The 50,844-nt window shown below is 27.4% G+C and carries 38 protein-coding genes, 1 tRNA gene and 1 pseudogene; 17 read left to right on the top strand and 23 right to left on the bottom strand.

What is annotated here, in order from left to right; all coding sequences use genetic code 11:
- From CAMP5063_RS05760 to CAMP5063_RS05740, 5 genes are all read right to left on the bottom strand, one after another.
- On the bottom strand, positions 1-421 hold a 421-nt coding region (locus CAMP5063_RS05760; RefSeq protein WP_337194980.1), incomplete at its 3' end, for a DUF2920 family protein.
- A 59-nt stretch (positions 422-480) separates the two neighbouring features.
- The gene (pstB, locus tag CAMP5063_RS05755; protein ID WP_087700725.1) at positions 481-1,221 is read right to left on the bottom strand and encodes a phosphate ABC transporter ATP-binding protein PstB; all 741 of its coding nucleotides are present in this window, start codon (positions 1,219-1,221) and stop codon (positions 481-483) included.
- Positions 1,218-2,306: a phosphate ABC transporter permease PstA gene (pstA, locus tag CAMP5063_RS05750; protein WP_133318866.1), complete on the bottom strand. Its 1,089-nt coding sequence runs from the start codon at positions 2,304-2,306 to the stop codon at positions 1,218-1,220. The genes pstB and pstA overlap by 4 nt, the downstream gene beginning before the upstream one ends.
- Complete coding sequence (pstC, locus tag CAMP5063_RS05745) at positions 2,303-3,217, bottom strand: phosphate ABC transporter permease subunit PstC (RefSeq protein ID WP_047208303.1); 915 nt, start codon at positions 3,215-3,217, stop codon at positions 2,303-2,305. The genes pstA and pstC overlap by 4 nt, the downstream gene beginning before the upstream one ends.
- 16 nt (positions 3,218-3,233) lie before the next feature.
- Positions 3,234-4,217, bottom strand: a complete 984-nt coding sequence (locus tag CAMP5063_RS05740) for a substrate-binding domain-containing protein (protein ID WP_257928718.1) — start codon at positions 4,215-4,217, stop codon at positions 3,234-3,236.
- Between the two features lie 86 nt (positions 4,218-4,303).
- On the opposite strand from CAMP5063_RS05740, the gene CAMP5063_RS05735 reads away from it, so the two are divergent.
- The 8 genes from CAMP5063_RS05735 (at position 4,304) to ccsA (ending at position 15,163) form a co-directional block, all read left to right on the top strand.
- Positions 4,304-4,963: a response regulator transcription factor gene (locus CAMP5063_RS05735; RefSeq protein ID WP_263664948.1), complete on the top strand. Its 660-nt coding sequence runs from the start codon at positions 4,304-4,306 to the stop codon at positions 4,961-4,963.
- Positions 4,964-5,091: 128 nt separating this feature from the next.
- Entirely contained in the window at positions 5,092-6,255 is a 1,164-nt protein-coding gene (locus CAMP5063_RS05730) for a sensor histidine kinase (protein WP_337194979.1), read from the top strand.
- A 73-nt stretch (positions 6,256-6,328) separates the two neighbouring features.
- Complete coding sequence (ftnA, locus tag CAMP5063_RS05725) at positions 6,329-6,823, top strand: non-heme ferritin (protein ID WP_220566403.1); 495 nt, start codon at positions 6,329-6,331, stop codon at positions 6,821-6,823.
- A gap of 105 nt (positions 6,824-6,928) precedes the next feature.
- On the top strand, positions 6,929-7,564 hold the full coding sequence (locus CAMP5063_RS05720; RefSeq protein ID WP_220566402.1) for a S24 family peptidase: 636 nt from the start codon (positions 6,929-6,931) through the stop codon (positions 7,562-7,564).
- A gap of 182 nt (positions 7,565-7,746) precedes the next feature.
- A complete protein-coding gene (locus CAMP5063_RS05715) occupies positions 7,747-9,684 on the top strand; it encodes a multiheme c-type cytochrome (protein ID WP_133318862.1) in 1,938 nt (645 codons plus the stop codon).
- A gap of 95 nt (positions 9,685-9,779) precedes the next feature.
- Complete coding sequence (locus CAMP5063_RS05710; protein ID WP_442863211.1) at positions 9,780-11,798, top strand: rhodanese-like domain-containing protein; 2,019 nt, start codon at positions 9,780-9,782, stop codon at positions 11,796-11,798.
- A 56-nt stretch (positions 11,799-11,854) separates the two neighbouring features.
- Entirely contained in the window at positions 11,855-12,454 is a 600-nt protein-coding gene (locus tag CAMP5063_RS05705; protein WP_337194977.1) for a SoxW family protein, read from the top strand.
- Between the two features lie 9 nt (positions 12,455-12,463).
- Positions 12,464-15,163: a cytochrome c biogenesis protein gene (gene ccsA, locus CAMP5063_RS05700; RefSeq protein ID WP_337194976.1), complete on the top strand. Its 2,700-nt coding sequence runs from the start codon at positions 12,464-12,466 to the stop codon at positions 15,161-15,163.
- A 1-nt stretch (position 15,164) separates the two neighbouring features.
- Here ccsA and CAMP5063_RS05695 read toward each other — a convergent pair whose 3' ends face one another.
- The 10 genes from CAMP5063_RS05695 to CAMP5063_RS05650 form a co-directional block, all read right to left on the bottom strand.
- Positions 15,165-15,389 (bottom strand): hypothetical protein, encoded by a 225-nt coding sequence (locus CAMP5063_RS05695; protein WP_263659874.1) that lies wholly within the window; start codon positions 15,387-15,389, stop codon positions 15,165-15,167.
- Positions 15,382-16,341, bottom strand: coding sequence for a UDP-3-O-(3-hydroxymyristoyl)glucosamine N-acyltransferase (gene lpxD / locus CAMP5063_RS05690; protein ID WP_263660779.1), 960 nt, complete (start codon positions 16,339-16,341; stop codon positions 15,382-15,384). The genes CAMP5063_RS05695 and lpxD overlap by 8 nt, the downstream gene beginning before the upstream one ends.
- Complete coding sequence (ilvN, locus tag CAMP5063_RS05685; RefSeq protein ID WP_039626144.1) at positions 16,338-16,805, bottom strand: acetolactate synthase small subunit; 468 nt, start codon at positions 16,803-16,805, stop codon at positions 16,338-16,340. The genes lpxD and ilvN overlap by 4 nt, the downstream gene beginning before the upstream one ends.
- The gene (locus tag CAMP5063_RS05680) at positions 16,802-18,511 is read right to left on the bottom strand and encodes an acetolactate synthase large subunit (RefSeq protein ID WP_337194975.1); all 1,710 of its coding nucleotides are present in this window, start codon (positions 18,509-18,511) and stop codon (positions 16,802-16,804) included. Before CAMP5063_RS05680 ends, ilvN begins: the two co-directional genes overlap by 4 nt.
- A gap of 84 nt (positions 18,512-18,595) precedes the next feature.
- Positions 18,596-19,153 carry a 2-oxoacid:acceptor oxidoreductase family protein gene (locus CAMP5063_RS05675; protein WP_337194974.1) on the bottom strand — a complete coding sequence of 186 codons (558 nt, stop codon included), beginning with the start codon at positions 19,151-19,153 and terminating at the stop codon, positions 18,596-18,598.
- Entirely contained in the window at positions 19,150-19,995 is an 846-nt protein-coding gene (locus tag CAMP5063_RS05670; protein ID WP_133318855.1) for a 2-oxoglutarate ferredoxin oxidoreductase subunit beta, read from the bottom strand. The genes CAMP5063_RS05675 and CAMP5063_RS05670 overlap by 4 nt, the downstream gene beginning before the upstream one ends.
- 1 nt (position 19,996) lies before the next feature.
- A complete protein-coding gene (locus CAMP5063_RS05665) occupies positions 19,997-21,121 on the bottom strand; it encodes a 2-oxoglutarate synthase subunit alpha (protein WP_337194973.1) in 1,125 nt (374 codons plus the stop codon).
- A gap of 9 nt (positions 21,122-21,130) precedes the next feature.
- Positions 21,131-21,445, bottom strand: coding sequence for a 4Fe-4S binding protein (locus CAMP5063_RS05660; RefSeq protein ID WP_133318853.1), 315 nt, complete (start codon positions 21,443-21,445; stop codon positions 21,131-21,133).
- 173 nt (positions 21,446-21,618) lie between these two features.
- Positions 21,619-22,515 carry a malate dehydrogenase gene (locus CAMP5063_RS05655; RefSeq protein ID WP_337194972.1) on the bottom strand — a complete coding sequence of 299 codons (897 nt, stop codon included), beginning with the start codon at positions 22,513-22,515 and terminating at the stop codon, positions 21,619-21,621.
- An 18-nt stretch (positions 22,516-22,533) separates the two neighbouring features.
- Positions 22,534-25,035 carry a YhdP family protein gene (locus CAMP5063_RS05650; protein WP_337194971.1) on the bottom strand — a complete coding sequence of 834 codons (2,502 nt, stop codon included), beginning with the start codon at positions 25,033-25,035 and terminating at the stop codon, positions 22,534-22,536.
- Between CAMP5063_RS05650 and mltG the strand changes: the two genes are divergently transcribed.
- Positions 25,022-25,975, top strand: a complete 954-nt coding sequence (gene mltG, locus CAMP5063_RS05645; RefSeq protein ID WP_133318850.1) for an endolytic transglycosylase MltG — start codon at positions 25,022-25,024, stop codon at positions 25,973-25,975. The two genes, CAMP5063_RS05650 and mltG, sit on opposite strands and share 14 nt — an antisense overlap.
- Here mltG and CAMP5063_RS05640 read toward each other — a convergent pair whose 3' ends face one another.
- Positions 25,976-28,504, bottom strand: coding sequence for a DNA translocase FtsK (locus CAMP5063_RS05640; protein WP_442863210.1), 2,529 nt, complete (start codon positions 28,502-28,504; stop codon positions 25,976-25,978).
- 353 nt (positions 28,505-28,857) lie between these two features.
- A complete protein-coding gene (flgL, locus tag CAMP5063_RS05635) occupies positions 28,858-31,077 on the bottom strand; it encodes a flagellar hook-associated protein FlgL (protein ID WP_337194970.1) in 2,220 nt (739 codons plus the stop codon).
- 159 nt (positions 31,078-31,236) lie between these two features.
- Between flgL and CAMP5063_RS05630 the strand changes: the two genes are divergently transcribed.
- The 4 genes from CAMP5063_RS05630 (at position 31,237) to CAMP5063_RS05615 (ending at position 34,156) form a co-directional block, all read left to right on the top strand.
- A tRNA-Leu gene (locus CAMP5063_RS05630) sits at positions 31,237-31,323 on the top strand.
- A gap of 1,116 nt (positions 31,324-32,439) precedes the next feature.
- Positions 32,440-32,970: a hypothetical protein gene (locus CAMP5063_RS05625; RefSeq protein ID WP_337194969.1), complete on the top strand. Its 531-nt coding sequence runs from the start codon at positions 32,440-32,442 to the stop codon at positions 32,968-32,970.
- A gap of 302 nt (positions 32,971-33,272) precedes the next feature.
- Complete coding sequence (locus tag CAMP5063_RS05620) at positions 33,273-33,548, top strand: hypothetical protein (RefSeq protein ID WP_337194968.1); 276 nt, start codon at positions 33,273-33,275, stop codon at positions 33,546-33,548.
- A 218-nt stretch (positions 33,549-33,766) separates the two neighbouring features.
- Positions 33,767-34,156, top strand: a complete 390-nt coding sequence (locus CAMP5063_RS05615) for a protein kinase domain-containing protein (RefSeq protein ID WP_337194967.1) — start codon at positions 33,767-33,769, stop codon at positions 34,154-34,156.
- Between the two features lie 94 nt (positions 34,157-34,250).
- On the opposite strand, the gene CAMP5063_RS05610 is transcribed toward CAMP5063_RS05615, so the two are convergent.
- From CAMP5063_RS05610 to CAMP5063_RS05595, 4 genes are read right to left on the bottom strand one after another with little or no spacing between them, the layout of a single operon-like run.
- A complete protein-coding gene (locus tag CAMP5063_RS05610; protein WP_337194966.1) occupies positions 34,251-36,515 on the bottom strand; it encodes a GmrSD restriction endonuclease domain-containing protein in 2,265 nt (754 codons plus the stop codon).
- Between the two features lie 2 nt (positions 36,516-36,517).
- Entirely contained in the window at positions 36,518-38,257 is a 1,740-nt protein-coding gene (locus CAMP5063_RS05605; RefSeq protein ID WP_337194965.1) for a DUF262 domain-containing protein, read from the bottom strand.
- Positions 38,250-40,964 (bottom strand): SIR2 family protein, encoded by a 2,715-nt coding sequence (locus CAMP5063_RS05600; protein WP_263725420.1) that lies wholly within the window; start codon positions 40,962-40,964, stop codon positions 38,250-38,252. The genes CAMP5063_RS05605 and CAMP5063_RS05600 overlap by 8 nt, the downstream gene beginning before the upstream one ends.
- Complete coding sequence (locus tag CAMP5063_RS05595; protein ID WP_337194964.1) at positions 40,964-45,724, bottom strand: type ISP restriction/modification enzyme; 4,761 nt, start codon at positions 45,722-45,724, stop codon at positions 40,964-40,966. The genes CAMP5063_RS05600 and CAMP5063_RS05595 overlap by 1 nt, the downstream gene beginning before the upstream one ends.
- A gap of 557 nt (positions 45,725-46,281) precedes the next feature.
- Here CAMP5063_RS05595 and CAMP5063_RS05590 point away from each other — a divergent pair.
- Both CAMP5063_RS05590 and CAMP5063_RS05585 read left to right on the top strand, forming a co-directional pair.
- The gene (locus CAMP5063_RS05590) at positions 46,282-47,424 is read left to right on the top strand and encodes an AAA family ATPase (protein ID WP_220523503.1); all 1,143 of its coding nucleotides are present in this window, start codon (positions 46,282-46,284) and stop codon (positions 47,422-47,424) included.
- Entirely contained in the window at positions 47,421-48,017 is a 597-nt protein-coding gene (locus CAMP5063_RS05585; RefSeq protein ID WP_318529736.1) for an RloB domain-containing protein, read from the top strand. The genes CAMP5063_RS05590 and CAMP5063_RS05585 overlap by 4 nt, the downstream gene beginning before the upstream one ends.
- A 104-nt stretch (positions 48,018-48,121) precedes the next feature.
- Here the strand turns inward: CAMP5063_RS05585 and CAMP5063_RS05580 are convergent, their stop codons facing one another.
- Positions 48,122-48,319 (bottom strand): hypothetical protein, encoded by a 198-nt coding sequence (locus tag CAMP5063_RS05580; RefSeq protein ID WP_337194963.1) that lies wholly within the window; start codon positions 48,317-48,319, stop codon positions 48,122-48,124.
- An 880-nt stretch (positions 48,320-49,199) separates the two neighbouring features.
- Here CAMP5063_RS05580 and bet point away from each other — a divergent pair.
- Positions 49,200-49,919, top strand: a pseudogene (bet, locus tag CAMP5063_RS05575) (phage recombination protein Bet).
- A gap of 16 nt (positions 49,920-49,935) precedes the next feature.
- Positions 49,936-50,388, top strand: coding sequence for a hypothetical protein (locus CAMP5063_RS05570; RefSeq protein WP_337194962.1), 453 nt, complete (start codon positions 49,936-49,938; stop codon positions 50,386-50,388).
- A gap of 76 nt (positions 50,389-50,464) precedes the next feature.
- On the opposite strand, the gene CAMP5063_RS05565 is transcribed toward CAMP5063_RS05570, so the two are convergent.
- Positions 50,465-50,632 carry a hypothetical protein gene (locus tag CAMP5063_RS05565; RefSeq protein WP_158512111.1) on the bottom strand — a complete coding sequence of 56 codons (168 nt, stop codon included), beginning with the start codon at positions 50,630-50,632 and terminating at the stop codon, positions 50,465-50,467.
- Positions 50,633-50,844: the final 212 nt, after the last annotated feature.

The following is a 50,844-nucleotide window of genomic DNA, read 5'->3' as shown; positions in this document are numbered from 1 at the left end:
TTTTATTATTTTTTAAATTAGTAATGGTATGATACAAATAATCATAATGTATATGAGCATTATTGGTATCTAATTTACTTGATTGAATTTTGAAATTTTCTAAAACTTCTTTCAAAAAAGGTAAATCATCTTCCATAAAAGTAGTAGTTGCACTATATTTGTCCACATCAGAAACTCTTTGGCAAAAACAATGATAAAATACATTTACAGCTACTACATCAAATTTTTTAGCTATAAAATTTCTATAACTTTCTAGAAAATGTATATTTGCATTAGCTCCATACCCACCTATGATAAAAACAATAGCTTTCATTTGCTTACTATCATCATAAGTGATTCTATATTCTAATTTACTTTCTCTTTTTATATTTAATTCTACATCATCACAAGAGTCTATAAAATAAGTTTCATTTTTAAGCATGTTAAGCCTTTTAGAAATTTTGATTAATTATATCATCAAAATTTCTAAATAAATAAAAATTATCCAAAAGCTCCATTTAAATAAGCTTTTGTTTTTTCTTCTTTAGGATTTTCAAAAAATTCCTTGCTCTCTCCAAATTCTACAAGTTCGCCTAGATGAAAAAATGCAGTATAATCAGCCACGCGCTTACCTTGTTGCATGTTATGCGTTACCATGATCATAGAAAGATTATGACTTAATTCTTTAATAAGCTCTTCTATAACGCTTGAAGATATGGGATCAAGCGCTGAAGTTGGTTCATCTAAAAGTAATAATTTTGGCTTTATGGCCAAAGCTCTTGCAATACAAAGGCGTTGTTGCTGACCACCTGAAAGTGCTAGAGCATTTTGTTTTAGTTTATCTTTAACCTCCTCAAAAAGCCCTACTTTTTTAAGACAATCTTCCACTAAAGCATCTTCTTCATCTTTGTTTTTGATCATCCCATGGAGTTTTGGAGCATAAGAAATATTATCATAAATGCTTTTTACAAAAACATTAGGTTGTTGAAATACCATTCCAACTTTTTTTCTAAGCACGACTAAATCTTGATTTTTAACATCTTTTCCATCAATCTCAACAAGACCATCGATTTTTGCTATTTTGTCATTCATCCTATTAAAACAACGCAAAAATGTGGATTTTCCACATCCTGAAGCACCTATTAAAGCTGTGATTTTATTTTTTTGAATTTCCATATTAATATCAAATAAAGCTTGTTTTTTACCATAAAATAAATTTAGATTTGTTGTTTTTGCTATCATTTTAATTTTCCTTGAAAATATCTTCTTAAAAGTATTGCTGCTAAATTTAAAATCACCAAAAGAGATAAAAGCACTATAATCCCTGCTGCTGTTCTTTCTAAAAATGCACGCTCTGGCATAGCTGACCATGAAAAAATTTGAGCAGGTAAAACACTTGTTGGCGCAAAAACACTATTTGCCACATCAGGTATAAAAGCTATCATACCTATAATCATCAAAGGCGCGGTTTCACCAATAGCTTGAGCTAAAGTTAAAATAGAACCTGTTAAAATCATAGGCATTGCCAAAGGTAGCATAATGCCTTTTATCATTTGAATTTTAGTCATGCCTAAAGCATATGCTGCATTTTTCATATTAATATCCACACTTTTTAAGGCAGCTTTAGTTGAAACAATAATAATAGGTAAGCTCATAATAGCCAAAGTTAATCCTCCAACTAAAGCACTAGAACGAGGCATCCCAAAAAGATTAATAAACACCCCAAGTCCTAAAAGTCCAAATAAAATACTAGGAATACTTGCAAGGTTATTAATACACACTTCTATAAAATGCGTAAATACATTTTGCGGAGCAAATTCTTCTAAATAAATAGCTGCTCCAACTCCTATTGGGATACTTACAACCATACATACTATCATCACAAGTAAAGTTCCAACCACAGAAGCAAAGATTCCTGAATTTTCAGGTGATTTAGAATCTCCATTAAGAAAAAAATTTGTGTTAAAACTTAGTTTTATTTCTTGCTTTTGAACTAATTCATCAACTAAAGTTTTTTGTTCATCGCTTAGTTTATTGTAGTTTTTTTTCATATATTGATCAACTTCAGAATTTGCTAAAAGCCAAGATTTTTCTTTGATTTGACCTGTTCTTATTTTCCTTTGTTCAGCACGCGATAAAAGCTCATATGAAGGGCTATTTCTATCAGCCTGGGCATAAATGTAAGTTTGCTTAAAAGCTCCTATCCCAAGATACCCTACGCTTGATAAAAAAATACAAAGAAAAATAAGGTTTATATAAAGCCCCATTTTACAGAATCTTTTGAAATTTTTTGAAGCTTTTTTTCTTTGTTTAAAAAGTTTTTTCATAAATTTTTCCTTTTATGGAAGCGATTTATCAAATAAACGCTAAAAATATTAATGATTAATGTAATAATAAAAAGCACAAGCCCTAAAGAAAATGCACTTAAAGCTAAAGAACTATCAAAAGCTTGATCGCCACTTAATGCTTCTACTATTTTTACAGTCACTGTTGTCATATCTTCTAAAAAATTCATTGTTAAATTTGGACGCAATGAAGCAGCCATAACAACAATCATTGTTTCACCTAAAGCTCTTGAAAGTCCTAAAAGACAAGCTGCAACTATACCTGGCATTGCTTCTGGTAAAATTACTGCAAAAACGACTTCTTTTTTAGTCATACCTAAAGCATAAGCTCCGTTTATCCTTTTTAAACTTACAGCTTCAATACAATCTTGTGAGAGTGAAGCCACTATAGGAACTATCATAATACCCATGATAAAACCTGCACCTAGGGCACTTTGAAAACTAGCTTCTATACCAAAAAGAGAAAAAAACCACACTATAAAAGGAGCTACAACTATGGCTGCGAAAAATCCAAAAACTACAGTAGGAATTCCTGCTATGATTTCTAAAATAGGTTTTAAATAGTTTTTAGATTTTTTACCTGCAAATACTCCAAGATAAATAGCACACATTACACCTAAAGGTAAGGCTGTTAGCATTGCTATTAATGAAATATAAAAAGTTCCCCAAAATAAACTCAAGGCACCAAAAACCCCATGCTTGCTACTTCCATCAGCACCTACAAATGCAGCATCTGCTGCCCACTGACTTGAGAATAAAAAAGTAAATACGCTTTCTTTTTGAAAAAATTTTAATGCCTCTATTAAAATAGTTAGCATAATAGCAAAGCTTACTACTACGCTAACAAAAGCACAAAGAAAAAGCGTTAATTTTATTATTTTTTCTTTTATCAATTTTTCATCCTAAAAATTAAAAAACTTTCCCTGCTTTAACAAGCTCATCAGTTAATAAACCTTTTTCTTCTATATGTTTTTGGGTTTGTTTTAATGTTTTTTCATCCAAAGGAACCAATCCTATTTTTTCTAATTCTGCTCCGCTTTTAGCTAAATCATCACTCATATAAATTTTTGCAAATTCAAATACTTCTGGATTTTTCTTAGCATTCATATATATAAACAAAGAACGAGCTAGTTTATATTTTCCTTCAGATATATTTTTCTCATCAGCTTTTACACCATCAATATCAACTGCATTAATCTTATCATCATTGCTAGCTAAAAATCCGTATCCAAAAAGCCCAAAAGCTTCTTTATCAACAGAAAGTTTTGAAACAATTAAATTATCGTTTTCTCCGCTTGGTATAAATGCTCCATCTTGGCGTATAGTTTTATATGCACCTTTATATTCAGGAATTTTTTTAGAAATATCTACCATTACAAGCTCTTCTATACTATCTCTTGTTCCTGAACTTGATGGAGGACCATAGATTGTAATTTTTCTATTTGGTAGATTTTTATTGATTTGTTGCCAATTTGTATAAGGATTTGGGACTAATTTTCCATCTTGTGGAATTTCTTTGGCCAAAGCTAAAAATAACTCATGTAAGCTTATATTTAATGGAGCATTGATTTTATTTTGAGCTAAAACTATGCCATCATAGCCTATCATAATCCCGACTATATCACTCACACCTGATTTTTTACAAGTTTCAAATTCACTTGGCTTGATTGCTCTTGAAGCATTAGAAATATCAGTAATTCCCTCGCAAAACACTTTAAAACCACCGCCTGTGCCAAGACTTTCAACTATAGGTGTTTTTGTATTTTTTATAGAAGCATACTCTTCAGCAACAAAAGAAGTAAAAGGATAGACAGTAGATGAACCTGCTATTTTTAATTCTGCTGCGTTTAAACTAACAAAGGTAGCCACACTTAAAGCCAAAAGTTTTTTCATTTTTTCTCCTTGTTTTAAAAAAGTAATGAAAATTTAAAAAAACTTGGAAACATTTTGGATACATGTATTTTTTGATATAATTTTATATGCTAAATGTTATTTTGATAGAAGATGATAAAGATTTAAATGAGTTAATTAGTTTAAGACTTGGTCAAGAAAATATAAAAATTTATAATTATTTTGATTTTTTTGACTTAGAAACCTTTCTAGATACAAATGAAATAGACTTAATCATCATGGATAGAAATTTACCAAGTGGCGATAGTGTAGAGATGATAAAACAATTAAGAAAAAAAGGTTATATGGAGCCTGTGATTTTTCTTAGTGCAAAGACTTTACAAAAAGATATTTTAGAAGGTTTTGAGCAAGGCTGTGATGATTATATATGCAAACCTTTTGATTTTAATGAACTTTTATTTAGAATCAAAGCCGTAACTAAAAGAAATAAAACTCCAAAAGAACAAATTTCTTATCAAGATTTTACTTTATATATAGAAGAGAGAAAATTAATTCATCAAACAAATACATTTGACAATTTATCAACCCTAGATGTAGAATTACTCAAGTGTTTTTTTAATCACAAAAATCAACTTCTAAGCCGTCAATTTTTAAGTGAGCAGGTATGGAAAAATGACACAACAAGCGATAAGACAATCAATACGGCTATTTTAAGATTAAAACAAAAAATTCCACAAATTAAAGAAAATATCATTTCAGTGCGCTCGGTGGGTTATAAATTGTGTTAAAAATCAGAAATTTTTTTGCTTTATTTTTTATATGTTTTTGTATATTTTTTATAGGATTGTTTTATTTTGTTAATGAGCAATATATAAATAACACTATAAAAAGCACTTATGAGCAAAAATTAAAAACCTTGAATGATACATTAAAATTTAGCATTATAAAAACACTCAATACAAACAACATTCAAGAATTTTCTCAACAAACAAGAGCAGATTTTATCATCAAAAAAGATGGAAAAATCATCTCATCTTTAGATGATTTTGATTTCTTTAAAAATCAATTTAACGCAGATTTTACACATGAATTTTTTAATAATAAAGAAATTTATTATAAAGCTTATCAATATGAAGGATATAAATACATCATCATTGTTTATCCAAAAATAAATGCAAAAATACAAGATTTTTGGATAAAAAATATTTTGATTTTTTTACTTTTTTTAGCAGTATTAACTGCAATATATATTTTTATATTTAACTTTTTTAAAAAATACTTTCAAGAATTACTTTTGTTTATTAAAAATATAAAGAGTCAATCAGAATTTCATTTTACAAAGAACTTTTTTTATGATTTAAATTCTTTAAATTTAAGATTATTAAAAATAAAAAAATTATTTTATGAGAAAGAATTACAAAATAAAAAACAAGCCAAAAAAATTAAAATGAAAAACACTCAACTTTCAAATTTAATCAGTGCTATTTCACATGAGTTAAAAAATCCTTTAAGTGTTATAAATTTAAGTTTGCAATCTTTAGAAAAAGAACATAATGATGAAACTATGAGAAAATTTATGCTTGAAAAAATTCACAAGCAAAGCGTAAAAATCAACCAACTAACACACAAACTAAATTTTGTTTTTAATTTAAATATCACATCTTTAAATGAAGAAAATTTTGATTTATATGCTTTAAGTAAAAATATTGTTGAAAATTTTAATGAAAGCAGGATTAAAATTCAAGGAGAGCAGACTTTCATAAAAGCAGATTCTTTTCTCATTGAGCAAGTTATTATTAATCTCATTAGCAATGCACTAAAATATAGTCAAAAAGATATTTTTATTGAAGTTAAAAACCAAGAATTTACTATACAAGATCAAGGCATAGGCATAGAGGAAAAATATTTAAAACTAATCACAAAAAAATTTTATAAAATCAATACTAGCCAAAACAATTCTTTTGGACTAGGATTGTTTTTAGTTAAAAAAATACTCACTTTACACAAAAGTTCTTTAAAAATTCAATCTAACCCACAAAAAGGTAGTGTTTTTTCTTTTAGTATAAAAAATACAAAATAATTTTTTTATTATTAATATCTTTTTAATAAAACTATATTAATATAATAAAGCAATAACACTTAAAGGAGAGAAAATGCTTTCAAAAGAAGTAGTAGCTTTATTAAATGAGCAAATTAATAAAGAAATGTATGCAGCAAATTTGTATTTGAGTATGAGTTCATGGTGCTATGAGCATAGTTTTGATGGTGCAGGGGCGTTTTTGTTCGAGCATGCAAGAGAAGAAAGCGATCATGCTAGAAAACTCATCACTTATTTGAATGAAACTGATTCTAAAGTAGAATTAAAAGAAGTTAAAAAACCTGATAGTGATTTTAAATCATTGCTTGATGTATTTGAAAAAACTTTTGAGCATGAGCAAAGTATCACTGCTTCTATTAATAATCTTGTAGATTTTATGCTTTCAAGTAAAGATTATTCTACTTTTAATTTTCTACAATGGTATGTAAGCGAACAACACGAAGAGGAAGCGCTTTTTAGAGGTATAGTAGATAAAATCAAACTCATAAGCGATAATGGCAATGGCTTATACATGGTAGATCAATACATCAAAAGTCTGACTAATAAATAATTTTTAGCTTCCATAAATTTGGAAGCTAAATATCTTTTAATTTAAAAGAATTCTTGCAAAATAAAAGTAAATTTGCTAAAATACTTTTTATTTAAAAGGATTTTTATGCAAATGAATGAAATTACTGATAAATTAAAATTTATACTCCAAAAAGAAGGAATAAAAAACGCCAAAGATTCTGATGTAGCTAAGATGCTAAATATCAATCCTGATACCTTTTATAGTATGAAATTTAGAAATTCCATACCTTATAAACAAATACTTCATTTTTTAAATGAGAGAAATATTAATATCAATGCGTTTTTTTATGAAGATTCCCTTGAGAGTAATACTCTAACGCATGATCTAAACTATAATGTTTTAAAATATTATGATGTTAATGCTTCTATGGGAGGTGGAGCTTTAAATGATAATGTAAGTTTTTCAGAAGTGATTATAGATGAAAAGCTAAGTGATTTTTTTGGCTCTAAAGATTGCGATATCATCCCATGTATAGGCGATAGCATGGAGCCTGAAATCAAAGATGATTCTTTGTGTTTAGTAGATAAAAGCAAAAGCTTTAAAGAAGGTGGAGTTTTTGCAGTAAATACCAGAGATGGTTTATTTATCAAACAAATTTTTAAAAGCAATAAAGGCGGAGTTTATTTACACTCTTTTAACCTAAGTTATGCGGATGTTCATTATCAAAATGGAGACTTTTTAATTGTAGGTAAGGTAGTAGGGACTATTAGTAGAATTTAATATTTAGCAAATAACTTCTTTTTCTATATGATAATTTTTATTATTTAAATTAATAAAAAGTTAATAAATTATATTTTTAAGTTAATTTTTATTAAAAAATAGTCAAAATTATGTTTTAAAAGTTAATAGATAATAAATAAGAGTGTTTTTATCTTTTAACAAAACTACATGAAAGGGAAGTTATGAAACATAAACTAGCTAAAGTCGCCACTTATGCTTGTTTAGCATTGGGCATTAGTTTGACTACACAAGCTTTTGCTTCTTCAGAGCCTAGAACCCTTGATGGTTATGTGGCTCAAGAAGATGCATTTTTTGATTATCTTTATAAAAATCACCCTATTTTTAAATATGAAAAAGAAGGGCGTTTGGTGGGTAAATTTACCCATAGTGATAGAACTGAAAATTGGGTTGTAAATCAAAATGGAGCTAAATTTGCTGCCGAGCATGATTTAAAGCAAGCCTCTATTACCTATCGTTTGCCTTATGAATCTTTTTTGGATTTTCCAAACAAATTTGTGGGTCCAAAAAAATGTGGCGAATGTCATCCTGCTCAATATGCTTCTTGGGAGCGCTCTCGTCATGCAAAAACCGTGCGTTTTCCACATGAAATGGAAGAAGTTGGTGGAGCTGAAGGTTTGAAAAAACCTATGTATAATTCTCAAGCTACTATTTTACCCGATGGAATTTATCCAAATGATGTTTATGCTCTCATTGGAACACCAAGAACAAAATATGGTTTTATAGATAGATGGCTTGTGCGTGGAACTTACCATGTTGAAGATGGAAATTTGAGTGATTTAAGTGGTAAATTAACCGCTGGAGGTAATCAATTTTCAAGACTTTGGAGTGAGTTTTTAACCCCTGAAATGGCACAAAAAATAGCTGCATTTGCACCTGGTTTTCCTACTAAAATGGAAGATTTTGGAGGAAATGGCTCTCAAGTATGGGGAACAAACTCTTATGCTGCAACTTATAAAGAAAAAGCGGTTTTCCAACCTGCTACTGCGTATTGTGAAACCTGTCATACTTTTAAATTTGACTTTAAAAGCAAGGAAGAATTTTACAAAGCACTGGGTAATCCAAAAGAACTTCAAAAACATACCATCTCAAAAGGTATTACTTGCGAGGAATGCCATGGGGCTGGAGCACATCTTTATGGAGCAAGAGGTGCAGGCATGCCATCAAATTGTGAAAGATGTCATCAAAGATTTTCATATAATGAAACCGATGCTAAAATCAATCCTAGAAAACCTTTCAACGCATATTTTAAATCAAGTTGCCCTGCGTGTGGAACAGAAGGTGCTCAAATGTATTCTTCAGCACACTACGATAAGGGTATGAGATGTAATACTTGTCATGATCCGCATGAAGTAACTTTTAATGATTGGAAAAGCGGTTATACTAAAACAAAACTTAAAAAAACTTGCAAAGATTGTCATGAAACTCAAGCAAGCTTTTTCAAAAAAGGTGGAATTCACGCAAAAGATAACTGTACAGCTTGTCACATGCCAAACATGATGAGTTGTGAAAACTTTGGAGCAGTTCAAAACCCTGATAAAGGTGGATTTGATAATGTTAGAGCTTCACATATTTGGAATATCAAAGTAGATAAAACCGCAAAAACACTTAATCCACCAGAAGGCAAAGAAAGATCGCCTAAAGTTGGTGGCTGGACCATAGCTAGAGATGATGAAGGTAGATTTTTCCTTGATTTAATGTGGAGTTGTGGTAGAACTAGTTTTAGTGATATTAACCTAATGGGTCCTGGTGCAAGTGGTTGTCATAGTCCTGTGCAATCAACCTTACCTGAAAAACTTCACTTTAGCAATCAAGAAATGATTTATGATAAAGTAATGCAGTGGCAAAACCCTGTTAAAGAAGGCTATGAGAAAATTAGAAAAGGCATAGCAAATATTGATAAAACTTTTGCTGAAAAAAATAAACTTTCAATAGAGCAAAAATCAAAAGTATTAAGCCTAACTAATCAAGCTCAAGCCATAGCTGATAGACTAGAAAAAGATGGTTCTTGGGGTGTTCATGGACCTGCTTATTCTAAGAAAATCATAGAAGAAGCTTTAATTTATATCCAAGAAGCACAAAATATCCTAAATGGTAAATAAAAACAAAGGAAGAATGAAAAATTCTTCCTTAAAATAAGGAGCTAGTCTTGAAAAATTTAATTACTCGACTTTTTATTGTGCTTTTTACTCTTTTTATGCCATCAGGATTTATTTTTGCTGAGGCTAATGGAGAAATAGGCTCAATAGAAGGTGTAAAAAGCATTAGCTTAGCACAAGCTCAAGAAATGCTAGATCAAAACAATACTTATTTTTTTGATGTCAATTCAGAGCAAGATAGACAAGCTAATGGTTATATACCTAATTCCATATCAACCTATGTGGAAAATTGGCAAAATTTATTACCTAATGATAAAAATGCAAATTTAGTATTTTATGGTTTAAATCGTTTTAGATTTGAAGCTTCTCAAGCAGCTGCAGTTGCTATAGAACTTGGCTATAAAAACTCTGTTGTAATGCTTGATGGTATAGAATCATGGGTAACTTCAGGTAGAAAAGTTGAAAAAATAGACACAGTTAAATGGGAAAAAGCTAAAGAAATTATCGAATTTAAAGACACTATCCACTCAAGATTTAAATTTAGCAATACCCCATCTTGTCGTGATTGTCATGCTCAAAAAGGTAAAGGCATTAGAGCTGATATTGCAGCAAATAAAAACTTAATCAATCAAAAATGTGCAACTTGTCATGAAAAAGCAAGCAATGCTTTAGCAAAAAGCGCTCATGGAGTAGAAAAGTTCTTACCCGCTCAAGATATGCAAAAGAAAAAAGAAAAACCATCTTGTGCGACTTGTCACTCTATTCATATTACCCCAAAACATTCAGGAATTTATTCACAAAAACAATTAGTCGATCAAAAATGCGCACAATGTCATAAACAAAAAAGTGCAACTTTTCATATGACTTTTCATGGTAAAGGTATGTTTTTAAGCACTCCAGGTGAAACTCCAAGTGTTGCTACTTGTTCTGATTGTCATGGAAAACATAATATTTTAAAATCAAGCGAAAGAAGCTCAACTCTCTCGCCAATTAACCGTGTTCAAACTTGCAAATCATGCCACCCAAATGCAAATGAAAATTTCGCAAATTGGATGGCACATGCTGATCATAGTGATGGCGAAAAATATCCTGGATTACATGGTGCTTATATATTCATGACTATTTTGGTCATTTCTGTATTTGTTTTCTTTGGAGCCCATACTATACTTTGGTGCTTGCGTTTAATTGCTATGCGTATAAAATATCCTAAAGAATGGAAAGAAGCAAGAAAAGCAGCACATGAAGATAAAGTAAGAGTAAGAAGATTTAGCACTTTTCATAGAATTCAGCATTTTTTTATGGCAGTTAGCTTTTTGGGTCTTGCATTCTCAGGCTTACCGCAAAAATTCTATGATTCAGCATGGGCTAAACTTATGATTGATTTAATGGGTGGAGATATCATTAACGCTGCAACTATACATCATATTTCAGCCATAGTAATGTTTGCAGTATTTTTCTCTCACATTGGAGAAATCATCATCGTAAATTGGAAACGCCGTGATGTAGCAAGGGATCCAATAACTGGCAAAATAAGCTTTATGAAAGTTTTAAAAGCTACTTTTGGACCTGATTCTTTAATGCCAAATTGGCAAGATTTTAAAGATATGAAAGATCATTTTAAATGGTTCTTTGGTTTTGGACCAAGACCGCAATTTGACCGCTGGACTTATTGGGAAAAATTTGACTATCTAGCAGTATTTTGGGGTATGTTTATCATTGGTATTTCAGGGCTTATTTTATGGTTTCCTGCTTTCTTTGGTAAATTTTTACCAGGTGAAGCAATCAACTTAGCAACCCTACTTCACTCTGATGAAGCTTTACTTGCTACAGGATTTATTTTTGCAATTCACTTCTTTAATACGCATTTTAGAGCAGATCGCTTCCCTATGGATATGGTGATTTTTTCAGGAAGTATTAGTGAAGAAGAGATTAAACAAGAAAGAAGCGTATGGTATAAACGCTTAAAAGAAAGTGGAAAATTAAGCACTTTATATGAAAATAAAAGTAACTTCAAAGCATATCAATGGCTAGCTAAACTTGCAGGATTTGCAATGCTAATCACTGGCTTAGTATTTTTATTTTTAATGCTTTATACTTTCTTTAACACTATCTTATAACCTTATTCGCTATAATAGCGAATAAGGACTTTTTCTAATTTTTTCAAGGATTTTAAATGTTTAAAACAATACTCTCACTTAGTTTTTTAAGTATTTTTTTTATAGCTTGTTCTAATGAAGAAAAATTTGATTCTAATTTAATCTCAAGCGGTACACAATTTTCTAAAGAAAATTTACAAAAAGCAAATGATTTAGATAAAAAATCTTATGAAGAAATAGCCTATTTATTTAAAGATAATACAAATATAAAAAGTGATGATAAAAACATTTTAATCATTTTCAGCGCAAATCACTGCTTATATTGTGATAAATTAAAAGAAGAAATTAAAAATGATAAAAAAATACAAGAACTTATAAAAGACAAATACAGCTCATATTATATAAATATAAGCTATAAAAAAATTCATACATTTTATAAAAACCATAAAAGTGACTTAAGTACAGCTGAACTTTCTAGTATTTATGATATAGTAGCCACCCCTACTATTGTAATTTTAAACAAAAACAGCCAAACTTTGCTAAATTATCCTGGTTTTATTAGCGCAAAAAGACTAAGCGCTACAATGGAGTTTTTAAATCAAAAAGAAAATCAAAATTTAGACGAAGCAGCCATAGCACAAAAACTCATACATTTTTATAAAGAAAATAATATTTAAAGGTTAAAAATGCAGTATTTTTTTTCTTTTGCAATGAGTTTTTTACTAATGAGTATATATGCCATAGCTTGTGCTGTGGCAACCTTTATAGAAAATGATTTTGGTATTAGTGCAGCTAAAGCTTTAATTTATAATAATGCTTGGTTTGATATGTTGCATTTATTGCTAGGTTTAAATTTAATCGGAGTGATATTTTACAACAAGCTTTTTCAAAAGAAAAAATACTCTATCTTGCTTTTGCATTTATCTTTTATAGTGATTTTAATCGGTGCTGGACTTACTAGATATTTTGGCTTAGAAGGTGGAATGCATATAAGAGAAAATCAAAGCTCTAACACCATAGTTACTAGGGAAGAATTTATAAAAATTACTGATTTTGATGCTAATGCTAGTTTTGAATTTCCTATTAGCTTTACCACGCTAACTCAAAAGCATTTTGAAAAAACTATTGACTTAAATGGTGAAAAATTAATCATAAGCTCTATCAAATACACTCCACAAAAAGACTCTATCACACCTGCTAGCTTAAAATTAAATATTAATTATCAAAAAGCAAATACGCAAATAATTTTAAATCCAAATTTTACAAACAAACAAGCAGTGCATTTTAACTTACAGGGAAAAAATTTTACTATCAATTGGGGACCAAGAGAAATTAAGCTTCCTTTTGCATTACACTTAAAAGATTTTATACTAGAGCGTTATTTAGGTTCTATGAGTCCATCTTCTTACACTTCCAAAATTCAAATCATGGATGAGCAAAATAATATTAACTTAGATTATGATATTTTTATGAATAATGTTCTTGATTATGGTGGATATAGATTTTTTCAAAGCTCTTATGATCAAGATGAGCAAGGCACTATACTTTCAGTTAATAAAGATCCTGGTAAAATCCCTACTTATATAGGTTATACTTTATTGATTCTAGGATTTTTATGGGTTTTATTTGACAAAAACTCAAGATTTCATCGTTTAAGCATTTATTTAAAAAAAGGTCAAAGCTTTGTATTGTTTATTTTGCTTTTTGCAAATTTACAAACTCCACTTTTTGCACAAGAAAATAAAAGTGAAATTTTAAATTTAATCTCAAATTTACAAAAAAATTCCTATGAGCATTCTTTAAATTTTGCAAAATTACTTGTACAAGATCATAATGGTAGAATCAAACCTTTAGATACTTTGGCAATGGAATTTATTTATAAAATCACTCAAAAAGAAAAATTTTTAAATCTTCACTATGATCAAATTTTTCTAGCAATGATGATTTATCCTAAAGAATTTAGAAAAATCAAAATGATAGCTACAAAAACAAGCAAGCTAAGAGAATTAATAGGTGTAGATATAAATGAAAAATACATAGCATTTGATGATGTGTTTGATAATGGGGTATATAAACTTAGTAATTATGTTGAGGAAGCTAACCGCAAAAAGCCCTCACTAAGAACTAACTTCGATAAAGATTTGCTAGCCTTAGATGAAAAAATAAATCATGCATATTATATTTATAGCGGTCAAGCTTTAACTATTTTTCCTGATATTAATGAGCAAAGTTTAAAGTGGTATTCTCCGGTGCAAATTTTACCTTTTGCAAAAGAAGATGTAGAGCGTTTACAAATGCTTTTAGTTAGCTATTTTTTACAAGTTCGCAATGGTGTTGAAAATAATCAATGGCAAGATGCAAATGAATTTTTGCAATCTTTAAAAGATTTTCAAAATCACTATGGAAGTAGTGTTTTACCGCCAAAAGAAAGATTAGATCTTGAAATACTGCTTAATCATTATAATATCTTTGATAATCTAACTTTTGTTTATATTAGCTTTGCATTAGTGTTTTTCTTTTTAAGTTTTTATACTATATTAAAAAATATTTCTTTATCTGCCTTTGTATATAGATTTTTTTACATCATTTTAAGCATGTGTGTAATCATACATGCACTAGCTTTAAGCATTCGTTGGTATGTAGGTGGGCATGCTCCTTGGAGTAATGCTTATGAAAGCATGATTTATATAGCTTTTGCTTGTGCGATAAGTGCTGTGATATTTTTTAGAAAATCACTCTTGGCTTTATGTGGTGCGAGTTTTTTAGCAGGCATTTCGCTTTTTGTGGCTCATCTTGGCTTTATGGATCCTCAAATTGGGAATTTAGTACCTGTTTTAAAATCATATTGGCTTAATATTCATGTTTCTATTATAACAGCAAGTTATGGATTTTTAGCACTTTGTTTTATTATAGGGATTTTGAGTTTAATTCTTTTTGCTTTAAGGGGTAAAAATAAAAATATAGATTTAAACATCATTAAATTACACTGTGTTAATGAAATGTCTATGATAATAGGGCTTGCAATGCTTACAATAGGAAATTTTTTAGGCGGAGTTTGGGCTAATGAAAGCTGGGGAAGATATTGGGGTTGGGATCCAAAAGAAACTTGGGCTTTGATTTCTATTGTAGTTTATACCATGGTATTACACTTAAGATTTATTTTTAAAGCTTATTTTATTTTTGTTTTTGCAAGTGCTAGTGTTTTAGCCTTTTATAGTATATTAATGACTTATTTTGGAGTGAATTTTTATCTTTCTGGGCTTCATTCTTATGCAAATGGTGACGCTTTTCCTATACCAACTTTTGTGTATGTTTTGATTGTGCTTAATTTTGTTTTAATTATTAACGCAGGAAGGAAACGAGATTTAAATACGCCTAGTTTTTAAACTAGGCTTTGCTTTTTTCTATTTCTTGAAGTGCATGGATAAGATCTTTTAAATTTTCATAAGGAATATGAATTTTCCAATCTATTCCATTTTCTTTTTTTAAAGCCACACCTATACTTAAGACATCATTGCTTCCTATACCATAAGGATTAGAAAGATTACAAAGGCTTATTTCTCCACTTTTACTACCATGTAATTCTATAGTTTTAAATATTTTTTTACTCATGTTTATCCCTAAAAGCTGTGATAATTTTTGCTTGAAATTTTAACCAATCTTTTTGAAGCATGATAGGAAAACCACCATAAACCCTAGCACCTTCTAAATTTTTAGTGACCCCGCCCCTTGCGGCTATGGTAGCAAAATCCCCTATTTCTAAATGCCCACTTGTAGCACTTTGCCCACCCATGGTAACATTTTTACCTAAAATACTTGAGCCTGAAATTCCACTTTGAGCTACTATAAGACAATTCTCCCCTACTTCACAATTATGCCCTACTTGAACAAGATTATCAATCTTTGTGCCTTGCTTTATGATAGTACTTTCAAAAACTGCTCTATCAATAGTCGTGCAAGCTCCAACTTCCACAAAATCTTCTAAAATAACATTTCCATTGTGATAAATCTTATAATGCTCGCCATTTTTTGTATGCGCATAGCCAAAACCATCACTACCTATAACACAATTTGCTAGCAAATGGCATTTTTTACCTATTTTAGTGTCATTATAAATCACAACATTTGGATGGATTGTAGTATATTCACCTATACTTACATTATCGCCTATATAAGCTCCTGCCATTATTACTACATGATCAGCTATTTGGACATTTTCGCCTATATAAACATTTGGCATAATCTTGGCACTTTTAGCGATTTTAGAATTTTTCTTTTCACTAGAAATTAAAGGTTTAGCAAAAAGCTTACTTAAAAGCGCAAAAGATAAATGTGGATTATCAACAACTAATTTAACACAATCTTTTGAAACTAAATTTTCAAATTCTTTTGAGACTAATATAGCCCCAGCTCCACTGCTTGCAATTTTTTTAGAGTTTTTTTCTCCATCGCAATAACTAAGTTCAGTAAAACTTGCATTATTTAATGAATTTAAAGCTGTAATTTCTATATCATCTCCGTAATATTCTATGCCTAAAAATTTAGCAATTTCACTAATTTTCATTTTACCTCCATTAAAATAGAACCACTTCTAACTACACTAATAGGATTATACTTTTTCATAGTTTTTAAAAAGTTATCAATATTTTTTGCATCATCACTTGCCATTACTATAATAAACTCATCATCACTATAAGTTACACTGCCATTATAAGCTTTTAATATAGCATCTAAGCCTGCAAAATTTTCATTTAAAGCAATCTTTACCAAAGCTGTTTCTTTTTCTATAAAATCACTAGAATCAATTACCTTATAAGTAGGTATGAGTTTATGAAGTTGCTTTATGATTTGCTCAAAAACTTTTTCATCGCCTAAAGTAACGATATTTATCCTTGAGAATTCTTTATCATCAAGTGGAGCAACCGTAAGAGATTCTATATTATAACCGCGTCCTGAAAAAAGCCCGACAACGCGTGATAATACCCCATGCTCATTTAATACAATGACAGAAATTACTCTTCTTTTCATTTTTTATCCTTGTTTTTATAGCTAGGTAAAATCATATTATAAATAGCTCCACCCGCAGGTACCATAGGTAATACATCTTCATAACGATCTATAGCTACATTTAAAACACAAGTTTTTTTAGATTCTAAGGCTGCTTTAAAAGCTTTTTGAAATTCTTCTTTATTAAAAACATTATAACCCTCACAATGAAAACCTTTAGCAATAGTAACAAAATCAGGTTGACTTGTTAGATCTGTATTAGAAAATCTTTCTTTATAAAACATACTTTGCCATTGTCTTACCATACCTAAAAAAGAATTATTTAAAATGATATTAATCACTTTAATTCCATAAGCACTTGCTGTCATTAGCTCTTGTATATTCATTAAAAAAGAACCATCGCCTACAAAATTTATTACAACTTCTTCATCTACAGCTAATTTAGCCCCAAGTGCAGCCGGTAAAGAATACCCCATAGTTCCTTGCCCACCGCTTGTTGCAAGTTGTCTTGCATAATTAAAAGGATAAAATTGCGCTACCCACATTTGATGCTGTCCCACATCAGTAATTATCCTTGCATCAGGAGCTAATCTAGCGCATTCTTCTATAACCCATTGAGGTTTTAAAACTTCATCACTATCTTCATAGATTAAAGGATATAATTGTTGATAGTTTTGTAAAGTTTTAAACCATTCTTGGTATTTTGTGTTGTCAAAACTTTCTTTTTTTAATTCTTCTAAGGTATCTAAAATAACACTTTTAATATCCCCAACTATAGGAAAATGCGCTTCGATAATTTTAGAAATAGAGCTTGGATCTATATCAATATGAACGATTTTTGCACCCTTGGCAAACTCACTTGTTTTACCAGTAATCCTATCATCAAATCTAGCACCCACAGCAATGAGTAAATCACACTCACTTAAAGCGATATTTGCACAATAACTTCCGTGCATACCTGCCATTTTTAAATTAAGCTCATCATCACTTCTTAAAGCCCCTAGAGCCATTAAAGTTTCAACTGCAGGAATTTGACAAAAATGAATCAAGTCTCTTAATTCGTCACTAGCATTAGAAGCTATACAACCTCCACCTAGGTAAAATAAAGGTTTTTGAGCATTTTTAATCAAACTTACTAATTTTTTAATTTGCTTGATATTTCCTTTATAGGTTGGCTTGTAAGTTTTCATAGAAATTTCTTTAGGATAATGCCATACACCCATAGCAGCAGTAACATCTTTAGGTATATCAATATGCACAGGCCCTTTTCTACCTGTTGTAGCAATATAAAAAGCTTCTTTTAAAATTTTAGGTAATTCTTCGATATTTTTTACTAAATAATTATGCTTTACACAAGGTCTTGAAATACCTATAGCATCGATTTCTTGAAAAGCATCTGTTCCTATTAAAGAATTTGCAACTTGAGCTGAAATTAAAACCAAAGGTATAGAATCACTATAAGCGGTAGCTAAACCTGTAACTGTATTAGTAAAACCAGGTCCACTTGTAACTACTGCCACACCAACTTTACCACTCATTCTAGCATAAGCATCAGCGCTATGTAAGGCCGCTTGCTCGTGTCTGACTAAAATGTGTTTAAAATGAGTTTGTTTGTAAATTTCATCATAAATATTTAAAGCCGCACCACCAGGATAACCAAAAACTACTTTAACATTTTCTTCTTTTAATGCTTCACAAATCATTTGCGAGCCATTTAGCTCTTTCATTATTTTACCTTTTTGCTTAAACATGGAAAATATTATAACGATAATTTAATAAATATTATTTTACAAGAAAGAGTTTCTTGAAAATCAAGAAACCGCTTGTGCTTTTTTAGCGTATTCTATACCTAAATCAAAAGCTTTTGCATTTGCCTCTTTAGTTTTTGCAGGTACCACATCAAGCATAGTTTGTTTTAATGCATCAATATCAATACATTTACTCATATAAGCAGCTATAGCTAAAGCAACGACTGATTGAGTAGCTACATTCCCTACTTCTTCTTTAGCTATAGTAATAATAGGAATTTCAAAAATTTTCCATCTTGCATAATCTTCTTTACTTGGATGAACTAAATTTGGCTCTATAACTATAACACCACCATCACAAACACCATCTTTGAAACTATGATAACCTTTATCAGCAGTTGAAAGCATAAAACTAACTTCACCTTCCACTGCATAAGGAAAAAAGATTTCATTTTCATCAACGATAATATCAACCTTAGTTGGCCCACCTCTAACTTGAGAAGTATAAGTAGAAGCTTTAAAAGCATTACGCCCTTCTTTAATGGCGGCTTTAGCTAGAATTTCACCTGCAGTGATAACCCCTTGTCCACCTTCACCACAAAATCTTAATTGATATTTCATTTTAATACTCCCAAATCAACCATTCTTTTTTCTTTCAAGGCTCTTCTAACTTCCTCATAAGCTTCACAATATTCTGCTTTGCTTTCATCTTGGTGTAAAATTCCTGTAGGAAATTTATCCGCTCTTTGTTCATAGTCTAATTGTTCAAATTTAGACTTTTCAACACAACGATTTTTAATCCAATCAAGCATGCTTACAGCTTCGCCCATTTTGTTTTTTCTACCTAGGTTAATATGGCAGTTTGAAAATACATCTACAAAACTATAACCTTTGTGAGATAAAGCTTTAAAAATGATATTTTCAAGCTTATTTGCCTCTATAACATTTGTTCTTGCTACAAAAGAAGCCCCAGCGGCTTTAGTAAGCTCACAAGCATCAAAATTTGGGTCTATATTACCTGCTTGAGCTGTAACAGTGTAAAAGCCTTGTGGGGTAGTTGGTGAAGTTTGTGAATTTGTAAGACCATAAATAAAATTATTGATTAAAATATGAGTTAAATCTATATTTCTTCTACATCCATGGATGGTATGATTTCCACCAATTGCTAAAGTATCGCCATCTCCACTTACCACAATTACATGTTTTTTAGGGTTTGCTAGTTTAATCCCTGTTGCATAAGCAATAGCTCGACCATGAGTAGTATGGACTGTATTGCAATTTACATAAGAACTCATTCTACCACTACAACCTATACCAGAAACTAAACAAACATCATCCATATTCCAGCCAAGTTTTTGAATAGCTCTAATAATAGCTTTTAAAACAACACCATCCCCACAACCCCAGCACCATTGTGTTGGAAGTTTATCTACTCTTAAATATTCATCATAATTAAAAGCCATTTTACATATTCTCCTTTACTTTAGCAATAATTTCACTTGGGGTTATAGGGCGACCATTTGCACGGTGCAAGCTAATAAAATCATCTCTTTTGCTTACTCTTTGAATTTCTTCTAAATATTGCCCCATATTAAGCTCACTTACCATAACTTTTTCAAATTTAGATACTACTTGAGCTATTTTTTTCTCAGCTACTGGATAAAGGGTAATAGGTCTAAAAAGCCCTACTTTTAAACCCTCTTCTCTAAGTCTTAAAATAGCTTCTTTAGCAGATCTTGCAACGCTACCATAGGCGATGATTAAAAACTGCGCATCATCACACATAAACTCTTCATAAGTACAAATTTTATTAGTATTATTTTTGATTTTACCAAATAATCTTTTGATATTTTTATCTACTATTGCTCCATCTTCTGTTGGAAAGCCTATGTCTCCATGATGAAGTCCTGTGATATGATAACGATAACCTTCAAAGAAAGGATTTAATGTGGCAGCTTCATTTTCACCTGCTGCATAAGGTTTGTAATCTTTTTTATCGCCCATAAATTTTTTGCGGTTGATAATTTCTAATTCTTCTAAATCAGGTAATTTTGCCTTACCATTCATGTGTCCTATGGTTTCATCTAAAAGCAAAAATACTGGAGTCATGTATTTTTCAGCTAAATTAAAAGCTCTAATAGTTTCAGTGTAAGCTTCCTCTAATGAAGCAGGAGCTAAAGCTATACTTGCATAATCTCCATGTGTTGGAGCTTTTGCTTGAAATAAATCACCTTGCGCAACCCTTGTTGGAAGACCGGTTGAAGGACCACCTCTCATAACATTTACAATTACTAGTGGAATTTCAGCTATAAAACCCAAACCAATTTGTTCAGCTTTTAAAGAAATTCCCGGTCCGCTGCTTGCTGTCATGGATTTTACTCCACTCATAGAAGCACCTAAGGCCACGCTAATACCCGAAATTTCATCTTCCATCTGTATAAAAGTACCATCATTTTTTGGTAACATATGGCTTAGTTCATGTGCTATTTCAGAACTTGGGGTAATTGGATAACCACCAAAAAATTTACAGCCACAATCAATCGCAGCTTTGGCTACTAAAACATTACCTGTTGATATAACTTCTCTCATTTTGTTTTCCTATGCATTTAGTTTTTTGTATTTATTTTCTTTAACAGCTTGTGCTCTTTCTTTAGCTTCTGGTGTAAGCTTTGCAAATTTAAATTCATCTCTTTTGGCAACAAAAATCGCAAAATCAGGACAGTGACTTTCACATTCACTACAGCCTATACAAGAATCAGGATGAACCACTTCTATCATCTGTCCTAAAACTGCACTGATTTCATCTCTCATTGCTAAAACTCCGGCTGGACAATAGCTAACACAGATATTACAAGCCTTACATCTTGCTTCATCAACCCAAACTGGTGTATTCTCTGGAGCAATCATTAATATTCCTTTCTAGTTTTTTGTAATTTTCTAATGATTTTTTATTAAAAATTATTTTTAAAACAAACTTTTTATTATAGCGAATTTATAGCATGATTAAATATTATTTAAAAGATAAAATAAAACTAATAAGATTTTATAACACAAAGTAACATTAGGAGTAAAAAACTCCTAAAAAATTATTTATAATTATACTGAACAAAAGAATTTTCCAATGCAATTTGTTCTTGATTGTCTAATTTTAATTCTAAAGTTTCAAGCACCCCATCAAGACTAATCCTTGCCATAACTCCAAAAGCTTTTTCTCTTATGCCATATTCTCCATCTAAAATCACACATACTGGTAAAAATTCTCCACTTTTTAAAGCCTCTATCATTCTCACGCAAGCACTAGCAGGAGCTAAATAGGCTGAAGTTTTTAAATATTTTATAATTTTAGCACCACCGGTTTTAACCTCTTGTTCAATTTGAACAATATTTTGCTTATTTAAGACTTCACTTAAAGCTTTATTTTGCACTTTACTTTGAGATTTTACCAAAACCATACTATCATTGTGAAAACCTATAAGCTTAGTATCTATATAAGAAGTTTTTATATCTAATTTTTTGCTCACTTCGTATTTAAATCTAGCATTATCTAAAACACCTGCCATAGCAATGATTTTTTTTAATGAAAATAATTTACTTTCATAAAGAGCATTGAGTAAAAAATCTACAGGATTGCTTACTATGATAAACAAAGGATCGTTGTTAAATTTTTTAATATTTTTTGCACACTCAAGCATAATTTTAGAATTAATAGCAAAAAGCTCATCTCTACTTTGACCTTCTTTTCTAGCTACACCTGCACTAAAAATAACCACTTGAGAATCTTTTGAGTATGTATAATCATCCGTACAAGTTATTTTAATATCAAAATTAAAAGCAGCTATGCTTTGACTTAGTTCTAATTCTCTAGCAAAAAGCAAGTCTTTATTAATATCAATCAATATAATCTCATCTATTAATTCTCTTAAAATTAAAGCATAAGCAATGCTTGCACCAACATTTCCTGCTCCTATGATGGTAATTTTCATCTTAGCTCCTTTGTGGTATTATTTAACTAAATTTGTCGGTAATTCAAAAATATTTTTTATCAAATGATAAGGAAGTTGCAAACTTTGTGCGATAAGTTGAGTTTTAAACTCGGGATTATCAATTGTTCCACCTAGTTTAATTTGTGTGCTAATTTGCCTGTCTTTGCCTAATATAATTTGATTGATAATTGGAACTTTAGAAATAACCGAACTAGCTGATTTTAGCGTTCTAAGCTCTAATAAACCATCCACTTGACTACTTCTTAAATTGATTTTAGCTTGACCTAAAATATCTGCACTATCACCATTAAAATTTAGCGCATCTATTTCAAAAAGATCTTTTTTGCGATTAAAACTTATACCAGCATTTTCTACACTAAAACCTTTTTCATTAAAAGTTGGGGCTTTAAATAAAATCAAACTAGGTATTGTATCAATAAAACTTAAGAGTTGCTGATGAAATTTTAAATCTTTTAAATAAGTATCTTTAAATAAAAATTTGCCTTTAAAAAAATCAGTACTATTACCATCTACATAAAGATTAAACTCGCCTTTTTCAAAAACATTTTGACGCATAAAAGTATTCAGAAAATCATCATCCATTTTTAAAGCTCTAATTTGCATTTGATTTTCTTTAAGCAAAAGCTCAAATTTAGACTCATTTCTATTAGCCCAAGCTTTTATATAGTCTTTTTTGATTTTAGCATTAAATTGATCAAAATCTAAAGTTTTGTTAAAATCTTTTAAGATCAAATCTATATTTTTAGCACTGATATTGTAATTTGAATTTTCAAGATTATCTAGTGTATTTTCTGTATCTTGTTCTGAAAATAATAAATTAACATTATTTAAAGTAATGTTAATATCATCATTGTCTTTTTGTGCAAAAACACTACCACTTGCGCTAGTTAAATTAAAATCTTCTCCCTTTATTTTTATACTAAAACTATCATACTCATAAGGATTATTATCCTTATAGAGTAAAAATGATTCAAAAGTGGTATTATTTATATCTACATCAAAATCTTTAAAATTTAAAGTGTCTAATGACAACTCTCCATCATGCACATTATTTTTTTGCATTAATTTAGAATAAGTCTTATACTTTGCAAGCTTAGCAACATAAACAGACATACCTTGATCAAAATTTAGAGTCGTAGTAAGCTCTTTATTATATAAACTGATATTTTTATCATAGTTAAGATCTAAATCAAGAAATTTATTTTCCATTTTTAAGCTATCTTGTGGTAATTTTAAATTTGTTATAAAGGTCTTAAAATCACCTTTTTTTTGCTTTAAATCAATACTTGCATTAAAATCACCGCTGATTAATTCACTTTGTACGCTTGCATTTTTAATCTCTAATTTATCTTTTTGTAAATCAATATTTGCTTGTATGATTTTAAAGTCACTTATATTTATATTAGAATTTACAATATCAAAATTTCCTTTATATGAAATTCTTTCAGGATGTTCAAAAGGAATTTTCAAAACTAAATCAGTCTTTGTAATACCATTGTTTTGTAAAAATGGTAATTTTATACCATATAAACGCAAAATTTTATTCACTCTATAATCAGCTCTAGCATTGTCACTTTTTATGCGTATATAAATTCCTGCTTTTTCATTTAGCATATTGTCTATATAAATTTGACTTTGATTGAGATTGTAATTGTTAAAATATAATTTATCATAGATAAATTCTAGTTTTTGTTTATTAAATTCAAGCCTTACAAAAGGACTAATGATAGGATCTATACCTTTATCTAAAACCACCTTCAAATTATTTACATAACCTTTAGCACTAATATCATTCAAGTAATATCTATGTTTTCCAAAATCTGCAAAGCCATTTAATTTCTCTATAAAATAAAAATCAGCCTTTACCTTACCGCCCACCCAAAGAGCAAGATTAGAAGGCAAATGCACTCCATTTTCCACTAAAATATCAAAAATTTTTGAAATATTATTTGAGCTTATATTTTCTAATTCATAAGCAATTTCTTCTCTTTTAAGTGAGAATTTGACATCACTTTTTAAAAAATCACTATCAATTTCTCCTTTAAAAGTATAAAATTTTGTCTTAGGATTGATAAGTAAAGAGCCAACTACACTAAGGTTATGATCTTTTAAAAGAAAATTATCAATATTAGCTTGTATATTTTTATCACTAATTTTCAAATTGACTTTTACTAAAAGATTTTTACTGTTTACAAAAAATAGATTATTTTTATAAATTAATTCTACGGGATAGTTATTAACAAAAATTTCATCTATATTGATTTCTTGAAAAAACCAATAAATATATTTTACATCTTTGATAAGCTGTACAGCTTTACTCGCACTAGTTTCATTTTGAGTGTTTTGATTTTGAGAATTTACTATAACTTTTTTTGCATTTAAAATGAGTTTTTTATCTAATTTAATATATAATTTCTCCAAATTAATAGAAGAAATTTCTAATTTTTCTATGTAAATTCCATTTTTGAGGTAAATAAACAAAACAATGAAAAGTATCATAGGTAATGCTAAAAATTTAAGAATTTTTTTAATATGTTGTGATTTGATTTTAATTTTTCTTTTATCCATTTTTTATTATCTACTTTTACCTATAAAAACAAACTCTGTAGTTTTTATACCACAAGGTTCTGTTAGTAAGATTATAACGCAATTAGATAAAAATAACTATAAAATGAGCAATATTGATAAATATACTTTATATTTTTTAGGCCATCCACAATCTGGCTGGATAAATATAGGCACAAAAGAACTAAATAGAGCTGAATTTTTACATAAGCTTACCGTCGCTAAGGCAGCACTTGAAACTATTACTTTAATTCCTGGGGAAACGACTGAAATTTTCTTTGAAGAATTAGCACCAAAGTTGAATTTAAATGCCAAAACCTTAATGCAAGAATTTTACAAACAAAGCCCTTTTAAAGAAGGTATGCTTTTTCCCGAAACTTATAAAATTCCAAAAGGCATTACAGAAGAGCTTTTAGTAAAATATCTTTTGGCTTACTCTGCAAGTGAATTTAAAAAACTTTCTTATAAAATTTTTAGAGAATACAATGAAAAAAAATGGCATGAATATATCATCATTGCTTCCATTATACAAAAAGAAGCAGCGAGTAATGAAGAAATGCCTATAGTTTCATCTGTGATTAGAAATCGCTTAAGAAAAGGCATGAAGCTTCAAATGGATGGGACATTAAATTATGGAAAATACTCTCATGAAAAAATCACTCCACAAAGAATAAGATCAGATAATAGTTCTTACAATACTTATAAATTTAATGGCATACCAAAAGAAGCTGTGTGTAATGTTTCATTTGAAGCTATTAAGGCGGCTATTTTTCCTGCTAAAACAGAATATTTATACTTTGTAAGAGATAAAAAAACCAATAAGCATATTTTTACCTCTACTTTAAAAGATCATAACAAGGCAATAAGAAATTGATTATAAAATTTCTCTTTGGCCTTTTGCATCAGGTTCACTTAAAACACCTGTTTGTGAAAGTTGTTCTATAATATTTGCTGCGCGGTTGTAGCCTATTTTTAAGCGTCTTTGCAAATAAGAAATACTAGTTTTTCTATCTTCTAAGATTACAGCCTTTGCTTCTTCATAAAGTTCATCTAAATCTCTATCATCAAATTCACTTCTTTTATAAGCTCCATCTTGACTATCATCTTTTAAAAAGCTCTCATCATATTCTACTACTTGTTGAGCTTTTAAAAACTCTACAATATTTTCGATTTCATTTTCACTTGCAAAAGGTGCGTGCAAACGCACTAAACCACTCATACCAGGAGGAGTAAATAAACAATCTCCACGCCCTAATAAACTTTCAGCCCCCATAGAATCTAAAATAACCTTAGAATCTATCTTTTGCCCTACTTTATAAGAAATTCTACTTGGTAAATTTGCTTTTACAACACCAGTAACAACATCTACTGAAGGGCGTTGTGTGGCTACGATTAAGTGAATTCCACTTGCTCTTGCCATTTGTGCTAAACGACCTATATAAAACTCTACATCCTTACCTGCTGTCATCATTAAATCAGCCAACTCATCGATAATCACTACAATAAATGGTAAAATTTCTCCACCTTGTTCTTTGATTTTTTCATTGTAATTTTCTATATTTTTAGTTTTTGCTTCAGCCATCAAACGATACCTGCGTTCCATTTCAGCCACCATATTTGATAAAGCATTTACTGCCTTTTTAGGATCAGTAATTACCGGTGTAAGTAAATGTGGAATATCATTATAAATACTAAATTCAAGCATTTTTGGATCTATCATCATTAATCTTAGTGTTTTTGGCGAATTTCTATAAAGCAAAGATAAAAGCATAGAATTTATACCCACACTTTTACCACTTCCTGTAGTTCCTGCTATTAAAAGATGAGGAAGCTTTTTAAGATCTGTGATGAAAGGATCGCCTACTATATCTTTACCTAAAGCTATAGTTAAAGGTGAGCTAGAATTTTTAAATACCTCACTTTCTAAAATTTCTCTTAAGTAAATCGTATCGATTTTTTCATTTGGAACTTCAATTCCCACTACATCTTTACCTGGGATTGGAGCTTGAATTCTTATAGTTTGAGCTTTTAAAGCCATAGCTAAATCATCTTGTAATGATAAAATTTTACTTACTTTAACATCTGCTGCTGGGCGAAATTCAAAAGTAGTTACAACAGGACCTGTGTAAGTTCTAACTACATCGCCACCTATTTTAAAGCGTCTTAATTTTTCCAATAAATCATAAATTTTTCTATCTATTTCTTCTTCATTTATCTCGCTTTTACCTTCTTTTGGCATAGTTAAAAAATCTAAAGGTGGTAAAGAAAAATCCTTTGGTTTTTCAAAATTTCCAAAATCAAGATCTTTCAACAAGGCTTTGTTTTCACTCACTTCATTAGTGATAGAATGGTGTGTTTTATTTTCTATTACTTCTATTATAGGCTCTTGGGTGATCTCAAATGGAATTTTTTCTTCCTTAACTTCATTTTGTGCTTCTTCTACTACAAAAGGACTTTCATAGTTTCTTTTACTTCTTAGCTCTTCTATACTAACAGGCTTAGCAAAATCATCCTCACTAAAATCTAATTCTTTAACTTCATTTTGCGGGATAAAATCCTCATCTTTAAAATCTTTTACCCCTAAAAAGCTGGTTTTGTTTTGAATTTTTTTAAACTCAGCTTCTTTTTGTGCTTCTATAGCATTTAATTCTTCAATTTTTTTAAAATCCTCATTAAGCTCTTCTAAGATTTTTTCTTTTTGCAAGGCTTTATATTCTTCTAGCAATTTAGCTTTTTGTAGCATTTGCTCACGCTCTTTAAGCTCTTTGGCAAACAAAGAATTTTCTTCTATCACCTCTTCTTTGTTTTCGTTTAAATCCATATTGCGTCTTTTATAGCTTGGTTCATCTAAATTTTTACTTTTTAAAGTTTGAGTATAAATATCTTCACTTTTATTTTTGTATTTTAATAAATACTCTTCAGGGGTCATTTCATCTTCCTTTATATTTATTTGACTAGCTTTTTGAGCAAAACTTGCAATAGGTTCTGAAAGCTCATGAATATAACTTGAACCTAGCTTTTTATCCTCTTCACTAATCACAACCTCTTCTAATTCTTGATTTTTTAAATCTTCAAGATTAAATTTTTTATTCTCTTGGATTTCTTTTTTTGGTAGCTCTTTTTCCTTGATAAGTTCTTCTGTTTTATCTTTAATTAAAAGCTCTTGTTTGAGCTTTTCTTGTTCTTCTTTGGTTTCATTTTCATATTTATCGCCACCAAAAAAGCCAAAAATTTTATTTTTAATTAAAGTTTCAAGTTTTAAATAAAAATCAAAATCAAGCTCTATTTTAAATACCTCTTTGATAATTTGCGGAAAAGAAATACTAAAAGCAAAAGCTAAAAGCAAAATCACCAAGATCAAACTTCCTATTTTTCCAAAAAGTCCATCTAAGATTACAAACATGGCAGAGGCTATATAGCCTTTATCTTGCAAGAACGCTGAAGCAAAAATAAGTGAAGCAAAAATACAAGCAAAAACAGCCACACTAAATCTACGCTCTATAAGTTCAAAATTATAGTTATTTTTATACAAAAGATAATTAAACCAAAAAAAGACAAAAGGGTAAAATTTAGTCAATGATCCAAATAAAAAATAACTAAGTTTTGCCAAGGAATACCCTATAATACTTACTAAAGCTTGATCGGGTATCAAAGCACTTAAGCAAAAATAAAAAATAAAAATATTAGAAATAACAAAAATAGCTTCTTTTTTTATAATATATCCTTTATAAAGAAAAAAGCTATTATATCAAAAAATTATAAGTAGTTTAATAAACTAATTTGAGAAATTTTAGAAGTAGCCGAAAGCATAGCTTGATAAGATACCATAGTTTGCATAAACTGCATATAAGTTTGCCCATAATCAGCATCAGTTACACCGCTTTTAATAGAAGCTACATTGATATTTAAAAAAGTCATTCTTTTATTTGTCTCTTCTATATTATTAGTGTAAGCTCCTATGGTTGTTTGCATTTTTCTAACATGATCTTGCAAATGATCTATTCTTTCTAAAGCCCCTTGTAAACCTGTATTTCTGGGATCACTTCCTTCTGAATCAGCCCTCATACTGCCATTTAAAACAGCATCTATCATTTCATCTAAGTCTTTAATCAAATCAACATTTGGATCATCAATAGTTAAAGAATTATTTGCACTAAATACAAAACCTGATCCATCGCGTATTTCTCCTGCTGGAGGAAAACCGCTATTTGAATTTGAATCTTTAATAGTAAGACCTATATTAGTGTTACTTGAAAATTTATCAGTAATACTTATACGACCTTTATAGTCCATACTAACTTCAACAAAACCTTTAGAATCATTTATATTTTGTTGAATGGTTTGAAAATCTCCATTGTTGATAGTACCATTTTGATTTACAGTAATATTTTGCGTAGGAACATTATCACTTGCAAACATACCGATAATATCATTTAACTGGCCATAAGTAATATCTTCAGGTCTTGTTTGCATACCCACTGCATTACCTGTATTTTCATTATATTGAGAGTGAGTAATAGGAAAACTTATAGTTTGGCCATTTTGATCAACATAACTTACTGTTGAATCTCCTAAATTTATAGTTACATTATAAGTTCGTCCGCTTTTAGAAACAATTTCCATTTGGAGTTGTTGACCTTGCATGCTTCCATTGGCATTTGCTACAACTTCACTTAATTTTGTACTATCAGTAGCATATTCACTTGTACCTTTAATCACTTGAGAAACATTACCAAAAACAGTATTTCCATCTTTTTCAAAAGGCACATCATAACTAGCCCCATTAGTTTTATCACCATTGATGTTACTTTTAATAAAATCTGTTTTGTGTAAGTCTATGTTAAACTGCTTACCACCTACTGTTACTTGTATTGGACTTTGAGCATTGTTTAAATTACCATCTTTAATTGCTGCATTCATAATACGCTCTGTAACTTGAGCCATTGTAATACCTTCATCTTTAGCAGCATCACTCAATTCTTTAATTTGCTCTGGATCTAAAAGTTGTGGAGTCATAGCAACAGCATGAAAATCTAAAGAACTACTTCCTTCTTTTAAACTCTTTATTTCTATCTGCCCGCTATCATTTAATGCTACTTTAACAACCTCATTTCCCTCTGTATTTCCATATAATCTTCCAATATTTTTTAATACATCTTCAATTTTTGCATCAGGATCTATATCTAAAGTAGCTTTAAAACTTGTTCCATCAGGTCTAACACCTTGAATATACATAGTCGAATGTGGGAAAGAGAGTTTTTCATCATAGCTATCACCAAAATGCTCATCGGGCTTAAGTTCTCCATTTTGAACATAGTTTTGGCCTATTAAATGTGAAAATTTAGATTCTCCGGTTAAAAATTCTTTTTTGTCCGGATAACGAGCATCAGTAAAAGAAACATTTGTTGAAATAATTTTATTGATATTTGAATCAGGCTTAAAAAATAAATCCCATCCAGGTATATTATAAGGAATTTGGGTGCCAGCACCACTTACTACAAAAATATTATCTTTATTCCCAGTATAATTTCCATAATTATCAAAAGGTTTATTTGCACTATTTGATCCTGCAAAGAGATATTGCCCATTGATACTAGTATTAGCAATATTTACAATAGAATCTCTTACAAGTTTGAGTTCTTTTGCTATAGCCTCTCTTGATTCTTGAGAATTACCATCACTTGCAGCTTTTGTGAGTAATGTTTTAAATTTTTCTAAAAGTTCTGTGATATTTTTCAAGGCAGTATCTGTGTTTTTTGCTAGCTCCATAGCAGATTGAGTTCCTTGAACTATTTGACCTATGTTTGCCATCTCATATTCTAATCTTGAGCCATTAATATAAACATTTGCATTTTCCCAAGAATGCTGAATAAGCTGACCTGTTTGTAGCTGCAAATTATATTTATTAAGCAAAGACTGACCATCTGTGTAGTTTTGTATAGAAGTGTAGTAATTATACTGATTGCTAATTCTCATTATTTTGCTCCGCAAATAAATTTTTTTAATTATTTACAAGCAAAAAAAGTTCCAAATTTTAATGATATTTAAATTTTTTATATAAAATATTTTATATTGTTTTAATTTTTTTTTAGTATAATCCCATATTCTATTTAATTATTTTAAAACTTTCAAAAAGCCCGAGTGGTGAAACTGGTAGACGCGCCAGACTCAAAATCTGGTAAGGGCAACCTTGTGTCGGTTCGAGTCCGACCTCGGGCACCATTACTTTTCAAAGTGTTTTCTAAAATTTTTAAAAAACTCAGGGAGCGGTTTTGGTAGCGGTTTTTTTCTCAAAAATTAATTCTTAACACTCCATATTAAAATAATATAATTTATCATTATAATCTAAAAAAGAAATTCATTTTTATAAAAATATTTAAAAAAAGAATAAAATAAAAAATACATTTTACTTTTTTTATATTCAATTGCTAATTCATTCTCTATTTCTTTTTTTATTAAAAGAAGACAGTATAAAACTAAATACATTAATTTATTTATTTTATTCATAATGCTTTAAAATTAGTTAAACCATTAAAACATATGAAATTTTATAATTATTAGTATTGGTAAAATAATGGTTTCTCGGCTTTTTCGGTTTTTTGCTTTTAGGATTAAGCAAATATTATTTTACATACATCTTAATCTTTTTATCAAAAATATAAAAAAATTATTTTAATTTAAAATTATTATAAAATTATATCACTTAGTATTTTTAAGCTAGCGATTAGCTGGAGCTGCGATCCTCCTTATAATTTATTAAATTATAAGGAGGTGATCATAATTGATATTAAAATAAAAATTAATCTGATTTTATCTTTTTTATTTTTTATAAAAATGAAATTTATTTTAGTTGGATCGCTAGCTTAAAAATACTCTCATTTTTTCTTAAAATATATCTTCATTTTATTAAAGTTATAAAAAAAATATCCAAAAAAATACAAGTTAATTTTTTCAAAAAATCTTACCTTTTTTTGTTTTGATAAAAAGTCTAGTAAAATGGAAATTTTAAGCTGTATTTTAAAGCTTTATTTTTGGAGTTTTATAGATAAAATTTATAAAAAATAGCCCATTTTAAAACAATCACTACTCCATGCTAAGCAGATATGCCGTTTTCGTTACCTTTAGCCTAAAAAGTATATATTTCGTATATTTTGATAAATTTTTGGTGTATTTTTTATAGATTTTTATAAAATTTGTCATTTTTGTTAAAAATAATCGTTTTTGCAATACATTACTTCGTAATTATTAGATTATATGTTTTCGTTACCTTTAGTATTTTTTTGAGATTTGCTGTGTTTTTTTAAAAAACGCAAGGGGCTTTGATTTTGTAATTTTTGTATGATAAAATATTATAAATTTTTGTTAAAAAAGGCAAGTTATTCTGTGTTTAAAAATATATTTTTCAAAAAAACTGTATCTGCTGATAATTCTAAAGATGAGATAAAACTAGATGAAACTCCTACCCAAAACAAAAGTGATAGATTAGAAAAAATAATTCACACTTGGGTAGTAAATTGCACTAAATATTCTTTAAAAAATCCTTATGATACAAGACGCATTAACAGAATCAAATTTGTCTTAAAAGTATTTAACAAAACCAAAAATAAAGGTGCTTTAATTGGCATTAGCTCTTCGCTTTATGATAAATATAAAAATCTCTATAAATCAAAACTCGCTAGAGTAAAGCAATCAAGCAAAATAAAAAGCTTACAAGAAAAATATCCTGATTTAGATATTATCAATGCTTATAAATATGCCATATTAAGCAATAAATGTGCTTTATTAAATGAAGATGTTAAAGACTTTGAAAATATCATAAAGATTTTATTGCAATTAAATACCACTAAAAACAAACAAAAACAAGCCTAAAATCAAAAATCTACTATAAAGCAATATCAACCTAGCATTAAATAATTAAAATCTATTTATGAGCTTGTTTTGTGTTATAATTTATTTTGCATAGATTTTATTAATCAATAGTTTTATTTTTTATAGGTAAAAGAGTTTTAAATATAGATAGAATATTAGAAAATAATTTAACTAATGCACTTAACGAACTTCAACAAACATTATCTAATTCTTATTTAGAATTGTATTCTTGCACTACAAACAAACACCTTCAATTAGTTTTTTCATCTTTACATAATAACATCATAGAGTGTTTTAAAAAAATGAACGAACGTCTTCCATCTACCGAAAAAAGCAATAAACATTATTTGGCCGACTATAGTAGAAAGTTAAAAACCAATATAGAGTTAGCTTTGCACTTACAGAAAGAATTTAAAAAAAGTGAGTTATCTTTTGAGATAGATAAATATTATTACAATATTTTTAAACAGTGCTTAGATTTTTTAGAAAATAGTAGAGGTAGTGAGATTCCTTTAGGAATGAAAAAAATAACTACTTATGAAAAAATATATCTATTTTTATTTTGTCAAACAAAATAAATATTCCAAACATACTCAGAAAGTGCACTTTAACTTCTATTGGTAGTGGATCTTATGCTAATTTTTATCAATGTCATTTTGCATTAAAGAGACTAAATAAGGCTGCCAACGATAAAGAATTTAATTAGATTTGTTAAAGAGTATGAAATAATGAGAAGTGTTAACAATCCTTATATTCTAAAAGTATATTCTATGAGTGAAAAAAGAAGGAATATATTATGGAGTATACTGATTTCATTTTAGAAAAATATATAAAAAATTATAACCAAAAGCTTTCAAACGGTGAAAGAATTTCCTTAGATTGTCAAGTGCTCAAAGGGATTGAAATTCTATGGAACAATAATATATTACATAGAGACATTAGTTTTAATAATATCTTGCTGAAGTTATATGATAATATTTATCCTGTGATAAAAATTTCTGATTTTAGATTAGCAAAAGAAATTAATAGCGATTTAACAAGTATTGATACAGAAATAAAAGGAAGTTTAAATGATTTTTCTACCTTGAAAATTAAAGGTTTTAATGAGTATAACATTAAAGATGAGCTTTATGCGTTAACTCAAGTCTTGTATTTTATAGCTACAGGCAAAAAGAATGTATTGTGATTTTTTAAAAAAAGGAATTGGTGAAGACAAGGAAAACAGATATAAATAAAAGTGGATTTTATTTCTTTTTTAAAAGCAAAATAACTAGGTTAAACTAGTTATTTTGGATAGTATTAATTAATTCTTGTGCCATTTCAATAACATCTTGTGATTTATTGTGTTTTAAAATATAAACCCCATTTTTATCTTTTTTTTCTAAAACAAAATCACTATTTATATTTTCCATACTAAAATCATCATTCAATTTTATAAGCCATCCATTTTTATTACATGATATTATTTCTATTTTATCAGCAATTTTAATATATTCAGATCTTTGTTCATCTTCTATCAAACTAACTTCATTTTTATCATCAAAATTTATATTAGATATTTCTTTGTATATTTCTTTGTATAATATTTTTACATAAGTATTTACATATTTGCTACCCATTGTTTCGCCATACATTTTATTTATGTTAAAATTATCTTCATCATCATACCAAACAAAATAATTTTTTTCTATATTATTAAATATTTTATCTCCATATTTAATGAAATAATAAATCCAACTAGTATAGTCTATATTACTTTCGTTATTGAGATAATCTGAAATCAAATGCTCTAATATTTTATTTGAATCATAATCTGAAAAATTATCCTTAATAAATTTATATTTTTTAAAAAAATTATAAAATAAATTTATGTAATTTTCTATATCATCTTGATTATTCTTGGTTAATAAGATTTCCCATTTATTATTAACACCAAAGTAATATTTTGAACCAGAGCCAGCAAAACCAATATATTTTACATAGTCATCTATGGTTAGCAAAGACCTAATAATTAAATGAGTTTCACTATTAAAAATTTTATCAATATTATAACTTGCAAATTCTAACAATTCTTTATCTTCGAACAAAAAGAAAGATAAATCTCCACAAATATATTTATAATCTTCTAATTTTTGAATAACGCATTTTAAATTATTGTCATTTTGTGTATATTTTGCTTTATACACTTCTTGATCCAATGAATCTTTGCTTATATCCGTATTTGTTAATTTTACTTCATTATTGATTAGGTGGGTATATATATTTTCTTTTGCATTAACTAAAGACATATTTAATATATAATGTAATTTTTCATAAGATAAAGTAGCAGTATAATCTATTTTACCTTGCTTTAAAGCTCTAATTCTCTGAATTAAATTTCTTACAATTCTAAGTTTATCTAATAAATTTACAACATTAATATTACTTTCATTTTCTACAAAATTACTAATAATGATGAATAATAATATTTTTTGCTGTAAATTAATCAGATTACCCTTATCATTATTAATTACTTTTATTAATAAATCTGGATATTTATCAAATAAAGCTAATTTATTTTTTTCAAAATTAACCGAAAGGTTTTCCTTGTTAAAATTAGCTATATTTTCTAAGTATTTAATAGCTTTAAAGAAGAAATCAATATTTTCATCATCAAAATACACATTTTCAATCAACTTACTAATGTTTTTTTTCATATTTTCAAAATCAATAACTGTTGTTTTTTCTTTATTTTTTACATGAAGCATTTCACTGATAAAATAAAAAAAATTCATAAAAGCGTCATCTATCAAATGGTGCTTATTTTTAAAGCCTAATCTCCAAAACAAATCTGTCCACTCGCCATCAATATTTTTTATAAAATATTCTTTGAAGAGATTTTTCTTATTGCTAATTAGAAATTTTTCAAATTCTGCTTTAAAAATTTCAAAATCTGTTAATTTTTTACCTCTAGCATTCATTTTTATATACAAATCATCATCTAAATTAAAATTCTCTAGTTTAATAAAATGAAATTTAAGTAATTCTAATTTATCAAAGAATTCTTCGTTGTTAAATTTTTTATGTATATCATCTATCATTGCTAGCATAGATTTAATAGTAGGATCATTATCCCAAAAATATAAAAACCAACTGCTGTTTTTAATTTTTTCAGATAATTTATCACCATCTTCAAAAGTATTAAATTCTTCTTGTATTAATTTTTGACAAAACTCTCTTGAACTAGCTCTAGTTTCATAAGTAAATTTTTTTAAAAAATCTATTTCTTTATCTTCCTTTTTTCCGAAGTACCAATAAAGTAAAAAAATAGTAGTCAGTCTTTGTTGCCCATCAAGCGGCAAAAAAACATCATTTTTAACACTTCCATAAATAAAATCTAAACGCATTTCTTTATTGTTGTTCAAGTGTGCAAGAATATTGTCTAAAAATTTATCCCTGATAACACTAGCCTCAATTCTTCCTTGCGCATAATCTCTCTGTATAATAGGAATTTTAATTTGACATTCTTCAATTAATTTTTTAAAATTGGTAATATTTTTAAGCATTGTTATTCTCCATTTTTTATAAAAACATTGATTTTTTCTTCAATAGCTTTTAAATACGAATCTTGATCACTACTAGTCCAAAAATAAATATTTTTTATATCATCAAATTTTTCACTATAATACTTCATAAACACATTTTTAGTGCATAAAGGGATGAATTTTCCATTTTTTTCATCTTCTTTTAATTTATTTCTTTTAATAGCAAATATATGATTGCTAAGCTTACTATTTGTATCAAGCGAAAGCAAAGTCAAATTAGCTATACTATGTTTATCTTCAGGACTAAAATATTCAAAAACATCATTAGTTATATCAGCAAATTTTTTATCATCAATGTTTTCATTTATATTATCAATAAGTTTTTTTAATAATGAAGTTGTTTGCTCATTCGAATTATCATCTTGAAGTAATTTTAAAATATCAATAATTTCTTTTATCCATCGTTTTCTATCATCTTTGTTTTTTATAGTAAACCCACTTTGAGGATTTATGTGTTCTAAGCTCCATTTTTCTGATATAAATTTATCAAATGAAAATCTTATATCACTCTCTAAATATGTAGCTATGTTAAATAGCAATAATATCTTCTTTATCTCATTTTTATTATCTTCATAGCTCATTTCCTTTATTTCACTTATATTTTTTACATTTACACGCTTACTAATTTGCTCCTCTATAAATAGCACAAAATCCTCTTTGCTCTTTTTTGAAGATTCTTTATAAAGACTAACTAGTGATTTTTCGCTTTCTTTGTTTTCTAAAACATTTAAATAGCCTATTAAATGATATAACTTATGATTTTCATACCAATATTTAAATGTTAAAAATATTTTTTTAACTTCTAACCAAATTTCATCTAAAACTTTAAGCTTATTATCGCCTTTAAGTTTATCAGCAAAAAATCTATAAATCACATAAGAGTCTTCATATTTTTCATCTTTTTTTATTTTGTAGTAAGTTTTAAACAAAAGCTCTATTCTTGCTGGATAATCTTCATCGCTAGTTAAAAATCTCCAAAATTCATTGTTTTGTAAGGCATATTCCATTTCATCCCATTCTTTAGAAATTTCAATTTGTCTTAAATCAACTTCTTCTTTTTTAAAGTTATTACTATTTAAAAATAAGGCTTTGATTAATTCGGCATTAGTTAATGGAATTTTTCCACTATTTATTCTTGAGAATACCTCCCTTTCATCTTCATTATCTTCTATTTCATGCCATATAATTCTCACATTTTTTGCTATATTATTTTGTGATGTTAAAATTCTAAAAAATTCTTGCCTTCTGTTGTTATTTTCGCTAAACCATTTTTCAATATATTCATAAGCCTTGCTCATATAATAAAAATCAATATTTGATTCTTTTTCATTTGTTTTGTATTTTTCTTGTATATTTTTTAAAAAATCTTTACTATCTTTTCTAGTTTCATATTCTATTTCAAATGATTCATATCTACTATCATCCATATATAATTTAAAATGAGAAAGAATCATATATATAGTAGTAAGTCTTTGTTGTCCATCAACTAATTTATATTTTTTCTCATCTTGTTCGTATTTTTTTACAATAATCGGCTGTAAGCAATAAAAACTATCTTTCTTATCATCCTCTTTTTCACAAAAATTCCATATATCTTCTAATAAATCTCTAACTTGTGTTTTATCCCATCTATAACCCCTTTGATAAGATGGAATTACAAAATTCAACCCAAATAAATCATTTATTGATTTAATATCACTCATTATCTTCTCCAAATATCTTTTTTTCATTTTGTTCTATAAAATCTAAAATGTGCATAATTTCACCTAAATTATTAAGTTCCATTTTAGATATTTTTTTATCATATTCTTCTTTTACTCTTTTTTTGATCTCAAAGAACACTTTTTCATATTCTTCTTTAGGTATTTTTTTATCACTATATAAACAAAATCCTAATTCTAGTGTATATAAATCTTTATTTTCATTTCTGACCTGATTATAACATTCTAGATTAAAATTATCTATTTCTTTTCGTATAGTTTTAGAAACAATATGACCTAATAATCCCAAAAAATACCTTGTACAATAATACTTATCATTTATGTTTTTATTTTTTAAATTAGCTATAAATTCTGATATTTTCGGATTAAAATCATCTTCTAATTTTATTTTTTTATTAATCAGTATTTTAAAAACATCATAAAACATATTTGAATACCGCAAAACTAATGTATCGTTATTACCTAATTTGCCACTTAAAAACGCATTTATATATTTTTTAATAATATTAGCTATATTAGAAAAATCTAAATTTTTATTTTTTTGGTATTGATTAGATAAAAAATAGTTCATGCTATCATATTGGTTAATTCCTAATAAATTGTTTTCCAATTTTTCATTAAAACTATCTATGATTAATTCAAAATTTTCTTGAGCTAAATCTACCCAAGAACTAATTACTAAAAAACTATCGAATAATTGACTATACTTAGTTGCAATAAATCCTGAAGTAGTAAAATTTTTACAAATATTTTTATTAATTTTATCTATATCTTTATTGTTATTTAATTTCAATATGTAATTTTGCTTAAAATATTTATCAAAGATCTTTTTTAATTCCTGGCTTTTAAAATATTTTATAGCAAAACTAAATACATTCAATTCAACTTCAATAGAAATATTTTCTTTGGTGTATTTATAAGAATTTTCTGTTTTTAGTCCATTGATAGAATAGTAAATCAACAATCCTTCTATAATGTTACTATATATAGATTTCAACTCATATATAATCTTCAGTCTTACTTCTAGATTGACAATCCTGGAAAAAATATTACAAAGTAAATAAAATTTATTATCAAAAGTTAGCCCTCCTTTGATATGTCTATTATATTCTTCTATAATTTCTTCCTTAAGAACATAAGTCTTAATTATATTTTCTCCTATAAAAAAATCAAAATCTTTTATATGGGCTATCTCGTTCCTATTTTTTTCTGGAAGTTTTAAATACATTTCACTTATGTTGATTTTATCCATTTCTTTTAAATAAGTTTTTATTTCTTCAATTTCGTTTTCTTCAATTATACTTCTAAATACAAAGTTTTTTCTATTGGTTTCACTTATAAACCAAGTAGTGTAATTTTTATTTTTAAAAGCATTTTTAGATACTCTTTTTAAAGCATTATAAGATTGTATATAATGTTCATTTTGATAAAGCCAAAAAGCTAAACTTAGTTCTTCTTCATCACTCAAGTTTTTTAGTGTAAGTTTTTTTATTTTATCTTCTATATAATCATAATTAAAATATAATAAATCCTTATCTAATATAAATTTATTTTTCAATTTCCCATATTCTTTATTACAAGTATACACCATGGTATTTGTTAAATTTGCAATTTTATTAAAAGTTTCTTCTTTTATATTTTCAGCTAATTTATTATTATTTATTCTAATTGCTAGCGAATCTAAGTTAATTTCTTGATAGCTTATTTGAAAATAATTCTTTAAATCCTGTACTAGTAGCTTTGGTATTATAAATTTGCAATTTTTGTATCTTTGCAAAAAATCCTCCACTTTATCATTTATCTCTTGATTGCTTAACATATCTAAATCAAAATATTTTTTATCTAAATCACCTAAAAACAAATCTAATACATTGTCAATAGAATTATTAATTTCATTTTTAAAAAAGAAATCATATAAAAATTGTTCATAATCATTTTTTTTATATATTTCATCTAAATATAAAATATAAATATTTTTATTTTTATAAAAATCAAACTCTAATTTATCAAATTTTTTATTTATTTTGACAAGATATACAGGTTTTATGTTGCTAGCTTTAGAATTTACCCATGAAATGATTTGTTTTACATTGCTATCACTAAGCGAATATCCCATTAAAACTACCAAATCAGTAGAAAAAATACCTTTGATATAATTTTCTATTAAGGGGAAATTATCAGAATATTTTAGATAATCATCTTCTTTAAAAACTATATTTTGATCTTCTAAACTCCCATGCATTTTAATAAGCTTTGAAAATCCAGTTGCAAATCCTATATCTTCATCTTTTTTTATAATATTATAAAAACAACCTTCCTCATCTATTCCTTTTTCAAATAGATTATCCCAATTAGTAGTGATAAGATTTTTTAGATTTAATTTTACTATTTTTTTATGCAAGTCGTTTGGTTGTTTATTATCTGGAATAAATTCGCTTAGCTTTTGATAATAATAATTTTCTCCAAACTGATTATAAAATTTTTCTGCTAAAACTAAATTATCTTCAGAATATTTTTCGTTACCATAAAGTTCTTTTGAAATATTATTTATAAGTTCGCTCCAAGTAGGTAAGCCGGAATTAACACTGATTCCAGCTCCTGCAAATATGCTTAAATAATTTTCATCAAGTGCTTTTTTAATATTTTCAATACTAGTATTTAAAAATGCTTTATATTGTTCTTTCTTCATCACTCACACTCCATTTTACTAATCTCATTTATCAAATCAACACTTTTTATAGATAAATTAATGATTTTTAAAAGAAGTTCATAGATATATTTACCACCTTGATAATCATTTGGATTATTTTCTATCAAACTTTTTTTATCAACACTTATTTGATAGCGATCGATAATCCAATCAATCGCACTTTTGCCATTGATTTTATATTCATAAGCAATATTTGGTATATTTTTTATAGTGATATTTTGATTATAAAAAATGTCATTTCCTAGTTTTTTCATCTTAGTTACTTTATAAAATTCATCATTGTTTATATCAGCTAAGATACCATCTTTAAATTCTACTTCTTTAAAAATTTCATTATTTTCATAGTTTAAATGTAAAGTGGCTAGCTTTTTACCTAAGATGCTTAAGCTTTTAAAATCTTTACTTATAGAAATTCTTGGGGCTTCTTTTGAAAGTTCGAATTTGTATTTTTCCAAATAACTTTTATGATGAAATATCGCATAAATATAATAAAATATATCTTCTTTGTTTATAGTTTCATCTTTTAATTGTTTTTTAAATTCATCTAAAGCAAAATCACTTATAGCGTATTCTTTGCTTCCATCTTCTTGATAAAAATAAAGTGGAAAAGCTTGAGTATCGCCTATAAAGTGGTAATCAGGTATATTCTCAGATATTAAAGCTGAAAAATTTCCTTTAGTAGTATTTATTAGCAAATTTTCATCTGTATTTTTAGGGAATAACTTTGGCAATTGATATTGTCTTTCGTTCCAAGTTTTATCCCAGTAAAGATATTTTTTAGTAAAGGGACTATAAAAATTAATTCTTATATTTTCTTCGTTAAATTTTTTTATTGTTTTATTGCTGATGATTTTATTCTTAAGCGAGCCAGTCCAAGAAATTTTAGTTTTATCCCCAGTTAAATCTTTATCACTTAGCTCATTATAAAGTTCTGATTTTTTAATATTTTTATTTTTTTCTAAAAATGCTTGATGATCAAATTTAGCTAAGTCTTCATTATAAGTAGCTATGCATTTTTGCATAGAATTTTCAAGCTTTTCTTTGGAAAAATTATAAGCCCAGCTATCACGCCCAGTTAATACACCACAAGAATTTATAATAAAAATTCCATATTCATTTTTATTACTTTTTAAAGGCATTAAATTATCAAAGTCTTTTCCTCTTTGATTGATCCAATCGCCTTTTTCATTTGGGATTATATTTATAAAAGGCACATTTATTATGCTTTTAAAATTTTCTAATTTATCAAGTTTGCTTTGTCTATCTAGATAATCTCCTATATCATAATAATGAATTTTATTTGTTTTAGCATTTGTGTCTTTTATAAAAAATACTATGGCAACTCCTATTTTAGCATTGAATATGTTATTACCCTCTCCTTTAGATAATTTCTTCATTTGAGAGTTTAAATTACCCCTTAAATTTAAAATATAAATATCACTAAATTCTTTAGCTACACATTTTCTAAAGCCATCCGCACTTGTTGCATCTATAAAGCTTCCATTTACCACAAAGCCTATGATGCCATTATCTTTTATTTTATCACTTGCCATACGCAAAGCTTGGATTAGTGTATCTCTAGTATTTTTAGCTAAATTTGCATTTGATTCTTTGCCATAAGTGTCTTTGACGCGTTTTTCTAAATTTGGATGAGAAATATTTGCATTATTATCATTTTCGCTATTTGCTCCAGCTGAATAAGGAGGATTACCTATGATAACTTTTATTTTTTCATTGGCTATTAAATCTTTGATCTTTTTATTTTCTTCTAAATCTTTAAATTCTAAAGCAAATAAGCCATTATCTTGTGTTTTTTTATCTAGATAATCAAGACTATCAGCTAAGGCTATATTTTTAAATTTATCTAAAGTATTTATCCTTTCATTACCCGTTTGAGTGATATTAATAAGCGCTATATAATAAGCAAGTAAAATAATATCTTGAGCAAAAATTGCTTTTTCGTATTTGTTTTTGAAATTTTCATCGCTAATTAAATCGTTTTCTTTGCTTAATAATCTTGTGATAAAACTTCCAGTTCCAGTGAATGGATCAAAGATTTTTACATTTTCATCGTTAAAATCTGTATTAAAATGTCTTTTTAAAAGCTCATTAACAGAATGAAGTATAAAATCAACCACTTGTATAGGAGTATAAACTATGCCTAATTTTTCAGCTTGTTTTTTAAAAGCTGATCTAAAGAAAGTATCGTATAAATTTTTAATAAGTTCTTGTTTGCTTTTTTGACTTTTTGCTAATTTTACATTTTCTTCTACGTTTTTATAAAAGGCTTTTAAAGATCTTGTTTCTTCCGTCTCTAAACCAAAGGTATTTAACTTTTTATTTACTTCATCAAGAGCTTTTCCTATAGGATTATCATCCATATTCTTATCAAATAAAACATCAAATATAGGTTTAGTTATAATGTGAGAGCATATCATATCTATGGCTTCATCTTCTTTGATATTTGGATGAATATTTTCTTTTAAGGAAGTTAAAAATTCTTCTAAAATTTCAGGATGATCTTTAAAAATAGCATTTAATCTAATGTTTAATTTTTCTACTATTTTAGCTGTTTTTGCACTAAAGCTTTGCCAATAACCTTTATCACCAAGTTTAGTTGGTATGGCATTATACATCGTGTTTGCAAGCTCACTTAAGGTAAAACTATCAAACAAGCTTGGCTCATAGTTTTTATCTGTATTATTTGAGCTTTCATCTGCCACATAATCAGCCACAGCTATTTTGATCTTTTCTTTAAATACAGCCTCATCTACTAAGGTATCATCGTGACTTCTTAGGGCTTTTAAGATACTCCATATATTCAAAAAATTGGTATTTTTTATAGCCTCATCTAAATTTGAAAGCTCATTCTCGCTTAATGCTAAAGGCAGTATGATATAACCTGTTTTTTTATTTGGAGCTTTTCTCATTACTCTACCTACTGATTGGATTATATCTACCATAGAATTTCTTCCATCAAAAAATACTACACTATCTAAAGCAGGTACATCCACACCTTCACTTAAACATCTTGCATTGCTTAGTATATTACAAGTATTTTCTTTTGGGGAGTTGAGATTATTTAGTTTGTTTAATCTTATATTGGAGTTCATAGTTCCATCAACATGATCTATGTTTATATCAAGATTTTTAAAAGAATCTTTTTTTAAAGCTTCATCATAACATTGCATAATAATTTTAAAAGAATTGGTTATATTTTTAGAATCTCTTATGCTTTTGCAAAAATTTATAACTCTTCTTGAAATATTACTATCCATTTCTTCTAAAAAGTCATTATCTATTTGGTTATTTTCATCAAGAGCAACTAAATCATTTCTTGCTAAACCTTTATGCGTACCTATGATTTTAGATACAAAGTCTATATCTACATATTTTTCATCTACATTTTTCTCATCTTTTAATTTTGCTATGGCTGTATTTGCTATATTTGCAATACCTTCTTGTTTGATAGCTAAAATGATAACTTTATAATCAGTGAGTAAGCCTTTTTCAACTGCTTCTCTAAAATTAATACTATAAATTTCATCTCCAAAAATTTCTTCATCATCCATAGAAAATACTTCATTATCACTTTCCAAAGCTTTGCTTTTTTGAGAACTAGAATAAATCTTTGGAGTAGCGCTCATGTAAATTCTTTTTTTGGCTTTGATGTTTTCATCACTATGGCATAGAGTAAAAGTATTTAGTTTATCTTTTTCCTTACCTGAATATAAATTTCCTACACTTCTGTGAGCTTCATCGCAAATGATTAGATCAATCTCATCTAGATCGTTTTGTTTTTGAGCTTGCATGATTTTTTCAACACTTTGATAAGTAGAAAAGATGATAAATCTTTTGTTGTCTTTTTTAGCTATATCGTAAGCTTTTTTAATGCTTTGTGTATCAGTAGAAGCAGGAATGGGCAATTCTAAAATATCTATATCATCTTCAATGCTTTTACCTGATTTACTATCTGAGCATACAATAGAAGCAACAAAATCATCAGTTTTCTCTTTGCAATATTCTCTAAATGTTTGCCCTACTAAAGCTATACTAGGAGCTAAAAATAAAACAATGGAATTTTTAGGAGTAATTTCTTCTATAATTTTTAAAGAAGTAAAAGTTTTCCCAGTACCACAAGCCATGATAAGCTTGCCTCTTGTATTATTTTTGTTTGCAAAATATTCTTTTGTGTTATTTATGGCTTGTATTTGATGTTCTCTTGGTTTTTTCTTTGCAGTAATTGGCAGCTCTAAAGAATTATTTGGATCAAATTTATCCCAACTTATGTTTGAATTTAAAAAATCTTCTAAAGTGATCAATTCTATAGGTGTGTTTTTTAAAATTTGCTCCATCTCTTTTTTAGCGTTTTGAGTAAGATCGCTAGTACTTATAATAATGCCTTTACTAAATTTAATCTCCCCTATTCCACTTTGCAACTTGCTAAAATAAGTACTTAAATCTTTAAAATCTACTTTTGAATTTTCATAAAATTTACATTGAACTGCAATATAATCATCATCTTTTGTTTGAATGATTAGATCAATACCACAATCTTGCCCATCTTTTTTATCCCATTCATCCCAAAGATAAATATTTTTATAAATATTTGCTGTATCTTTTTCTTTTAAAAGATGTTTTGAAAGTTTTTCAAACATAGATCCCTTCGATCTAGTGTTTAAATTTGCTTTTTTTAATTTTTCTAAGATGATTTCAAAAGTAGTTTCGTTTGCACTCATTAAAACTCCTAAGCTAATAATATAAAGAATATATCAAAAATTAACTTTGTAACTTATAAATATAAAAGTTTTGTATTTTTATTTTGTGTAATTATAAATGGATATTATACCCACTAGAAAGCTTATTAGATCAGTAGTGTTTTCTTTATAGAGATATCTTCTTATACAGTTTTATGCTTTAGTTTTCCTTGAAGCCATAATTATTATATTAATTTCAAAGGGCTTCATAATAACTTATTTTATTCTTAACAATATTTCAAAATATATTTATTGAATGTTTCATTTAAATCATTAAGAGTAAATATATTTTTGTGGATTTAGTTTTATACGAATATTTTATATGCCTATGAAGTGCAATATTGAAATTTGCTAAGTTGTTTATTTTTTACCTTGATTAAGAATGTATTTTTATTAATTCATTTTTATAGCTTTAATTCTTTAGTGAATATTATAAAAAATATCAAAACAGACTTTAAAACTATATATTTTTAAATATAAACATATTTTATGTTTATATTAACTATCAATGCTTTATAATAATACAAAAGGAAAACATTATGTTAAGAAAAATAGAAATATCTGGTCTATATTCTTTTGGAATAGAAACACAAATTGTTGATTTTACAGCAAAGCCAAAAAGTAAGTTAAAAAATACAAAATATGAGTATAATTTTAATTTATCACAAGCTGGGAAACCTATGAAATCAGCAGTTTTTTTTGGAAAGAATACTAGCGGAAAAACTAACTTTTTTATAGGCGTAAAAATTTTACTAAATATAATTAAATATGGCTTTTCTCATACCCTAAGAGAGCATTTAACAGACAATGCCTTTAATGAAAATTCAAATTCTATAAAATTAAGTATTGAGTTATCTAATAACAATAAAGATATTTTTACATATTCGATAGAGTTTGATAAAAAATATATCCTAAAAGAATCTTTTTTGAAAAATAATAAAATTATATATGAATTTGAGAATGATAAGGCTATTTTTAATATTTACAGTAAAGAAGATAATAAGCTATTAGAGTCATTTTTTTCAAGAAATCTTAGTGAAAATATATTTTACTTATTAAAAGATTTTGAAATAGAGCAAAAAGAAATATTTGTAAATCTTATAAACAATATTGAAGTTTATATGAATAGTAATTATTCAAAAAAATATAATTTTGAATTTGAAGAAAATAAAAAGAAATATTTTTTAGAACACAAAGAAAGTATTTTGGAAATTTTTCAATTGCTAGATAAAACTATAAAAGATTTTGAGTTTAAAAAGTATGAAAAAGATGGAAAGAATATATACGAAATCTTTTTTGTTCGCAATGGAAAGAAATTTAATTATCAAATAGAATCAGAAGGTATTAAAAAAATAGTATATTTTGCAGATAAAATAACCCAAATTATCAAGGAAGGAAAAATTGTTTTTATTGATGAATTAGATTCTTCAATAAGCACTTTGGCGCTAATACTTATATTTAACAATCTTATTAATACAGAGGAAAACCATAATGGACAATTAATTGTTTCATCTCATAATGTTTTATTATTTGATGTTAGTTTTTTAAATTCACAACAAATATTTTTAATTCAAAAAGATCAATACCTAGAGAGTAAGATAAGAACTTACTACGATTATGATATTAGAAGCGAAAAGAAAAAAGCATATATTGATTATTTAAAAGGGCTTTATGATGAATAAAAAAACAAAACCCAGTATTACAGATTTGGTGTGAAGGTAAAACAGAAGAAGATTATTTTAATTCCCTTTTTAAATATCTAAATTATGATAATATTAAAATAGATGTAAAAAATTTAAAAAATAATAATTCATATAAAAACATTCTTTATAAAATAGAAAAAGCACCTTATATTGATAAGCTTATTATTGTAATGGATCTAGATAGAGCAAAAAGTGATACTAATGAGTTAAAAATTTTAGAAAAACTTATAAAACATATAAAAAAGTCAAAAGATATACATTTATTTCTTACTCTTGATGATTTTGAAGATTGGCTTAGATTTCATTTTGTAGATAATAGTAAAAATAACAAAACAAATTTTTATAAAAAATTAGGATATAGCGATAGTAAGAATTTTAAATCATCTACTAACGATTTATATTCTCAAATATTAAATAAAGGTGGATGTATAGAAAATGCTGAAAAGTATTTTTGCAATATCGCTGTTTTTTGCAATGATCAGCGTGAGATTGATAAAAATTCACTAAATAATCTAACTCAAAGTAATCTATATTATTTTAGAAAATTATTAGAACAATATAATGGTATTTAAAATAATATTATAAAAAGCCCTACTTCTTTTTTTATATTGTGATTATATATAGATTAATCAATAATATCTAAAATTGGTTTTTTTAGCTAAAACAATTTAAATATTTATGAGTAAGTTTGTTTTGTCTTATTTTTGCAATTTTGGTTTAATTCATATAATTGATCTTCCTCAAATCCATCATTTATTCCTGCTTTGGCAAGTTCTAACTGTTCTTTGTGAAATTCTTCATCATCTTTAAAAGCTTCAAAACTTTTTATCCATAATACTTTTCTCTGTTTTATATATTCTTCGTTTTTAAACATGCCTATCCTTTTGTTTTATTATTTAATTTTGCCTATTTTAATTTTTCCAAGATAATTTCAAAAATAGTTTCGCTTGCACCTACTAAAAATCCTAAGCTAATAATATAAAGAATATATCAAAAATAGACTTTATAACTTATAAATAATTTTTTTCTGTAAATATATTATTTAAACTATTCTTAGTAGAAATTTGTAGATTTCATAAATATCAAAAATATCAACAAAGCAATTATGGATATAATACAAAGTTGATAAAAGCTAGATCTTTGAAATATTATAATTAAAAAATAATATTGTATTTTTAAAGTTGATTAGATAATATATTAATTTAATAATTTTTATAACAAAAAAAGGAAACAAAATGGGACAATATATTGTATTAGCCTTTGCAATAGTAGTTGCCATATTTGTGACATTTTATGACTTTGATAAAGATAAAAAAACCGATAATAATAAAAAATAATTGATTTTGATATTTTATTATTAGAAGCATGTTTATATCTTTTAGCTTTTATTTTTTATTGCAAAATAACAATATAAATAAAAATTTAAAAAGCATTATTTATAAAAATACCTGCAAAAGTAATCTTAAGATTCATAGAATCTATTGGCGTAGGATTATTTATAAATAGTCTTTATGGTTTGCAAATGGGCGATAGTTGCACTATCATCGATCTTTCTTAAAGATTGATCTTTTTTTGAAAGAAAATAAGAGAGAATGGATGGTTATAATATAGCTATTTTAATTTGGTGCTATCACTCTTATTTTTGGCACATTGGTTTTAACAGCTCATTATTTTAACAATAAATATACTAATGAAAGAAAAAGTTAGTCTTTAGCTTTTAACACACTCTATAAGTTGGGAGTAATAAAACAGAAATAAAATATTGTCTTAGTGTTGCAACTAAATATGGTCTAGATCCTTTCTTACGCCAAGTATTTTTTGTTCCTCGTAAGGCAAAAGTTACAAAAAATGGTAAAGATGTGTGGGTTGAAAAAATAGAACCTTTAGTGGGTAGAGATGGCTTTTTGGCTATTACTCACAAAAGCGGAAAATTTGGTGGTATTCGTTCTTATAGTGAGATTAAAAACTATCCAAAATTAGTGAATAATCAATGGCAATACACTCAAGATTTGGTTGCAATTTGTTAAGTTTATAGAACTGATAGCGATAAACCTTTTATAGTTGAAGTTGCATATAGTGAATATGTGCAAAAAACAAATCAAGACAAAATAACAACTTTTTGGGCTTCAAAGCCTGATACTATGCTAAAAAAGGTTGCAGAAAGTCAAGCTTTAAGAAAGGCATTTAATGTAAGTGGATTATATTCTGCTGAAGAAATGGGTGTTGGTATTACAGAAGATGAAATCATTATTGATACAGAAGCTGTTCAAAATACTACCATTCCTGATGAAGAAAATGCAATTTCTTTGGAATATTTGACAAATGCTGTAAAGGCACTAGGTTTAGATATTGAAATTATAGGTGAATATGCAACAGTAACTGGCAATACTTATAATTCAACTGAAAATCTAAAACAACTAGGTTTTAAATACAAACCAAACACAAAAGTTTGGTATCAAAAAATTGTGTTATAATGACAAAGGATTAAATATGCAAGGAAATATTATGGCTCAGCAAAAAGAGTATATACTTAATGAAAGTTTTAAAGCTTTATTGGAAAGTATTTTTTCTAATCCTGAACAATCACAAAAATTAATTAAAGCTTTTGAAGAGCTTGTTAATGGTAGAGCAACTACTCAAAGATTGAATTTTGAAAATCTTAAAAATCAAACTATAGAAGAAATAAGACAAGAGCTTGTAAGTAAAGATTTATTTCAATCAGAGATTAAAAGATTGGAAAGTTTAATTTATTCTGAAGTTGCAAGACTAGAAGGAATTATTAAAACCGAAATAGCTGAAATTAAAACTGAATTCTCAGAACAAATTTCTAGCGCTAAGCAAAAAGCACTTTATTGGCTTTTAGGTACTGCAGTAGCAACTACAGTAACTATACTTTCAAGCGTTTGGATTATGATGAATTTTATGCTAGAAAGCTTAAAATAAAAATTATTTAAAGTTTTTACTATATCTTGTTGATATACAATTTTATAGTATAGGATAACATAGTTATCCTATGAATTTAAGTAATGTTTTTCATATAATCATAAATTAAAGCTGTTCGACTAATAATAAAATTCTCAAAATCATCATTACATAAATATTCAACCATATCTTTTGTTATAAAATGTGTTTCTAAATCTTTAAAAAATTGTTCTTGTTGATTATCTTGTATTTTTTTATTTAGCAACTCTTTTATATATGTGCTTGGATTTTTATTATTGATTTTATTATTAGATTCTTTTGTAATAAGTGCTATATTTGCTATATTATTAATTATATTATCATTAGATGAGATAAAATTTTTTAGATATCTCTTTTCCTAATATTAGAATTTATAGGAAAAATATGATATTCTTCTAAAAATTCACTAAACTTCTTAAAAACTGTTTGCTTTTATTA

It is taken from the genome of Campylobacter sp. RM5063 (genome assembly GCF_024723655.1).
Classification (GTDB): domain Bacteria; phylum Campylobacterota; class Campylobacteria; order Campylobacterales; family Campylobacteraceae; genus Campylobacter_D; species Campylobacter_D lari_D.
The sequence above is the reverse complement of the archived record's forward strand: the minus strand, read 5'-3'. Positions and strand labels throughout refer to the sequence as shown.

Excerpts from the sequence above, each read along its gene's own strand:
- pstB (WP_087700725.1), bottom strand. The coding sequence starts at position 1,221 with ATGATAGCAAAAACAACAAATCTAAATTTATTTTATGGTAAAAAACAA.
- pstA (WP_133318866.1), bottom strand. The coding sequence starts at position 2,306 with ATGAAAAAACTTTTTAAACAAAGAAAAAAAGCTTCAAAAAATTTCAAA.
- CAMP5063_RS05740 (WP_257928718.1), bottom strand. The coding sequence starts at position 4,217 with ATGAAAAAACTTTTGGCTTTAAGTGTGGCTACCTTTGTTAGTTTAAAC.
- CAMP5063_RS05735 (WP_263664948.1), top strand. The coding sequence starts at position 4,304 with ATGCTAAATGTTATTTTGATAGAAGATGATAAAGATTTAAATGAGTTA.
- ftnA (WP_220566403.1), top strand. The coding sequence starts at position 6,329 with ATGCTTTCAAAAGAAGTAGTAGCTTTATTAAATGAGCAAATTAATAAA.
- CAMP5063_RS05720 (WP_220566402.1), top strand. The coding sequence starts at position 6,929 with ATGCAAATGAATGAAATTACTGATAAATTAAAATTTATACTCCAAAAA.
- CAMP5063_RS05715 (WP_133318862.1), top strand. The coding sequence starts at position 7,747 with ATGAAACATAAACTAGCTAAAGTCGCCACTTATGCTTGTTTAGCATTG.
- CAMP5063_RS05710 (WP_442863211.1), top strand. The coding sequence starts at position 9,780 with ATGCCATCAGGATTTATTTTTGCTGAGGCTAATGGAGAAATAGGCTCA.
- CAMP5063_RS05705 (WP_337194977.1), top strand. The coding sequence starts at position 11,855 with ATGTTTAAAACAATACTCTCACTTAGTTTTTTAAGTATTTTTTTTATA.
- ccsA (WP_337194976.1), top strand. The coding sequence starts at position 12,464 with ATGCAGTATTTTTTTTCTTTTGCAATGAGTTTTTTACTAATGAGTATA.
- CAMP5063_RS05695 (WP_263659874.1), bottom strand. The coding sequence starts at position 15,389 with ATGAGTAAAAAAATATTTAAAACTATAGAATTACATGGTAGTAAAAGT.
- lpxD (WP_263660779.1), bottom strand. The coding sequence starts at position 16,341 with ATGAAAATTAGTGAAATTGCTAAATTTTTAGGCATAGAATATTACGGA.
- ilvN (WP_039626144.1), bottom strand. The coding sequence starts at position 16,805 with ATGAAAAGAAGAGTAATTTCTGTCATTGTATTAAATGAGCATGGGGTA.
- CAMP5063_RS05680 (WP_337194975.1), bottom strand. The coding sequence starts at position 18,511 with ATGAAAGAGCTAAATGGCTCGCAAATGATTTGTGAAGCATTAAAAGAA.
- CAMP5063_RS05675 (WP_337194974.1), bottom strand. The coding sequence starts at position 19,153 with ATGAAATATCAATTAAGATTTTGTGGTGAAGGTGGACAAGGGGTTATC.
- CAMP5063_RS05670 (WP_133318855.1), bottom strand. The coding sequence starts at position 19,995 with ATGGCTTTTAATTATGATGAATATTTAAGAGTAGATAAACTTCCAACA.
- CAMP5063_RS05665 (WP_337194973.1), bottom strand. The coding sequence starts at position 21,121 with ATGAGAGAAGTTATATCAACAGGTAATGTTTTAGTAGCCAAAGCTGCG.
- CAMP5063_RS05655 (WP_337194972.1), bottom strand. The coding sequence starts at position 22,515 with ATGAAAATTACCATCATAGGAGCAGGAAATGTTGGTGCAAGCATTGCT.
- mltG (WP_133318850.1), top strand. The coding sequence starts at position 25,022 with ATGAAAAGTATCATAGGTAATGCTAAAAATTTAAGAATTTTTTTAATA.
- CAMP5063_RS05650 (WP_337194971.1), bottom strand. The coding sequence starts at position 25,035 with ATGATACTTTTCATTGTTTTGTTTATTTACCTCAAAAATGGAATTTAC.
- CAMP5063_RS05640 (WP_442863210.1), bottom strand. The coding sequence starts at position 28,504 with ATGTTTGTAATCTTAGATGGACTTTTTGGAAAAATAGGAAGTTTGATC.
- flgL (WP_337194970.1), bottom strand. The coding sequence starts at position 31,077 with ATGAGAATTAGCAATCAGTATAATTACTACACTTCTATACAAAACTAC.
- CAMP5063_RS05625 (WP_337194969.1), top strand. The coding sequence starts at position 32,440 with ATGATAAAATATTATAAATTTTTGTTAAAAAAGGCAAGTTATTCTGTG.
- CAMP5063_RS05620 (WP_337194968.1), top strand. The coding sequence starts at position 33,273 with ATGAACGAACGTCTTCCATCTACCGAAAAAAGCAATAAACATTATTTG.
- CAMP5063_RS05615 (WP_337194967.1), top strand. The coding sequence starts at position 33,767 with ATGGAGTATACTGATTTCATTTTAGAAAAATATATAAAAAATTATAAC.
- CAMP5063_RS05610 (WP_337194966.1), bottom strand. The coding sequence starts at position 36,515 with ATGCTTAAAAATATTACCAATTTTAAAAAATTAATTGAAGAATGTCAA.
- CAMP5063_RS05605 (WP_337194965.1), bottom strand. The coding sequence starts at position 38,257 with ATGAGTGATATTAAATCAATAAATGATTTATTTGGGTTGAATTTTGTA.
- CAMP5063_RS05600 (WP_263725420.1), bottom strand. The coding sequence starts at position 40,964 with ATGAAGAAAGAACAATATAAAGCATTTTTAAATACTAGTATTGAAAAT.
- CAMP5063_RS05595 (WP_337194964.1), bottom strand. The coding sequence starts at position 45,724 with ATGAGTGCAAACGAAACTACTTTTGAAATCATCTTAGAAAAATTAAAA.
- CAMP5063_RS05590 (WP_220523503.1), top strand. The coding sequence starts at position 46,282 with ATGTTAAGAAAAATAGAAATATCTGGTCTATATTCTTTTGGAATAGAA.
- CAMP5063_RS05580 (WP_337194963.1), bottom strand. The coding sequence starts at position 48,319 with ATGTTTAAAAACGAAGAATATATAAAACAGAGAAAAGTATTATGGATA.
- CAMP5063_RS05570 (WP_337194962.1), top strand. The coding sequence starts at position 49,936 with ATGCAAGGAAATATTATGGCTCAGCAAAAAGAGTATATACTTAATGAA.